Annotated in this window: 52 protein-coding genes and 1 pseudogene (1 of these 53 running past the window's edge); 26 read left to right on the top strand and 27 right to left on the bottom strand. The window is 63.7% G+C overall.

Going from position 1 to position 56120, the window contains the following annotated elements:
• Both ACFSQT_RS10625 and ACFSQT_RS10620 read left to right on the top strand, forming a co-directional pair.
• Positions 1-487, top strand: the end of a protein-coding gene (locus ACFSQT_RS10625) for an FGGY-family carbohydrate kinase (protein ID WP_379018289.1). Its footprint begins 803 nt before the window's first position; only the last 487 of its 1290 coding nucleotides appear in the window; its start codon lies beyond the left edge, outside the window; its stop codon occupies positions 485-487.
• Entirely contained in the window at positions 484-1335 is an 852-nt protein-coding gene (locus ACFSQT_RS10620; protein WP_379018287.1) for a TIGR01459 family HAD-type hydrolase, read from the top strand. Before ACFSQT_RS10625 ends, ACFSQT_RS10620 begins: the two co-directional genes overlap by 4 nt.
• On the opposite strand, the gene ACFSQT_RS10615 is transcribed toward ACFSQT_RS10620, so the two are convergent.
• Positions 1322-2338: a sugar-binding transcriptional regulator gene (locus tag ACFSQT_RS10615; protein WP_379018285.1), complete on the bottom strand. Its 1017-nt coding sequence runs from the start codon at positions 2336-2338 to the stop codon at positions 1322-1324. The genes ACFSQT_RS10620 and ACFSQT_RS10615 overlap by 14 nt on opposite strands.
• A 159-nt stretch (positions 2339-2497) precedes the next feature.
• Between ACFSQT_RS10615 and ACFSQT_RS10610 the strand changes: the two genes are divergently transcribed.
• Entirely contained in the window at positions 2498-3289 is a 792-nt protein-coding gene (locus ACFSQT_RS10610; protein ID WP_379018283.1) for a hypothetical protein, read from the top strand.
• A gap of 15 nt (positions 3290-3304) precedes the next feature.
• Here the strand turns inward: ACFSQT_RS10610 and ptsP are convergent, their stop codons facing one another.
• From ptsP to ACFSQT_RS10585, 5 genes are read right to left on the bottom strand one after another with little or no spacing between them, the layout of a single operon-like run.
• Positions 3305-5284 (bottom strand): phosphoenolpyruvate--protein phosphotransferase, encoded by a 1980-nt coding sequence (ptsP, locus tag ACFSQT_RS10605; RefSeq protein ID WP_379018281.1) that lies wholly within the window; start codon positions 5282-5284, stop codon positions 3305-3307.
• A gap of 56 nt (positions 5285-5340) precedes the next feature.
• Positions 5341-5721, bottom strand: coding sequence for a PTS glucitol/sorbitol transporter subunit IIA (locus ACFSQT_RS10600; RefSeq protein ID WP_379018279.1), 381 nt, complete (start codon positions 5719-5721; stop codon positions 5341-5343).
• A gap of 29 nt (positions 5722-5750) precedes the next feature.
• Positions 5751-6755, bottom strand: a complete 1005-nt coding sequence (gene srlE / locus ACFSQT_RS10595) for a PTS glucitol/sorbitol transporter subunit IIB (RefSeq protein WP_379018277.1) — start codon at positions 6753-6755, stop codon at positions 5751-5753.
• 15 nt (positions 6756-6770) lie between these two features.
• Positions 6771-7532, bottom strand: coding sequence for a PTS glucitol/sorbitol transporter subunit IIC (srlA, locus tag ACFSQT_RS10590; protein ID WP_379018275.1), 762 nt, complete (start codon positions 7530-7532; stop codon positions 6771-6773).
• A 57-nt stretch (positions 7533-7589) separates the two neighbouring features.
• Positions 7590-8027, bottom strand: coding sequence for a transcriptional regulator GutM (locus ACFSQT_RS10585; protein WP_379018273.1), 438 nt, complete (start codon positions 8025-8027; stop codon positions 7590-7592).
• 193 nt (positions 8028-8220) lie between these two features.
• Between ACFSQT_RS10585 and ACFSQT_RS10580 the strand changes: the two genes are divergently transcribed.
• Positions 8221-8862 carry a hypothetical protein gene (locus ACFSQT_RS10580; RefSeq protein ID WP_379018271.1) on the top strand — a complete coding sequence of 214 codons (642 nt, stop codon included), beginning with the start codon at positions 8221-8223 and terminating at the stop codon, positions 8860-8862.
• Between the two features lie 112 nt (positions 8863-8974).
• Entirely contained in the window at positions 8975-9664 is a 690-nt protein-coding gene (locus ACFSQT_RS10575) for an HAD family hydrolase (protein ID WP_379018269.1), read from the top strand.
• Here the strand turns inward: ACFSQT_RS10575 and ACFSQT_RS10570 are convergent.
• From ACFSQT_RS10570 to ACFSQT_RS10540, 7 genes are all read right to left on the bottom strand, one after another.
• Complete coding sequence (locus ACFSQT_RS10570) at positions 9654-10820, bottom strand: DUF930 domain-containing protein (protein ID WP_379018267.1); 1167 nt, start codon at positions 10818-10820, stop codon at positions 9654-9656. The genes ACFSQT_RS10575 and ACFSQT_RS10570 overlap by 11 nt on opposite strands.
• A 331-nt stretch (positions 10821-11151) precedes the next feature.
• Positions 11152-12525, bottom strand: a complete 1374-nt coding sequence (locus ACFSQT_RS10565; RefSeq protein WP_379018265.1) for a pyruvate dehydrogenase complex dihydrolipoamide acetyltransferase — start codon at positions 12523-12525, stop codon at positions 11152-11154.
• 3 nt (positions 12526-12528) lie between these two features.
• Complete coding sequence (locus ACFSQT_RS10560; RefSeq protein ID WP_379018263.1) at positions 12529-13527, bottom strand: alpha-ketoacid dehydrogenase subunit beta; 999 nt, start codon at positions 13525-13527, stop codon at positions 12529-12531.
• Positions 13527-14555, bottom strand: coding sequence for a thiamine pyrophosphate-dependent dehydrogenase E1 component subunit alpha (locus ACFSQT_RS10555; RefSeq protein WP_379018261.1), 1029 nt, complete (start codon positions 14553-14555; stop codon positions 13527-13529). Before ACFSQT_RS10555 ends, ACFSQT_RS10560 begins: the two co-directional genes overlap by 1 nt.
• Before the next feature lie 2 nt (positions 14556-14557).
• The gene (locus tag ACFSQT_RS10550; RefSeq protein ID WP_379018259.1) at positions 14558-15886 is read right to left on the bottom strand and encodes an NAD(P)H-dependent oxidoreductase; all 1329 of its coding nucleotides are present in this window, start codon (positions 15884-15886) and stop codon (positions 14558-14560) included.
• 272 nt (positions 15887-16158) lie between these two features.
• The gene (locus ACFSQT_RS10545) at positions 16159-16977 is read right to left on the bottom strand and encodes a phosphodiesterase (protein ID WP_379018257.1); all 819 of its coding nucleotides are present in this window, start codon (positions 16975-16977) and stop codon (positions 16159-16161) included.
• A 31-nt stretch (positions 16978-17008) separates the two neighbouring features.
• Positions 17009-17797: a 3-hydroxybutyrate dehydrogenase gene (locus ACFSQT_RS10540; RefSeq protein ID WP_379018255.1), complete on the bottom strand. Its 789-nt coding sequence runs from the start codon at positions 17795-17797 to the stop codon at positions 17009-17011.
• A gap of 248 nt (positions 17798-18045) precedes the next feature.
• On the opposite strand from ACFSQT_RS10540, the gene ACFSQT_RS10535 reads away from it, so the two are divergent.
• Both ACFSQT_RS10535 and ACFSQT_RS10530 read left to right on the top strand, forming a co-directional pair.
• Entirely contained in the window at positions 18046-18834 is a 789-nt protein-coding gene (locus ACFSQT_RS10535; protein WP_379018253.1) for an acetoacetate decarboxylase, read from the top strand.
• Positions 18827-19987 carry a patatin-like phospholipase family protein gene (locus tag ACFSQT_RS10530; protein WP_379018251.1) on the top strand — a complete coding sequence of 387 codons (1161 nt, stop codon included), beginning with the start codon at positions 18827-18829 and terminating at the stop codon, positions 19985-19987. The genes ACFSQT_RS10535 and ACFSQT_RS10530 overlap by 8 nt, the downstream gene beginning before the upstream one ends.
• A gap of 121 nt (positions 19988-20108) precedes the next feature.
• Here the strand turns inward: ACFSQT_RS10530 and ACFSQT_RS10525 are convergent, their stop codons facing one another.
• The 3 genes from ACFSQT_RS10525 to ACFSQT_RS10515 form a co-directional block, all read right to left on the bottom strand.
• Complete coding sequence (locus ACFSQT_RS10525; protein ID WP_379018249.1) at positions 20109-20237, bottom strand: hypothetical protein; 129 nt, start codon at positions 20235-20237, stop codon at positions 20109-20111.
• 70 nt (positions 20238-20307) lie between these two features.
• Positions 20308-21909: an inorganic phosphate transporter gene (locus ACFSQT_RS10520; RefSeq protein WP_379018247.1), complete on the bottom strand. Its 1602-nt coding sequence runs from the start codon at positions 21907-21909 to the stop codon at positions 20308-20310.
• Between the two features lie 127 nt (positions 21910-22036).
• The gene (locus tag ACFSQT_RS10515) at positions 22037-23251 is read right to left on the bottom strand and encodes an ROK family transcriptional regulator (protein ID WP_379018245.1); all 1215 of its coding nucleotides are present in this window, start codon (positions 23249-23251) and stop codon (positions 22037-22039) included.
• A gap of 205 nt (positions 23252-23456) precedes the next feature.
• On the opposite strand from ACFSQT_RS10515, the gene ACFSQT_RS10510 reads away from it, so the two are divergent.
• From ACFSQT_RS10510 to ACFSQT_RS10485, 6 genes are all read left to right on the top strand, one after another.
• A complete protein-coding gene (locus tag ACFSQT_RS10510) occupies positions 23457-24695 on the top strand; it encodes an extracellular solute-binding protein (protein ID WP_379018243.1) in 1239 nt (412 codons plus the stop codon).
• A 181-nt stretch (positions 24696-24876) separates the two neighbouring features.
• Positions 24877-25761 (top strand): carbohydrate ABC transporter permease, encoded by an 885-nt coding sequence (locus ACFSQT_RS10505; RefSeq protein ID WP_379018241.1) that lies wholly within the window; start codon positions 24877-24879, stop codon positions 25759-25761.
• A complete protein-coding gene (locus ACFSQT_RS10500) occupies positions 25761-26606 on the top strand; it encodes a carbohydrate ABC transporter permease (protein WP_379018240.1) in 846 nt (281 codons plus the stop codon). The genes ACFSQT_RS10505 and ACFSQT_RS10500 overlap by 1 nt, the downstream gene beginning before the upstream one ends.
• Entirely contained in the window at positions 26603-27625 is a 1023-nt protein-coding gene (locus ACFSQT_RS10495) for an SIS domain-containing protein (protein WP_379018239.1), read from the top strand. Before ACFSQT_RS10500 ends, ACFSQT_RS10495 begins: the two co-directional genes overlap by 4 nt.
• A complete protein-coding gene (locus ACFSQT_RS10490; RefSeq protein WP_379018238.1) occupies positions 27625-28554 on the top strand; it encodes a PfkB family carbohydrate kinase in 930 nt (309 codons plus the stop codon). The genes ACFSQT_RS10495 and ACFSQT_RS10490 overlap by 1 nt, the downstream gene beginning before the upstream one ends.
• Entirely contained in the window at positions 28551-29639 is a 1089-nt protein-coding gene (locus tag ACFSQT_RS10485) for an ABC transporter ATP-binding protein (protein WP_379018237.1), read from the top strand. Before ACFSQT_RS10490 ends, ACFSQT_RS10485 begins: the two co-directional genes overlap by 4 nt.
• On the opposite strand, the gene ACFSQT_RS10480 is transcribed toward ACFSQT_RS10485, so the two are convergent.
• Positions 29630-30196: a TetR/AcrR family transcriptional regulator gene (locus ACFSQT_RS10480; protein ID WP_379018236.1), complete on the bottom strand. Its 567-nt coding sequence runs from the start codon at positions 30194-30196 to the stop codon at positions 29630-29632. The two genes, ACFSQT_RS10485 and ACFSQT_RS10480, sit on opposite strands and share 10 nt — an antisense overlap.
• Before the next feature lie 146 nt (positions 30197-30342).
• Between ACFSQT_RS10480 and ACFSQT_RS10475 the strand changes: the two genes are divergently transcribed.
• Positions 30343-31686 (top strand): efflux RND transporter periplasmic adaptor subunit, encoded by a 1344-nt coding sequence (locus ACFSQT_RS10475; RefSeq protein ID WP_379018235.1) that lies wholly within the window; start codon positions 30343-30345, stop codon positions 31684-31686.
• Positions 31683-34766 (top strand): efflux RND transporter permease subunit, encoded by a 3084-nt coding sequence (locus ACFSQT_RS10470; RefSeq protein ID WP_379018234.1) that lies wholly within the window; start codon positions 31683-31685, stop codon positions 34764-34766. The genes ACFSQT_RS10475 and ACFSQT_RS10470 overlap by 4 nt, the downstream gene beginning before the upstream one ends.
• Positions 34767-34967: 201 nt before the next feature.
• Here the strand turns inward: ACFSQT_RS10470 and ACFSQT_RS10465 are convergent, their stop codons facing one another.
• Entirely contained in the window at positions 34968-35429 is a 462-nt protein-coding gene (locus tag ACFSQT_RS10465) for a L,D-transpeptidase (protein ID WP_379018233.1), read from the bottom strand.
• A gap of 357 nt (positions 35430-35786) precedes the next feature.
• Here ACFSQT_RS10465 and ACFSQT_RS10460 point away from each other — a divergent pair, with 357 nt between their 5' ends.
• The gene (locus ACFSQT_RS10460) at positions 35787-36119 is read left to right on the top strand and encodes a hypothetical protein (RefSeq protein WP_379018232.1); all 333 of its coding nucleotides are present in this window, start codon (positions 35787-35789) and stop codon (positions 36117-36119) included.
• Between the two features lie 35 nt (positions 36120-36154).
• Positions 36155-36322: a hypothetical protein gene (locus ACFSQT_RS10455; protein WP_379018231.1), complete on the top strand. Its 168-nt coding sequence runs from the start codon at positions 36155-36157 to the stop codon at positions 36320-36322.
• Positions 36323-36391: 69 nt separating this feature from the next.
• Here the strand turns inward: ACFSQT_RS10455 and ACFSQT_RS10450 are convergent, their stop codons facing one another.
• On the bottom strand, positions 36392-37078 hold the full coding sequence (locus ACFSQT_RS10450; RefSeq protein ID WP_379018230.1) for a winged helix-turn-helix domain-containing protein: 687 nt from the start codon (positions 37076-37078) through the stop codon (positions 36392-36394).
• A 45-nt stretch (positions 37079-37123) separates the two neighbouring features.
• On the opposite strand from ACFSQT_RS10450, the gene ACFSQT_RS10445 reads away from it, so the two are divergent.
• Together ACFSQT_RS10445 and ACFSQT_RS10440 are read left to right on the top strand one after the other, a co-directional pair.
• The gene (locus ACFSQT_RS10445; RefSeq protein WP_379018229.1) at positions 37124-37897 is read left to right on the top strand and encodes a response regulator; all 774 of its coding nucleotides are present in this window, start codon (positions 37124-37126) and stop codon (positions 37895-37897) included.
• 79 nt (positions 37898-37976) lie between these two features.
• Positions 37977-40064, top strand: a complete 2088-nt coding sequence (locus ACFSQT_RS10440) for a PAS domain S-box protein (protein ID WP_379018228.1) — start codon at positions 37977-37979, stop codon at positions 40062-40064.
• A 124-nt stretch (positions 40065-40188) separates the two neighbouring features.
• On the opposite strand, the gene ACFSQT_RS10435 is transcribed toward ACFSQT_RS10440, so the two are convergent.
• On the bottom strand, positions 40189-40599 hold the full coding sequence (locus tag ACFSQT_RS10435) for a hypothetical protein (protein ID WP_379018227.1): 411 nt from the start codon (positions 40597-40599) through the stop codon (positions 40189-40191).
• Between the two features lie 491 nt (positions 40600-41090).
• On the opposite strand from ACFSQT_RS10435, the gene ACFSQT_RS10430 reads away from it, so the two are divergent.
• Complete coding sequence (locus tag ACFSQT_RS10430) at positions 41091-42293, top strand: aromatic ring-hydroxylating oxygenase subunit alpha (RefSeq protein WP_379018226.1); 1203 nt, start codon at positions 41091-41093, stop codon at positions 42291-42293.
• Positions 42294-42342: 49 nt separating this feature from the next.
• Here ACFSQT_RS10430 and ACFSQT_RS10425 read toward each other — a convergent pair whose 3' ends face one another.
• Both ACFSQT_RS10425 and ACFSQT_RS10420 read right to left on the bottom strand, forming a co-directional pair.
• Positions 42343-43761 carry an aminotransferase gene (locus ACFSQT_RS10425; protein ID WP_379018225.1) on the bottom strand — a complete coding sequence of 473 codons (1419 nt, stop codon included), beginning with the start codon at positions 43759-43761 and terminating at the stop codon, positions 42343-42345.
• A 31-nt stretch (positions 43762-43792) separates the two neighbouring features.
• Complete coding sequence (locus ACFSQT_RS10420) at positions 43793-44035, bottom strand: hypothetical protein (RefSeq protein WP_379018224.1); 243 nt, start codon at positions 44033-44035, stop codon at positions 43793-43795.
• A gap of 48 nt (positions 44036-44083) precedes the next feature.
• Here ACFSQT_RS10420 and ACFSQT_RS10415 point away from each other — a divergent pair, with 48 nt between their 5' ends.
• The 3 genes from ACFSQT_RS10415 (at position 44084) to ACFSQT_RS10405 (ending at position 46963) form a co-directional block, all read left to right on the top strand.
• A complete protein-coding gene (locus ACFSQT_RS10415; RefSeq protein ID WP_379018223.1) occupies positions 44084-45001 on the top strand; it encodes an ABC transporter permease in 918 nt (305 codons plus the stop codon).
• Positions 44998-45822, top strand: a complete 825-nt coding sequence (locus ACFSQT_RS10410) for an ABC transporter permease (protein ID WP_379018222.1) — start codon at positions 44998-45000, stop codon at positions 45820-45822. The genes ACFSQT_RS10415 and ACFSQT_RS10410 overlap by 4 nt, the downstream gene beginning before the upstream one ends.
• Before the next feature lie 67 nt (positions 45823-45889).
• Positions 45890-46963: an ABC transporter ATP-binding protein gene (locus tag ACFSQT_RS10405; protein WP_379018484.1), complete on the top strand. Its 1074-nt coding sequence runs from the start codon at positions 45890-45892 to the stop codon at positions 46961-46963.
• On the opposite strand, the gene ACFSQT_RS10400 is transcribed toward ACFSQT_RS10405, so the two are convergent.
• The 5 genes from ACFSQT_RS10400 to ACFSQT_RS10380 form a co-directional block, all read right to left on the bottom strand.
• Positions 46927-48237, bottom strand: coding sequence for a flavin monoamine oxidase family protein (locus ACFSQT_RS10400; RefSeq protein ID WP_379018221.1), 1311 nt, complete (start codon positions 48235-48237; stop codon positions 46927-46929). The genes ACFSQT_RS10405 and ACFSQT_RS10400 overlap by 37 nt on opposite strands.
• Positions 48234-49310 (bottom strand): extracellular solute-binding protein, encoded by a 1077-nt coding sequence (locus ACFSQT_RS10395; protein WP_379018220.1) that lies wholly within the window; start codon positions 49308-49310, stop codon positions 48234-48236. Before ACFSQT_RS10395 ends, ACFSQT_RS10400 begins: the two co-directional genes overlap by 4 nt.
• Positions 49311-49423: 113 nt before the next feature.
• Positions 49424-50506 carry an ABC transporter substrate-binding protein gene (locus tag ACFSQT_RS10390; protein ID WP_379018219.1) on the bottom strand — a complete coding sequence of 361 codons (1083 nt, stop codon included), beginning with the start codon at positions 50504-50506 and terminating at the stop codon, positions 49424-49426.
• 33 nt (positions 50507-50539) lie between these two features.
• Positions 50540-51253 carry a transcriptional regulator BetI gene (gene betI, locus ACFSQT_RS10385; RefSeq protein ID WP_379018218.1) on the bottom strand — a complete coding sequence of 238 codons (714 nt, stop codon included), beginning with the start codon at positions 51251-51253 and terminating at the stop codon, positions 50540-50542.
• A gap of 6 nt (positions 51254-51259) precedes the next feature.
• The gene (locus ACFSQT_RS10380) at positions 51260-52060 is read right to left on the bottom strand and encodes a class I SAM-dependent methyltransferase (RefSeq protein WP_379018217.1); all 801 of its coding nucleotides are present in this window, start codon (positions 52058-52060) and stop codon (positions 51260-51262) included.
• A 277-nt stretch (positions 52061-52337) separates the two neighbouring features.
• Here ACFSQT_RS10380 and ACFSQT_RS10375 point away from each other — a divergent pair, with 277 nt between their 5' ends.
• The 3 genes and pseudogenes from ACFSQT_RS10375 to ACFSQT_RS10365 form a co-directional block, all read left to right on the top strand.
• Positions 52338-53957 (top strand): phytoene desaturase family protein, encoded by a 1620-nt coding sequence (locus tag ACFSQT_RS10375; RefSeq protein WP_379018216.1) that lies wholly within the window; start codon positions 52338-52340, stop codon positions 53955-53957.
• Positions 53944-55509, top strand: coding sequence for a phytoene desaturase family protein (locus ACFSQT_RS10370; RefSeq protein ID WP_379018215.1), 1566 nt, complete (start codon positions 53944-53946; stop codon positions 55507-55509). Before ACFSQT_RS10375 ends, ACFSQT_RS10370 begins: the two co-directional genes overlap by 14 nt.
• Before the next feature lie 51 nt (positions 55510-55560).
• Positions 55561-56120, top strand: a pseudogene (locus tag ACFSQT_RS10365) (aminomethyl transferase family protein); the annotation flags it as partial.

Below are 56120 nucleotides of genomic sequence, written 5' to 3'. Positions count from 1 at the left end.
CGGCATCTACAGCCATCGGCTCGGCAACGCCTGGCTGGCTGGAGGGGCATCGAATTCCGGCGGCAAGGTGCTGGCCCGGCATTTCCCGCTCGCACGCATCATCGAACTCAGTGCAGCAATCGACCCGACGACGGAAACCGGTCTCGACTACTATCCGCTCAGCACGGCCGGCGAACGTTTCCCAATCGCCGATCCGGCGCTACGGCCTCGGCTTGCACCACGGCCGGCGGATGACGCCGACTATCTGAAAGCGATGTTCGAAGGCATCGCCGCCATCGAAGCGCTCGGCTATCACAGGCTTGCCGAACTTGGCGCGCCGGCGCTGACATCGGTCAGGAGCGTTGGTGGCGGCGCGGCAAACCCGGCCTGGACGGAGATCCGGCAGCGCAGGCTCGGGGTCCGTTTCTTGCCCGCACTGTCCGATGAGGCTGCCGCCGGCACGGCGCGGCTGGCTTTGATGGGCGCAGGCAAAGCGGGGCTGTTATGAGCACGGAAAGGGTCGAACGCCTCGACGGCATCGGGCCGCTGGCGGAGCGCTATGAGATCTTCCTGCTCGACCAGTTCGGCGTACTGCATGACGGCTCGGCCCCCTATCCAGGTGCGGTGGATGCCTTGTCGGCGCTGAAGTGCGCCGGCAAGACCGTGGTGCTGATTTCCAATTCCGGCAAGCGCGCCAGGCCTAACGAGGACCGCCTGCTGAAGCTCGGCTTCGCAGCCGGAAGCTGGGACCACTTCGTCTCCTCCGGCGAGGTGGCGTGGCGATCCTTCCGGGAGATGGCGGCGACCGCGGCCTTGCGGCCCGGCACGAACTGCTTGCTGATCAGCCGCGACAACGACCGCTCGGCGATAGAGGGTCTGCCTTTTGTGCTGACCGGGGCCGGCGACGAGGCCGAACTGGTGCTGATCTCGGCCAGCGAGGGTGACCGCTACGACCTCGACCACTACCGCAGGCTGCTTGCCCCGGCAGCGGCGCGGCAGGTGCCATGCTTCTGCACCAATCCAGACACCATCATGCTGACGGCCATCGGCCCCCGCTTCGGCGCCGGCCGGCTGGCGGACCTTTATGAGAGCCTGGGCGGCAGCGTCACCCGCATCGGCAAGCCCTATCCGGCGATTTTCGACGCAGCCCTCGCACTGGCCGGCAAGCCGGACCGGAGCACCGTGGTCTGCGTCGGCGACAGTGTCGAACACGACATATCAGGCGGCAATAGTGCTGGCGTCGCCACGGCGTTAGTGCTGAGTGGAATACTGGCGGACACACCCGATCTCACCGCTGTTTTTGACGAACACAGAGCCTGGCCGGACTACATCACGAATTCCTTCAGTTTTCGCTGACCGCCTCGAGCATGCGCCGCGCGCTTTCCTCGTCGGTGATCAGGATCGTCGGCGCGATCAGGTTCATGGCGCCGAGCAGCGCCTCGGTCTTCTCCGCACCGCCGGAGGTGAGGATGCGGATCGGTGCCTTGCGCAGACGGTCGACATCCACCGACATCACGTGGCTGTTGACGGGATGGTCGACCAGATCGCCATTACGGTCGAAGAAATGGAACAGAAGGTCGCCAACGGCGCCACGTGCAAGCAGGGCCTCCCGATCCGCTTCCTTGAGAAAGCCGCCGCGAGAGAAGGTGGTGGCCGAGGCGATGCCGCCGACGCTCAGCAGGACGGCATCGAGCACGTTGGCCATTTCAAAAACCTCCTGCAGGCCGCAGCGCTCGACCAGCGCGATCTTGGTCTCGACGCTGTCGACGACGGCCGGCGTCGGGATCAGATAGCCGTCGCCCTGGAAGATTTGGGCGAAGCGCCAGGCGAACTCGGCCGGGTTGTAGCGTCGCACGACGCCGACGCCGCCGAGCAGCGAAATGACCTTGAAGTCGGTGAGCGACTTGGCGCTGATGAAGGGCAGGCTTGAGAACAGCGTCCTGCCCCAGCCGACGCCGACACGCATGCCGGATTTCATCGTATCAGACAGGAAGCTGCCGGTCTTGGCACTGATTGCCGGTATCGGATCTGCGTCGGGCGTGGAAAGCGGCGCCACCAGCGCCTGTTGCAGCCCGAAGGTCTTTTCCAGCGCGCGCTCCAGCCGCACGATTTCCGACAATTCGCTTTCGATGCTGATCTTCACCTCGTTGCGAGAGCGGGCATCGGCCAGCATGCGCACGATGGTGACGCGGCCGACGCCAAGCACGTCGGCGATCTCGTTCTGCGTCATCTGCTCGACGAAATACATCCAGGCGGCGCGAATCCTGAGGCGATCCGTCCGGCTTTCGCCAGCGGCCTGCTCGTGCGTCTCGTTTCCACCTCGACCGTCGTCGGTTGCGCTCTGTCGTCGCCTGCCCAAATCCATTCCTCCCCCGACGGCGATGGACGAGCGCGCCGTCGCCGATTCTGCATGCTGGTCTAGTATCGCCTATTGATCTACCAATCGATAGGAACAATGTAGAGGTGGCGGCTAGGCCCCTGCTGGCGGCCGTCCGCAGCAATTTCGAGGCGATTGGCGATGCTCCGACAAATCTCCGAAGATGTCCGCGTCAACCTGAAGGACCGGTTGCGGGAAGTCCGCGATATCATCCGCCAGAGCCGCCATGACGGCGGCGACACCAGTGTCGTGCGCGAAGCAACCAGCCATCTGCCGCCGTTTCCGGGCAAGGGCATCGAAGACCTGCTCAGCCATGCCGCAAGTGCCGTCGACGAAGCGCTGTCGATCGCCGAATCCTTTATCCCGCACGAGCGCCCGATAAAGGTGGACGGCACGACCGTGAAAGGCCTCGGCACCTATTTCCCGGCCGGAAGCGAGGATCGCCAGCTGAGCGCGGAGCGCCTGTTCCGGCGCGACATGTATTATCTGACCAAGGCGGTGCTTGCCGGGCTGAAGATCGACAATGCCCGCATCCACGAAGCCGATTTTGCCGCCGTCCATGCCACGATGCGCAAGCGGCATGGCGATCTGCTGGCCGCCCTGGTCGCGCCGGGTACCGGACTGCAAGCAATCGCGGCCACCTGCGCGGCGCTGCTGGTCGAGTTGCTCAGCCAGCGTCCGGTGCGCTTTGGCGAAGCCGCGCCGGAAACGGCCGGGGAGCGCGCGCTCGACATAAGCTGCCTGGCGCCGGTGGTTCTGGCCTGCGGCCTGGCGACAACCGGCCGTGACGGCGCGCCGGAGCCCGACATGCTGGAGATCGCGATCCTGGCTGCCGACATCCGCCACGACCGCATCGCGCAGGCCTGCGCCAAGGCAAGCCCGGTCGATGAATTGACACCAGTCTTCGCCACCTTGCTTGCGCATTTGCCGTAACTGTTCGGAATTCGGCTAGGCGGCGCCTTCCCCCGCCATGGACATGATCGTCTTCTTGGCGCGCTGGATCGAGGCCGGGCTCATCGAGAGCTCGGTCAGCCCCATCTCCACGAACGTCGCAATGAGATCGGGCCGGCCGGCCGCTTCGCCGCACATGCCGACCATGATGCCGGCGGCGACGCCAGCTTTGGCCGTCATTTCGATCGCCGACATGACGGCCGGATTGGTGACATCGTTGAGCTTCGCCACCGTCGGGTTGAGCCGGTCGGCGGCCATGATGTACTGGGTCAGGTCGTTGGTGCCGATCGAGAAGAACGCCACCTCCTGGGCCAGCGCCGGTGCGATCAGGACGGCGGCCGGGGTCTCGATCATCACGCCGAGGTCGAACATCGCATGCGGCACGCCTTCGGCTTTCAGCTCGGCCGCGCATTCCTCGACCAGAACCCGCGTCTGCCTGACCTCGCCGATGTCGGAGACCATCGGCAGCATCACCTTGATGTTGCCGTGGACGGCCGCCCGCAGCAGCGCGCGCAGCTGGCGCTTGAAGATGTCGGGCCGGTCGAGACACATGCGGATGCCGCGCCAGCCAAGGAAGGGGTTTTCCTCGTCGGGAAATTCGATGCCGGCGATCGGCTTGTCGCCGCCGATGTCGAGCGTGCGCACGATGACCGGATAGGGCGCGAAGGCCTTGGCCAGTGCGGCGTAGGTTTCGGCCTGCATGTCCTCCGAGGGGAGATGCATATGGCGCATGAACAGGAGCTCGGTGCGGAACAGGCCGACGCCCATCGCACCGGCCTCCTGCGCCGCCTCGATTTCCTCCAGCGAGCCGATATTGGCTGCGACTTCGATAACTTTGCCATTGGCGAGCTTAGGCGTCACCGTCTTGAAGACGGTCAGCCCGGCGCGCTCCTTTGCCGCCGCTTCGACACGGCCGGCGAAGTCGGCGCGGGTCGCCGCATCGGGATCGACGATCACGCGGCCGCTGTTGCCATCGAGCGCCACCTCGCGCGCATTGCGCAAGGCATTGACCTGGTCGCCGAGACCGAGGACCGCCGGAATGCCATGCGAGCGGGCGATGATGGCGATGTGCGAGGTGGCGCCGCCATGGCCGCACACCACACCGCCGATGCGCTTCAGCGGCGCGCGCGCCAGATCCCAGGCGCCGATGTCGTCGGCGATCAGGACGGCGCCCTCGGGGATGGTTTCGAGGCTGACGTCGTCTTGCCCGAGCAGCACCAGACAGATCTGCCGCCCGACCGCATGGACGTCATCCGCCCGCGCATTGAGATAGTGGTCGTCAACCGCGCCGAAATCGGCGGCGATGGTAGAGGCTGCGGTGATGACGGCTGAAATGGCATCGTTGCCGCCCTTGATCAGGCCCTCGGCCTCGCCGGTCAGGCTGTCGTCTGCTGCGATGTCCCTGAGTGCGGCGATGATGCCGCGGTCGCCGGCCGACAGAGCGTCCTGCGCCAATGCCCGGTCCATGCGCGCCTGGACGGCGGCGACGGCCGCGCGGAACCTGTCGACCTCGCCGGCGATCTCCTCGGCCTGCAGCATGCGGCCTTGTCCCGCGATATCAGGCGGGAAATGCGCGAAGGCCGGCCCGATGGCGACACCTTCGCTTGCGGCGACGCCGCGCAAGCCACCTGCCTCACCAGATGCCGTCGGCGCCGAGTCGGACACCGGTGCCATCTCTGGTCCGGTATCGTGTGGCTTGTGATCCTCCTCGTCATCGAGGCCCGCCTTGGGATTTTCGAGATAGCCTATCAGCGCTTCGATGGCCTCGATGGCGTCGGCGCCATTTGCCCGCACGGTGACTTCCTGGTTTTCCTTGACCGCCAGCAGCATCAGCTTGACCGAGCTCTTGGCGCTGACTGCCTTGCCGTCCTTCACCAGCTCGACATCGGATTCGAAGCCCTTGGCGAGCTTGACGAACCGCGTCGCGGGACGGGCGTGCAAACCTTCGTGCACTCTGACGATGGTCGAGCGTTCCATGGCGAATACTCTGGTTCTGGGCGCCACTGCCAACATAGGCCGCGGCACGGATGCTGTCAGGCGGCGATGGTGATGACCGCGCCGGTCTTCAGGGCGGCCACGAGCGCTTCCGCATCGACTTGCGATGCGCAGATCTCGCCCGGCCTCTCGGCCTCGGCGGCACCGTTGAACGAGATGACGACGTGGCCCATTTCCAGCACCTTGCTCCAGGCGCTGGAGCCGACCGCGGTTATGGTCGTTGAAACCGGACCGATGGTGATCGACGCGCCCTTTTGCGGCGCGCCGTCGCTGGGTCCGTGCTCCGTCTTGTGGAGCACGGAAACCTCGGCGAGCTCCGGCGGCGAGCCATCCGCAAACAGGATGACCACGCCCCCTTCGGCAAGGTCCGCCACTTCGGGCCCGATGGCAGTGACCCGTGTTCTCAGAAGAACCGTCATATGGCGAACCTCATTTTCCTGGAATTGCTTCAGAACACGATCAGGCTGACGATCCAGGCGATCAGCACCGACACCGGTCCCATGATCTGGCGGCTGATGAGCACCGCCGGAACACCGATCTCGATCGTCTTCGGCTTGGCCTCACCGAGTGCCAGACCGACGGGGACGAAGTCGCAGCCCACCTGGGTATTGTAGGCAAACAGCGCCGGCAGTGCCATCGCCGGCGAAATCGTGCCGTTGGCGATCTGCGGGCCAATGATGGCGACGCCGATGACCTGCGCGATGACCGCGCCTGGCCCGAGGATGGGCGACAGGAACGGCAGGCCGCAGATCGCAGAGATGATCAGCAGGCCGACGATGTTGTTGGCCAGCGGACCCATCGGCTGCGCCAGCACGTCGCCGATGCCGGTGTACAGGATCAGACCGATGAGCATGGTCACGAAGGCCATGAACGGCAGCACGTTGCGGACAACCTGGTCGATGGTGCGACGGCCGGCATTGAAGAAGATGCCGACGACGCGACCCATGACGCGGCCGATCGAGCTGATCAGGCCGATGACACCGCCTTCGCTTGGCAGCGGTTCCGGCGCCGCGGCCGCATTGTTGTTGTTTGAACTCATCGATGCTGCTCCCCCCGCAGTGGTGACCGCTTCGGACCCGTCCGCCATGGTGACGTTGGCAGGCTTCACGCCCGAAACGTAGATATCCTCGGTGATGAACTGGGCGAGCGGCCCAGCCTGGCCGACCGGCGTCAGATTGACGGTCGGGATGCGCTTGCGCGGATAGACACCGCACCGTGCGGTGCCGCCGCAGTCGACGACGACCACCGCCATCTCGCTTTCGATCGGCGGCGCCTTGAAGCCGTCGACGGCTTCGGCGCCGGTCATATCGGCGATCAGTTTCGCCACCGGGTGAATGCCACCGCCGGTCACTGAAACTACCTTGCTGCGCTGCTCGGTCGGCTCGATGACCAGGGGCCCACCCCAACCGGTGTTGCCCCGGGAAATCTTTACGGCTTTGTATGTCTTGGCCATGATGTCCTCCCGCCCTTACAGATCGACGCCCTGGCGGCGTGCCATGATGGCTGTGATGCGTTCGGTCAGCATGCCCTTGAGCAGGATGACGACGAGGCCGACGATGGCGTACCAGATCGCGACCTTGACGTGGTAGCCGGCGACGACGGCGCCCTTCTTTTCCAGCTCCAGCAGAGCGACGAGAATGCCGCCCCAGACGAAGTATTCGCCGGGATTGATGTGCGGGAACAGGCCGAGCGGCGGGTGAACATAAGAGACGGCCGCGTCATAGAAGGCGGGCTTGTGCTTTTCTTCCAGGAACGATCCGAACGTATAGGCCATCGGATTGGTGAGGAAGAACACCGCCAGCAGCGGCAGCAGCGTATAGCGGGTCAGCGCGATCCTGCCGGCGCCGCGGGCCAGGCCGTGCACGCGCTCTTCGCCGACCAGTTCGGTGACGGCGTAGAAGGCCGTCATCAGCACCACCAGCGTCGGAATGATGCCGGTGACGAAGCCGGCGAAGACCTCGCCGCCCTTCTGGAAGATACCGATGAAGTACTTGCCGATAGCGGTCAGCCAGCCGAGCTGCTCTTCCTGCTGGACTTCTTTCAGCTTCTCCTTGAACTGATCGACGGTGATCGGTCCGCTGTCCGCCTGCGCCAGGACAACGAGATGGTCGGAGGCATGCTCGACAACGAGCTTGCCATGCAATGCAGCATCCGAAACCATGGTACCCGCGACATGCAGATTGTGCACGGCCATGTCGGCATGCTGCGCCAACAACGAAAATACAGACATTTCTCCTCCTTATGCCGCCCGCCCGGTTGATCCCAGTCGGTGCGCGGCGTCCTCTCTCTAAGCCCTTGCTATGTTCAGACCGGACAGACCCGGCTTCTTCCCCGGCTCCGACCGTGTTTTGTCGATCTGTTCGATCGCCCGCTTCACGGCCTCGGCCACACCGGGTTCCCCCTCCCCCATGATTGCAGGGTTGGACCGGACTCGATCGAGGGGAACGCCCTCGAATTCTTCATGTCTTTTGAACTTGGTGAAGACGGAACGGCCGCTCATCACCATCAGGCGGCGCACGACAAGGTCAGGCGTCACCACGACAAGCGCGATGGTGCCCTTGGCCAGTCGACCGCGAAAATTGCCGGCTCCGACGAAGCCATCCTTGTACTGGTCGGTGACGCCCCTGAAGACATCCGAATAGTGCCGCATCTGTAGCCAGACGCCGAGCGACTGCAGCGCCCACACAATAACCAGCAGAAGCAATCCCCACTGCCAAATCGCCATTCGGTTCTCCTCCCGAAGCCTGTGTTGAACCGCACCTTGGACCGGCACGTGGCAACAGCAAAGTGAGAACATTTGTTTCCACGAATGTCAATATGTATGATATTGACCTCGGCCACGGTCATCCACAGGGCGTCAACCGATTTCGGTGGCGGCGCCGTTGTGCTACCCTGACCACGAACAGGATACGAGCAACATGGATCTGCCCTTTAGGGACGAACTGGCCCTAATGCCCGACCTTCGCCACCGGTTGCGGCAGCTGCGCTGGTTCCGCGCCACCTTCCGCGGCAGCGCCAAGGTGGTCTCGGACACATTCGGCGTGCGCTTCGAAATCGATGAGGCGAGGCTGACCCGGGCCTTTCTCGACTGGGTCGAGATCATGGAGGCTCAGAAAGACTTCGCCGCGGTCGACCGCGCCGACTTCATCGTCTTTGCCGCCGGCCTCGTTTTGCGCGAACTGATAAAGCAGGCGCCGGCGAGCGAAATCTCCGGCCTCACCCAGCTCATTGAGACGGAGAAGAATGCCGGCACGCTGGAAATCATCCGCTTCTGGCCTGAAGGGTTCCTCTACACCAACTACTGCGTCTCGGTGATTTCGGCGATCTACGAGCAGGAATTCGGCAGCGCGCCAAGCATCGACAAATGCGCCGACGACCTGCGCACCTGGTGGTCCTATCGCGAGAATGTGACCGAGATGCCGGCCTACGCGGTGGCTTTCCTCGACCGCTTCCTCGGCGCCGAACCGAACTGGATCACGCCGGATCGCGCCCAGTCCCGGCAAGCCATGCAACGGGCGCTCGGATCCTCGCGTGCGACCGACGCCATCCGCCAGCTCTGAGCACCCGGGCCCGCTCGGCGAGCCTTGGCCGGACGCCGGTGTCAATGCGCACTATTGAACATTTGATTTTTTGCCGATAGCGATGTGCGAAATCGACTCGGGGGAGAAGCGCGTGGCGCGATCAAGGCCTATCATTTTCGATTGCGACGGCGTTCTTGTCGACAGCGAGCCCCTGGCTGCCCGGGCCTATGAGCGCGTCTATGACAAGCACGGCATGCCCGGCGTCGACACCGGCATCATCGCCCAGTGCATCGGCATGAAGCAGTCCGACATCATCGCCAAGATCAAGGAATTGACCGGCCACCAGTTTCCGGCGACGGCCGACGGCGACATCTGGGCCGAGACCAAGGCCCTGTTTTCGCAGGAGTTGAAGCCGACACCCGGCATCACCGCGTTTCTGGAGACGCTTGCCGGCGGTCGCTGTGTCGCCTCGTCATCCTCCGTCGAGCGCATAAACCACAGCCTGGCCGTCACTGGACTGGCGCGGTTTTTCAGCGATGCGATCTACAGCTCGTCGATGGTCAAGCGCGGCAAACCGGCACCGGACATCTTCCTGTTCGCCGCGGACAAGATGGGCGCCAATCCGGCGGACTGCATCGTCATCGAGGATTCGCCCTTCGGCATCGAAGGCGCGGTTGCCGCCGGCATGATGGCGATCGGCTACACCGGCGGCGGTCACACCTATGCCGAGCATGGCGCACGGCTGACGGCGGCTGGTGCCGATTTCGTCTGCGCCGACTGGCATGAAATTAGCCGGCAATTGTCCGAGCTCGGTGTGCCGGCCTGGTCTATTAGCGGGTAGGTAGTCCAAGGCGGGCCCATTCGTTGGGCGGGATCGTGGGCCCGACACGGAAGTTGAAGGACAAGACCCTCGTCGCATCGGTGTCGACCTCGCACCGGAAGCTCAGATGGTACCATCCTGTCGTCGCGCGGAAAGCGACATCCGGGGCGTCAAGGACATTGCCCGCCTTTAGCCGAACGCTTGGGATCAGGTCGGGAAAATAGGAGGCGTCCAGCAATTGCTGCTGCAACGCGCTGGCGCAAAGTGTGGCAGCGCGCTGACCGCGAGGCACGTCGGTCATCGAGGTCGTGGCCAGTGCATCGCCGGTGGCGCCCTGCGAGTAGAGCCTGCGAACCCCCGGAAGGCCTGAATAGCTGCGCGATGCGGCAACGGCGGCGTCGGTGGATCCTGGCCTCTCGGTGCCCCCGCTTCGGGACTTCGAGACCTTTGCAGGGCCGGGATTCGGCGCATCTGCGGGTTTGGGCTTCGGTGCTTCGGCGGATGTGGGAAGCTCGATCTCGCCATCGCCGCCGGCGGCGGTCAACGGCGTTTCTGGCGCGGCTGGTTGCTTGTCGGCGTCATGCGCCCCCGCCTCTTGTCTGTCTGCCTGCTGCTTCTCCGCATCCTGTGCGGGCTCGGCGTCCTTCGCTGCGGTTCCCGGCTTCTCGCCGACCTTGGCTGGCCGCTCCACAGCGTCCGCCGGCGCGGCAGGTTGGTTCTCTGGAGGCTTCGGCTCGACGGGCGGCTTAGCATCCTCATCCTTGGCCGGCGACGGCGAGTTGTCTTGAGCGCTGGCCCCATCCAGGGATTTCCTGGGGCCGGTATCCTTGTCGCCGAACTGAAAAACAGGCTTCAGAACCTCGATTGGCGAGGGCTTGCGCGGCTGCTTTTCCGGTGGCGGCGGCTTTTCGACATCCTGCTCTGGCGGTTTTTCAACCTTCGGTTCCGGTGGTTTTTCGGCTTTGGGATTTTTTGGGGGCGGTGCAGGAGCGGGTTTCGGTTTTGGCTGATCGGGCGGAGGCACGAGCGCGACATTTACCGCCTGCTCCTGCTGCGGCTGTTGCGGAGGCTTCGGCAGGCTGTAGACCACGAGCGCTGCGATGAGCGCGTGCAGGATCAGCGATGCGGGCAAGCCCCACAGCAAATTCCGGCGCCGTTCTCGTGTCTCGTCCTTCATCCTGATCGATGTGGAATGAAATGGCGGCGGCTTCAAGCATAGGCACTGGATTGGCGCAATTTAGCCGCTAACAGGTTGGTGATCTGGATGGTCACGCACGGGGCCGCACCACCGAGGCGTTGGTGCGGCGAGACTGGTGCGGCCCTTTTCCCCAAAGCCGCCGAGCATCCATCGCTATGCCGCCCCCCCGTCGACGGGATGAGCAAAATGCCTGCGAAATGACGGGAAGCCGCCATTTCATTTGCCGGCTCATAATAGAATTCGCGCGGGGTCGCCAGCTGCGCCAGGCGCCCAGATCGGCACCCGGCGCCTTCTCCCTTCTTCTCCCTTCCTAGACGAGCATGCCCATCGGGTTCTCGATCAGGCGTTTGAAGGCGACCAGCAGTTCGGCACCCAGCGCCCCGTCGACGGCGCGATGATCGGTCGACAGCGTCACCGACATCACGGTGGCGATTTTGATCTCGCCATTCTTGACCACCGCCAGCTCCTCGCCGGCGCCGACCGCCAGGATCGTCGCATGCGGCGGGTTGATGACGGCGGCAAAGTCCTTGATGCCGAACATGCCGAGGTTCGACACCGCCGTGGTGCCGCCCTGATACTCTTCCGGCTTCAGCTTGCGGCTGCGCGCCCGGCTGGCCAGGTCCTTCATCTCGTTGGAGATTGTGGACAGCGTCTTTTCGTCCGCCTTGCGGATGATCGGCGTGATCAGGCCGCCGGGGATCGACACGGCGACGCCGACATCGGCATGCTTGTGCTTGACCATGGCGCTCTCGGTCCATGAGGCATTGGCATCCGGCACCGCCTTCAGCGCCATGGCCATCGCCTTGATGACCATGTCGTTGACCGACAGCTTGTAGGCAGGCACGTCACCCTTTTCGGTCTTCTTCATCGGCGCCGCCGCATTGATCTGCGCGCGCAAGGCCAGCAGCGCATCGAGCTCGCAATCCAGCGTCAGGTAGAAATGCGGGATGGTGGTCTTGGCCTCGACCAGGCGGCGCGCGATGGTCTTGCGCATGTTGTCATGCGGGACGAGCTCGTAGGAACCCGGTTCGAACAGCTTCAGCACCTGCTCGTCCGACATCGCCTTCACCGGCGCGGCGGCAGCCGCCGGTGCCGCCGGTGCGCCTGCCGGTGCTGCCTTGGCGGCCGGCTTGGCGCCGCCACCGGCAATCGCCGCATCGACGTCGGCCTTCACCACCCGGCCATGCGGACCGGTGCCTGCAATGACTGAAAGGTTGAGGTCCGCTTCCCGAGCCAGACGGCGAGCGAGTGGTGTCGCACGTGCAACCGAAGGCGATTGGCCGATCTCCCCCCTTGTGGGGGAGATGCCCGGCAGGGCAGAGGGGGGCGCGACAGGCTGAGACGGATGCGGGACAGCGCCCCCCTCTGTCGACTTTGTCGACATCTCCCCCACGAGGGGGGAGATTGGTGCCCAGTCCTGCTCCGCGCCAGCCCCATAGGCTTCGCCATCGGCATAGATCCAAGCAACCGGCGCGCCGACCGGGATGTCGATCCCCTCCTTACCGGTGACATCGCGTAAGGTGCCGCTGGCCGGCGCGTCGATCTCCATCGCCGCCTTGTCGGTCTCGATCTCGAACAGCACATCGCCCTTCTTGACCCTGGCGCCTTCCTCGGCGAACCAGCGCGAGATCTGTCCGGTCGCCATGTCCATGTCGACCTTGGGAAGAATGACTTCGGTCGGCATGGGCTAGCGGACCCCTTTCACGAGGTCGCGCGCGGCCGCAATGATGTCGGGCACCTGCGGCACAACAGCCTTTTCCAGCTCCGGATTGTAGGGGATCGGCGTCTCGGCGCCGCCCAGCCGCACGATCGGCGCGTCGAGGTAATCGAACGCCTCGCTTTCGGCGATCATGGCGCTGACCTCGGCGCCGATGCCCAGCGTCTTGACCGCTTCGTAGACGCACATCAGCCGCGATGTCTTCCTGACGCTGTCGATGACGGTCTGCTTGTCCATCGGTCGGATGGTCCTGAGATCGACGACTTCGATGTCGATGCCTTCGGCTTCCAGCGCCGCCGCGGCGTCAAGCGCCTTGTGCACCATGATGGAGGTTGCGACGATGGTCAGGTCGCGGCCCTCGCGGCGGATGTCGGCCTTGCCGATCGGCACCGTGTAGTAGCCTTCGGGCACCGCGCCCTTCATCTTGTAGAGCAGCTTGTGCTCGAAGATCATCACCGGATCGGGATCGGCGACCGCCGCCAGCAGCATGCCCTTGGCATCGTAGGGCGTGGCCGGCTGGATGACCTTGAGACCCGGCACATGACCGAGCCAGGCCTCGAGGCTCTGGCTGTGCTGTGCCGCAGCCCCCGTGCCGGAGCCGGCCGGAAAGCGCATCACCATCGGAACCGAAACCTCGCCGCCCAGCATGAAGCGCATCTTGGCCGCCTGGTTGACGATCTGCTCCATGGCCAGCGTGGCGAAATCCGAAAACTGGAACTCGAAGATCGGCCTCATGCCGGTGAGGGCGGCACCGACCGCCACGCCAGCGCCACCCAGTTCCGAAATCGGCGTGTCGATCACCCGCTCGGTGCCGAAACGATCGACCAGATCGCCGGTGACCTGGAAGGCGCCGCCATAGACGCCGATATCCTCGCCCATGAGAAAGACGCGTTCGTCCATGTCCATTGCGATCGCCATGGCCTCCTGGATCGCCTGGGCGTAGCTCAGTTCACGCACCATCGCGTCCATCAAGCCTGCTCCGTATAGACATAATTCCCGCTGTCGCGGACATCCGGCGACGGGCTCGCCTTGGCGAACTCGATGCCATCGGCGATCTCTTGCGCCACCGCGCCGCGAATGGCCTCGATGCCCTTGTCGTCGATGAAGCCGAATTCGCGCAGCTCGCTTTCGAACAGGGTGATCGGATCGCGGTTCGACATCCAGTCCTCGATCTCCTCCTTGGTGCGATAGCGGTTGCGGTCGCTCTTGGAATGGCCGCGATGGCGATAGGTCTTGGATTCGATCAGCGTCGGCCCCTCGCCCGCGCGGGCTCGCTCGACAGCCTTGTAGGATGCCTCGGCGACTTCCGAGAAGATGTTGCCGTTGACGATGACGCCCGGCATCGAATAGCCGGCGGCGCGCTCGGCAATGTTCTTGACGGCGGTCGAGCGCGCCGTCGATGTCGACATGCCGTAGCCGTTGTTCTCGCAGACGAAGATCACCGGCAGCTTCCAGATTGCCGCCATGTTCAGCGCCTCGTGGAAGGCACCTTCATTGTTGGCGCCGTCGCCGAAGAAGGACACCACGACCTTGCCAGTCTTCATCATCTTCGAAGACAGCGCCGCCCCAACGGCGATCGGGATGCCGCCGCCGACGATGCCATTGGCACCGAGATTGCCCTTGCCGACATCGGCGATGTGCATCGAACCGCCACGGCCCTTGCAGTAGCCTGACGTCTTGCCGAAGAACTCGGCGAACATGCGCTTGACCTCGGCGCCCTTGGCGATGCAGTGGCCATGGCCGCGATGTGTCGAGGTGATCTGGTCATCCTCAGCAAGCGGCATGCAGATGCCCATGGCGCTGGCTTCCTGGCCGATCGACAAATGCATGGTGCCGTGGATGAGGCCGCGCGTGTAGCACTCCTCCGCGCCCTCCTCGAAGCGGCGGATGAGATACATCTTGTAGAGCACCTCTCTGAGTTGCTCGGGGCTGTACTGGCGATAGACGAAAGGCAGGTTGGCACGACTGTCGGCGACGGCTTTGCTGGCTCCGGCCATGATCAGGCTCCCACGGACCCGTAGACGAGCTTGTCCTGGCGGGCGCGCAGTTCAGCGATCTTGGAGCCCGGCGCGGGCGCGGCATTCGCATAGGTGATGAGCTCGCCTTTCTTGATCGGCTGGGTCACCGAACCGCCTTGCAGCAGGCCGCAGGGAATGGCCTTGGCGGCGCGCGCCTCGGGCGCCGTCATGATCCAGGCGCGGTAGCAATATTCGCCGATCGCATCGAGCTTCTCGCCCGGCTTCATGTCCTTCTTGGCCACGGCGCAGACTTCAGCCGTCGGCTTGGCCAAAGGCACCATGTCCGCCTTGCCGTAGAGCACGACGCGGGCGCAGGTCAGCGGCACCTCGAGCGAGGTCAGGTGATAGGGACGGTGGAAGGTGAAATACGGACCCTTGCCCATCTTCAGATCTTCCATGCGCTCCGAAATGCGCGGATGCGACATGTCGGCGACGACGAAGACGCCGGGCGCGACACCCTTGCCGATCGAGTAGTCGACGACACCGACCTTCGACAGCACGCCGCCATCCTTCTGCGGCACCAGGACCTTGGACAGTTCGCCGAGCGTCGCCGCCGGGCCGTGCATGCCGGGCTTGTCGGGAACCAGCCCGGTGGCATTGGCGATCGCCGCCATCTCGACCATGGTCTTGGATCCGTCGACGAATTCGACCAGCATGCGCACATTCATATGCCGGCGCTTGGCCTCCTCCTCATAGTCGGGGGGCGTGGCATCGATGTTGAGCGGATTGTTCTTGCCCTTGCCGGCGGCGACGATCGGATGACCCATCGCCGAAACGAATTCGATCAGCTCCATGCAGGAGGACGGCTCGTCGCCCGCGCCCAGCGAATAGGTGACGCCGAGCCGGTCGGCCTCGCTTTTCAGATAGGCGCCGATGGTGACGTCGGCCTCGACATTCATCATCACCAGATGCTTGCCGTGTTCCATGGCGCGCAGGCCGATCTCGGCGCCGACGGCGGGAACGCCGGTGGCGTCGATGACGACGTCGATGAGATCATTGTCGATGACCAGGCTGGCATCGCCGGTCACCGCGATCTTGCCGGCCTCCATCGCAGCCGTCATCGCCGACGCATTCGACACTTCGCGCGCGTGGCCGGGTTCCTGGAAGGCGATATCCACCGCCCTGCTGGCGGCGGGCAGGTTGAGTTCGGAAATGGCGCCGATCTCGATGCCGGACATATGGGCGACACGGGTGACGATGTCGGTGCCCATCTCGCCGGAGCCGATCAGGCCGACGCGGATAGGCTTGCCCGACCTGGCGCGCTCCTCAAGATCGCGGGCAAGGCCCGTCAACGAAACATTGGAAGCCATACCGCTTGTTCCTCCCATAGTGCAGGCTGTTCAATCGCTTGACGGGTATTGAACATCTGTATTTCTGTCAAGACTAATGTCCACACCAGTCGCTTTTTGACGCCCCATTGCGAAGGCTCTGCGTGACCAAAACAGCCCACCAAAGCGGAGGCCGCGCAGCAGGTTGCGCAGGAAACAGACTGGCACAGCTGCGTGCCGCCCGACACACGGAATCTGGGTAGCTTATCCACCGGGCGTGACGATCGCTTCGCCACGCCCCTCAACGGTTAAGGCTATGGAGCCGCCTGCACCGGAAAATCGTGAAAATGCACGATCACCCCATCCGCATCGATCAGGATCACGGCATAGGCCGGCGGCTCGTACCCCAAGCTCCAGCTCTGCGAGAAATCGAGCGCGCTCTGATGATTGGTGCTGCGCAGCGTGCTGACGGGAATGCCGCGCCAGTTGCCTGCGATCAGCCGGTGGACGTGTCCGGCGAAGATGTGGCGGACATTGCCGTGGCGCAGCAGAACCTCATACAAGGCATCGGCGTCGGCGAGCCGGACACGGTCGAGCTCGGGGATGTGGATCCGGAACGGCGGGTGATGCATGAAGAGGAAGACCGGCCGATCGCGGGCTTCTTGCAACCGCTCATCGAGCCAGCCGAGGCGCGCCTCGCACAGCCTGCCCTCGACATGGCCGCTGTCCAGCGTGTCGAGCAGGATCACGCGGCCTTCAGAGCCATCGAAGACGCTTTGGACGAAGCCGCGCTCAGCGGCTGCCTCCGAAAACATTTCGAGAAACAGCGCCCGATCATCATGGTTGCCGAGCATCAACCGGCAAGGCGGACCGAACTTTGCCAGGCTCCCCTTGAGTGCGGCATAGGCGGCCCGTTCGCCGTCATTGGTCAGGTCGCCGGAAATCACCACCAGTTCGGCATCGGCATGGTTTTTGCCGATATCGGCAAGCAGGCTTGCAATCTGGAGAGCGGATTGGAGCCGTACAGGAGACCGCCCGGCGTCATCAGATGCGGATCGGATATCTGGATGACTTTCATGGACCTGACCGCAGTGCTTTCTCGCTGGCGGCTTCCTGTTGAAGCCTGACCGCATCAGCCGGCAAACGAAACGCCTTGACCATCTCCTACTGGGCGGTCCAGCCGCCGTCCATCGGCAAGGTCGTGCCGGTGATCTGCCTGGCTGAGTCCGAGCACAGGAACAGCGTCAGCGCGGCAAGCTCGTCGACGGTGACGAACTCCTTGGTCGGCTGGGCCGCCAGCAGCACATCGTGCTTGACCTGTTCCTCGGTCATGCCGCGCGCCTTCATCGTGTCGGGGATCTGCTTTTCGACCAGTGGCGTCCAGACATAGCCCGGCGCGATCGCGTTGACGGTAATGCCGTCAATGGCGGCTTCCAGCGCCACCGTCTTGGTCAGGCCGGCAATGCCGTGCTTGGCCGACACATAGGCTGACTTGAACGGCGAAGCGACCAGCGCATGCGCGGACGCCGTGTTGATGATGCGGCCCCATTTGCGCGCCTTCATGCCGGGCAGCGCCGCCTTGATCGCGTAGAAGGCGGCGAGCAGATTGATGCGGATGATGGCTTCCCATTTGTCGTCCGGGAATTCCTCGATCGGCGCGACATGCTGGATGCCGGCATTGTTGACCAGGATATCGAGACTACCGAACGTGGCCTCGGCCTCATGCACCATGGCGCTCACCGCCGCGCCGTCCATCATATTGGCATCGGAATAGCGGCACTTGACGCCGAAATCCCTCTCGATGCCGGCCCGCTCCTGCTCGATGGCCCCAGCATCGCCCAGGCCGTTGATGGTGACGTTGGCGCCTTCGGCGGCAAAGGCGCGGGCGATTGCCAGGCCGATACCGCTGGTCGAGCCGGTGACGAGGGCATTCTTCGAAGACAGGGAACCCATGGTGATCTCGCGCGAGGTGGGAGGGAACATGACATATAATTGTGCGTCGCAGCATGACAATGACAGAGCCATGTGTCGATGCGATTACAGCCTGACGACCGCGCTGGAGCATGGCTCCCATCCGGTTCGAAACCGTTGTCGCCGGGCTGACACGGCACTGTCATGGTGCCGTGCAACATAATCGGTAGCGCATTCGCGTGGTCATTCCAGACTAAATTCTGCCTGCAAAAGAACCTTGGGGGTGCAGCTTGGAAATCGCCGATGTCTTGAAGCGCGCCTATGCGATGCCGCTGACCAATCCGTCCTTCCCGCCGGGGCCGTATCGTTTCTTCGACCGCGAATACGTCATCATCACGTATCGCACGACGCGCGAGGCGCTCGAGGCCGTCGTGCCGGCGCCGCTGGAAATCGACGAGCCGCTGGTCAAGTACGAATTCATCCGCATGCCTGATTCAACCGGCTTCGGCGACTATACCGAGACCGGCCAGGTCATCCCCGTGCGCTACAAGGGCCAGCACGGCGGCTATGTTCATTCGATGTATCTCGACGACGACGCGCCGATCGCCGGCGGGCGTGAACTGTGGGGGTTTCCCAAGAAGCTGGCCAGCCCGAAGATCGTGCACGAGGGCGAAGTGGTGGTCGGCACCCTGCACTATGGCAGCGTTCTGTGCGCCACCGGCACCATGGGCTACAAGCACCGGGAGGCCGACCACGATTCCGTGCTTGCTTCGCTGGCTGCTCCCAACTTCCTGGTCAAGATCATCCCGCATGTCGACGGCACGCCGCGCATCTGCGAGCTGGTTCGCTACTACCTTACCGATATCACGCTGAAGGAGGCATGGACGGCGCCCGCGGCTCTCGATCTGCGGCCCCATGTCATGGCCGACGTGGCGAAGTTGCCGGTGCTCGACATCGTATCCGCTGTTCATTTCACCGCCGACCTGACGCTCGGGCTGGGCAAGGTGGTTCACGACTACCTCGCCGATCGCAGCCTGTCCGAAATCGGCGCAACCCAGCCGGAGAAAATTCGTGCTTGAACGCAATCGCAAGAAAGAGGCCACCGCCACCATCGAGGAAATCTCGGCGCAGTATGACCGCATCGCGCTGGTGTTTCAGGGTGGCGGCGCGCTCGGCGCCTATCAGGCAGGGGTCTATCAGGCGCTGGCCGACGCCGGCTGCGAGCCGAGCTGGCTTTCCGGCGTTTCGATCGGCGCCATCAACGCGGCGATCATCGCCGGCAATGAGCCAAGCCGCCGGCTGCAGCGTCTCGAGCAATTCTGGCAGACGATCTCGGGCCGCAAGATCTGGGCCTATACGCCGGAAGGCGACATCTACCGCGACATCCGCAACCGCACCAGTTCGTGGATGACGATGACCATGGGCCAGCCCGGCTTCTTCAAGCCACGCAATCCCAATCCCTGGTTCGAGCAGCCGGGCGCCGAAGGCGCCACCAGCTTCTATGACACGGCCGAGTTGAAGGAGACGCTGGAGAGCCTGATCGACTTCGATGTCCTCAACGACGGCAAGAAGCGGCTGAGCGTCGGCGCGGTCAATGTCAGGACCGGCAACTTCGTCTATTTCGACACCGAGAAGGTGCGCATCGAGCCGGAGCACATCATGGCCAGCGGCGCGCTGCCGCCCGCCTTCCCGTCGATCCGCATCGCAGGCGAATACTACTGGGACGGCGGCATCGTCTCCAACACGCCGCTGCAATACCTGCTCGACCAGGAAGAGGACCGCTCCTCGCTGGTGTTCCAGGTCGACTTGTTCAGCGCGCGCGGCACCTTGCCGCGCGGCATGGCCGATGTGCTGTCGCGGCACAAGGACATCATGTATTCCAGCCGCACGCGGCAGAACACAGACAATTTCCAGCGCATCCATGCGCTCAAGATGAAATTGCTCGACGCGCTGAAGCGCGTCCCTGCCGAATTGCTGAAGGAAGGCGAAAGAGAGCTGATCGCCGACTATTCCAATGCCGGCGTGGTCAACATCGTCCACCTCATCTACCAGCACAAAGGCTATGAGGGTCACGCCAAGGACTACGAATTCTCCGGCACCTCGATGCGCGACCACTGGGAGATGGGGCTGGAAGACACGCAGCGCACGCTGCGCCATCGCCAGTGGCTGACCTTGCCGACCAATGTCGAGGGCGTCGCCATCCACGACCTGCACCGCGAGGATCCGACCTGACAGCGGCTCAGAGCATGATCCCGAAAAGTGGATACCGGTTCTCGGGAAAGATCATGGTCAAATACTGAGACAGAACCCATCCCGGTTCCATCGGGATGGGTTCTGGGCTGGGATCGCGGTTTCAGAACCGCAAATTGGCGCCGGCGCGCAACAGCAGCCAGTAGAACAGGCCGGTCGCGACGCCCGCGAGCAGCAGCGCCAAAAGAAAGCCGCCGGGTGTCTCGGTAAGCGGCAGGCCGGCGGTGTTCATGCCAATTCAGGACAGGCTTGCCGAAGGAAAGGCGGCGCCGGAACCGGCGCCGCCTTTTGTTTGTCGAGCTCTAAAACACCTGGCGGAAGATGATGAACAGCACGAAGGCGAGCGTGATCGAGCAAGGCAGCGTCAGCACCCAGGCAAGCAGCAGATTGCGCACCGTCGACCATTGCAGGCCCGAACCGTTAGCGGCCATCGTTCCGGCGACGCCCGACGACAGCACATGGGTCGTCGACACCGGCAGCCCGAGCCGGTCGGCCATGCCGATGGTCACCATCGCGACAAGCTCCGCGGCGGCACCCTGTCCATAGGTCAGATGGCTCTTGCCGATCTTCTCGCCGACCGTGACGACGATGCGCTTCCAGCCGACCATGGTGCCGAGGCCGAGCGCCAGGGCAACGGCGACCTTCACCCAGATCGGGATGAACTTCGTCGCGTTGTCGACGGCCTTGTGATAGTCGGTGACCGCCTTGAGATCGGCAGCCTCCATCGGCAGCAACTTCTTCTTGTCGATCAGCTTGAGCGCCTCACCAATCAGGTAGATGTCGTTGCGGGCGTTGCTGACCAGGTCGGTCGGCACATTGTCGACAGTGGCATAGGGCCGCAGGCCCGCTGTCGTGTTGTGGATGTAGGTCTGCAGCGCGACCGTCGTCTGGTCGTTCCAGGTCCGGGTGCGCACGGCATCCTGGACGGCTGCCTTGGCGTCGGCGACGGTGACGCCCGGCTTGACATATTTGCCCAGCGCCTGTTCGACGCTGACGGAAGCCGCCTTGTAGGCCTCGAGGTAGTTGATGTCGGGCGTCCGGTTCAGCGCAAAGGCCGTCGGCACGACACCGATCAGGATCAGCATGATGAGGCCCATGCCTTTCTGTCCATCGTTGGAGCCGTGCGCGAAGCTGACGCCGGTGCAGGTGAAGATCAGCAGCCCGCGGATCCACCATGGCGGCGGCGTGTTGCCTTTCGGTGCTTCGTAGAGGGCCGGATTGCGGACGAGCAGCTTCATCGCATAGAGCAGGATCGCCGCGGCAAAGAAGCCGATGATCGGCGACACCAGCAAGGTGATGCCGACATTGGTCGCCTGCGACCAGTCGACACCGCTAGTGGCACTGCCGGCAGGCGCCATGAACTGGTTGGCGAGGCCGACGCCGATGATCGAGCCGACCATCGTGTGCGAGCTCGACGCCGGCAGGCCGAGGAACCAGGTGCCGAGGTTCCACAGGATGGCGGCGACGAGCAGTGCGAACACCATGGCAAAGCCGGAGGACGAGCCGACCTGCAGGATCAGCTCGACCGGCAACAGCGACAGGATGCCGAAGGCCACGGCGCCACTGGAGGTGAGAACCCCGAGGAAATTGAAGGCGCCCGACCACATGACGGCGAATTCGGCCGGCATTGAGCGCGTGTAGATGACGGTCGCCACCGCATTGGCCGTATCATGGAAGCCGTTGACGAATTCGAAGCCGAGCGCGATGAGCAAGGCGATACCGAGCAGGATCCACGGCACGGTCTTGGCCTCGGCCAGATCCTGGCTGAGCGCGTAGCCGACATAGACGACGCCGACGAGCACCAGCACGCCGAAGGCGGGCAGGAACCACTTCGCGCTACCCGAACTGTCCAGCGGATGATCCGGTCTCGGAATGCCCGCTTCACTAGAAACTATGTCCACCATGTCCCACTCCTATTGCATTGCAGCAAAGAACCGGGACGAACGCTATGTCCGCACAATGAACCCTGTATGACGATATCGAACACGACCTCTGAGCATATCTCAGGCGAAAAGCCGGGCGGTCGACGCTTCAGGCGCCGCTGAATCGCGTCTTCAGGATCGCAGAGAACAGCGGATCGAAGGCACGACTGATCGGCGCCGCGGCAGCTCCCAGCGCGATCGACCAGGGATCGGTGGTGCCAAGCTGCAGGCGTGGCAAATTCCGCCCGGGCCGGTCGGCGATCGACGGCAGCAGCGGATGCATTGCCTCGACCAGCCGGCGGGCCAGCGCTTCCGGCGCTCCGCTGGTCAGGATGACGGTCTGCGGATCGAAGATCGTTTCGATGAGATGCACGCCCCAGCGCAGATCATGCGCCGCACCATCGATCCAGGCCATCATCTTTGGATCCCTGGCGATGACCAGGGCGTTCATCTGCTGGTAGATATCGTTGTCTGCCGGGTTGAGGTCGAGATGCTGGTAAAGCGAAGCCAGCGACGCGCGATGTTCGAGCGGCGTCGAGCCGGGGCCGGCCGGCGACAGCAGCGCCATGCCGATCTCGCCGGCATTGCCATGGCCGCCGCTGTAGAGCTCACCGTTGAGGATCAATCCGGCGCCGATGCCGTAACCGACATAGAGGCAGACCGCGTGATCGACGCCGTGCGCCGCGCCGACGATGCGCTCCGCCGTCGCGCAGGCGGCGGCGTCGTTCTGCAGGCTGACATTCAGGCCCGTGCCTTCAGCCAGCTTGTCGAGCAGCGGAAATTTCTGCCAGGCCGGCATCATCCATTTATCGTCCAAATTCTTCAGCCCGAAAGGACCTGGCATGGCAACGCCAAGGCCGACCAGCCTGTCTTCGGACTGAGCGGAAATCTCGGCAAGTTTCCGCCGGACGCCGCTGATCAGGCCAAGGATGACCTCGACGCCCTTCGATGGCTCATCGAACGGCAGGTTGGCCTCGGCGCGAGCCAGCACGCTGCCTATCAGGTCGACGGCGACCGCCCGCGTCAGGTGACGGTCGATCTGCAGACCGATGGCGAAGGCGCCTTCGGGAACCAGCCTGTAGGGGGTCGAGGGTTGGCCCCTGCCCTTGCGCACCGCATCGAGGGCAACGACCAGGCCATCACTTTCGAGATCCTCGATGATGTTGGAGACCGCCTGTTTGGTGAGCTGCGTCGCCCGTGCCAGATCGGCCCGCGACAGGGCGCCATTGAGACGCAGCGCCTCGATCATGACACGACGGTTGTGGGCGCTCGTGCCTTCCTGATTGGTGCCGCTTTTGGCGCGGATCGGGCTGATATCGTCCACCGGCGTTTCCCTCTTGACTCCAATAGGATATTGATCGACTAATTAAGTCAAGCGAATTGACTTAATAGCGGAACGACTGCAGAAAAAGATGGCCAGGGCTTTGTGCCTGTCGCCGCCCCACCGGTCGGGAACATTGGGTCACGTGACATCAACCCGGGAAGGCAACGCAATCGCCTGACCGTCACATCGGAAATGGGAGAAGAAGATGCTGAAATCGATCGGTAAGACACTCTTGGGCGCAGTCTTTTTTGGAGGATTGCTGGTTCCCCATGCCTTCGCCGAAACGTCGCTCAATGCGCTTTTCATGGCGCAGGCCGCCTATAGCGAGGCCGACGTGCGCGCCATGACGGATGCCTTCACCAAGGCCAATCCCGACATCAAGGTCAATCTCGAATTCGTCCCCTACGAAGGCCTGCACGACAAGACCGTGCTCGCGCAGGGCTCGGGCGGTGGCTACGACGTCGTGTTGTTCGACGTCATCTGGCCGGCCGAATACGCCACCAACAAGGTGCTGGTCGACGAAACGTCGAAGATCACCGACGACATGAAGAAGGGCGTGCTGCCCGGCGCCTGGACCACGGTCCAGTATGACGGCAAGTACTATGGCATGCCGTGGATCCTCGACACCAAATACCTGTTCTACAACAAGGAGATCCTGGAAAAGGCCGGCATCAAGACGCCGCCGAAGACCTGGGAGGAACTCGGCGAACAGGCCAAGATCATCAAGGACAAGGGCCTGCTGAAGACTCCGATCGCCTGGAGCTGGTCGCAGGCCGAGGCCGCTATCTGCGACTACGCCACGCTGGTCAGCGCCTATGGCGGCGACTTCCTCAAGGACGGCAAGCCGGACTTCCAGAATGGCGGCGGCGTCGCGGCGCTGAAATACATGGTCGACAGCTACAAGTCGGGCCTCACCAATCCCAATTCCAAGGAATTCCTGGAAGAGGACGTGCGCAAGGTGTTCGAAAACGGCGACGCCGCCTTCGCGCTGAACTGGACCTATATGTACAACATGGCCAACGATCCGAAGGACAGCAAGGTGGCGGGCAAGGTCGGCGTTGTGCCGGCGCCAGGCGTCACCGGCACCAGCGAGGTGTCGGCCGTCAACGGCTCGATGGGCCTTGGCATCACGGCGGTCTCAAAGCATCCGGACGAAGCCTGGAAATACATTGAATTCATGACCTCGCAGGCGACGCAAAACCAGTATGCCAAGCTCTCGCTGCCGATCTGGGCTTCGTCCTATGACGATCCGGCCGTCACCAAGGGCCAGGAAGAACTGATCGCCGCCGCCAAGCTCGGTCTGGCAGCCATGTATCCGCGTCCGACCACGCCGAAGTATCAGGAGCTGTCGACTGCGTTGCAGCAGGCGATCCAGGAAGCGCTTCTCGGCCAGTCTTCGCCGGAAGACGCCCTGAACACCGCTGCCAAAAATAGCGGCCTCTGAGCACTGTTCTCCAGTCACGGGCGGCACTACAGCGCCGCCCGTCCCCTCGGACGGGCAAGGACGCTGTAGCGCTTTCTGATCTTGCGCATGACTCCGGAAATCGGTTCCGATTTCCGGAGTCATGCGCGAGTGCCGCCCGTGCTATGTCTGAAATCACGATGAAAGAAGAGGGGTTGCTCCGATGTCGGGCACCTGGATGACAACCCGTGCATGGCTGCTGATGCTGCCGCTGCTCGTGGTCATGGTCGCCGTCATCGGCTGGCCGCTGGTCGATACCGTCGGGCTTTCCTTCACCGATGCCAAGCTTGTCGGCACCGGCGGCAATTTCGTCGGCTTCGACAATTATGCGAACATGCTGTCCAGCTCGAACTTCTCGCGCACGCTTGTCACCACGACACTCTTCGCGGTGATTTCGGTCGCCGCCGAAATGGTGATCGGCGTTCTCGCCGCGCTGCTGCTCAATCAGCCGTTTCATGGCCGCACCGTCCTGCGCGCCTTGATGATCCTGCCCTGGGCGCTGCCGACCGTGGTCAACGCCACGCTGTGGCGGCTGATCTACAATCCTGAGTATGGCGCGCTGAACGCGGCACTCACGCAACTGCATCTTCTCGACGCCTATCGCTCCTGGCTCGGCGAGCCGGGAACGGCGCTGACGGCGCTCATCGTCGCCGACTGCTGGAAGAACTTTCCGCTGGTGGCGCTGATCGCATTGGCCGCGCTGCAGGCGGTGCCGCGCGACATCACCGCTGCCTCGCTCGTCGATGGCGCCGGGCCTTTCAACCGCTTCCGCTTCGTCATCCTGCCCTACCTCGCCGGGCCGCTGATGGTGGCGCTGGTGCTGCGCACCATCGAGGCCTTCAAGGTCTTCGACATCATCTGGGTGATGACCCGCGGCGGCCCGGCCAACAGCACGCGCACGCTGTCGATCCTCGTCTACCAGGAGGCCTTTTCCTTCCAGCGCGCCGGCTCCGGCGCGTCGCTGGCGCTGATTGTCACCTTGCTCGTCACCGTGCTCGCTGTCGCCTATGCGGCGCTGGTGCGGAAGACCGCGGGGAGTGCCGCCTGATGGAGCGCCAGAGCCCTGCCTTCACCGTCTTCATCCACGCCTGTGCGCTTCTTCTCGCCGCCGTCATCCTGGCGCCCATCGCCTGGCTGTTCATCATGAGCATATCGCCGGCCGCCGATCTTGCCGCCAAGCCGCTGCGCTGGTGGCCGCAAAGTGCCGACTTTTCCCGTTACCGGCAATTGCTGTCGACAGCCGAAAACAGCGCCGGTGCTGCCTTCACCTCATCGCTGCGCAACAGCCTGGAGATCGCCGGCATGGCGACCATCGCCGCCCTGGCGCTGGCGATCCCCGCCGGCTGGGCCGTCTCGCGCACGCCGTCGATCGGCTGGTCGCTGTCGATGGTCATCGCCACCTACATGCTGCCGCCGGTGGCGCTGGCCGTACCGCTCTATATGGGCCTGTCGTATCTCGGCCTGCTCAACAATGTCTTCGGCCTGGCGCTTGTCTACCTGACCATTCTGGCTCCGTTCACCACCTGGCTGATGAAGTCGGGTTTTGACTCGATCCCGCGCGAGATCGAGGCGGCGGCAATGATCGACGGCGCCGGCCTGTTCCAGACGCTGCGCATCATCACGCTGCCGCTGGCCGCACCCGTGATGGCGACGTCGGCGCTGTTTGCCGTGCTGCTCGCCTGGGACGAATTCTTCTATGCGCTGCTGTTCACCTCGGACCAGCGCGCCAAGACCTTGACCGTCGCCATCGCCGATTTGGCCGGCGGCCGTGTTTCCGACTACGGATTGATCGCCACGGCCGGCGTGCTGGCCGCCTTGCCGCCGGTGCTGATCGGCCTGGTCATGCAGCGCGCGCTGATTTCGGGCCTGACCAGCGGCGGTGTGAAAGGATGATGATGACTGCAGCAAAACCCCGGCCGGCCGGGTTGGTCGCCATCGACCGCGAAATGGCGCGCCAGCATGCCGATGCGATCGCGTCGTTCGAGCACAATGCAGCCATGGCGGCAAAGGTCGCCGCCTCGATCCGGCAGACCGGGCGCCTGCTGCTGCTCGGCATGGGCGGCTCGCATGCGGTCGGTCGCGGCGTCGAGCCGCTCTACCGCGCGCTTGGCATCGATGCCCTGGCGCTGCCACTTTCCGAACAGCTCGGCCAGCCGCTGCCGCTGGCCGGCAGGACGGTGCTCGTCACCTCGCAGTCGGGCGAGAGCGCCGAGGTCGTCAGATGGTTCTCGGAGGCTGGCAGCCCTGCCGATGTTTTCGGCCTGACACTCGAAGGCGCCTCGTTCCTGGCTCGCACCGTGCCTTGCCTGGTCGGCGCCGGCGGCACCGAACTGGCCTTCGCCGCCACCCGCAGCCTGACCGTGACCTTCGCCCTGCATCTGGCCATCCTGGCCGCACTCGGCGAGGACCCAGGTGCCGCGCTTGGCGCCCTGGATCAGCCACGAGACAACGACATCACGCAGGCACTCGCAACACTGCAGAAGGCGACAACCATCGTTACATCAGGCCGGAGGCTGCAAGGTCTCGCCGAAGCGCTGGCGCTTGGTCTTACCGAACTGTCGCGCCTGCCGTGCTTTTCACTCGAGGGTGGCCAGCTGCGTCACGGGCCGATGGAGATGCTCGGCCCGCACATCGGCGTCATCCTGTTTCGCGGCAACGACCCGACGTCGGATCTGGTGACCGCGATGGCCATATCCGTGGTCGAGGCCGGCGCGCCGCTGGTCGTCTTCGATTCGTCCGGGCAGTCGCCTATCGCGGGCGCCGTCACGCTTTCATTCAAGCCAGCCTCCAGCATGGCCGCGATCTTCGCCATGCTGCCGGTCGCGCAGCGCCTGATGATCGCTTTCGCCGATGCCCGTATCGACAATGCCGGCACGCCTGTCCGCTCCACCAAGATCACCAGGAGCGAGTGATGCGTCCGCTTGCAGTGATCGGCAACGTCAATGTCGACCTGATTGTCGGCCCGGTCGCGCCATGGCCAAAGGCGGGAACGGAGACCGTCGTCGACCACGACGAATTGCGCGTCGGCGGCCAGGCCGGCAACAGCGCGCTGGCCTGGCAGGCTCTGGGCGTCGATTTCGCCGTTGCCGCCAATGTCGGCGACGACCAGTTCGGCCGCTGGCTTCGCGAAGCCTTCGGCCGCCGTGCCGAGAAATGGCCGGTCCGTCCTGAAGGCACGACGCTGTCCGTCGGCATGACCCACCCCGACGGCGAACGGACCTTCTTCACCACACGCGGACACCTGCCGCGCTTCAGTCTTGCCGATGTGTTTTCCGTCCTCGACGGCGGGGCGCTCTCCGGGGGATACGCGCTGTTGTGCGGCTCCTTCCTGACCGACGATCTGACGCGCGACTACGACGCGTTTTTCGATTGGGCCGACAGCCACGACATCGCCGTCGCGCTCGACACCGGCTGGCCGATCGATGGTTGGACCGAAGCCAACTGCGCAGCGACGCGCGCGTGGCTTTCGCGCTGCGGGCTGGCGCTGTTCAACGAGGTCGAGACCGTGACCCTGGCCGGAACGCGGAACCCCGTGGAGGCCGCGCGCGAAATCCGCTCGAGCATGAGAAAAGGCGCGACCTTCGTCGTCAAGCGCGGGCCGCTGGGCGCCATCGGCATCGGCCCGGATGGAGCGCTTGTCGAGGCCGTCGCGCCCGATGTCCGGGTTGTCGACACCATCGGCGCCGGCGATGTCTTCAACGCCGCCTTCCTCGCCGCCCTGGCCCAGGAGCAGCCGCTATCGGCCTGTCTCTCCGCCGCGACGCATGTGGCCTCGCGCGCAATTTCCACCTTGCCCCGCAACTATGGCGGACCGATGAATCTCGAGGGAATCCATGCATGAGCGCGCTTGAAATCCGCGACATCCGCAAGAGCTACGGCAGTGTCGAGACGCTGAAAGGCATCGACATCGCGCTGCAGAGCGGCGAATTCCTGGTGCTGCTCGGTTCGTCGGGCTGCGGAAAATCGACACTGCTCAACATCATCGCAGGGCTGGCCGAAGCGACAAGCGGCGATGTGCTGATCGGCGGCCGCTCGATCCTTGGCGTTCATCCCAAGAACCGCGACATCGCCATGGTCTTCCAGTCCTATGCGCTCTATCCAAACCTGACCGTACAGCGCAACATCGGCTTCGGGCTGGAGATGCGCGGGGTTGCCGCCGACGAGCGCGACAAGGCGGTGCGCGAAGCGGCGAAACTGCTGCAGATCGAGACCTTGCTCGACCGCAAGCCGAGCCAGCTTTCCGGCGGCCAGCGCCAGCGCGTCGCCATCGGCCGGGCGCTGGTGCGCAAACCGCAGGTGTTCCTGTTCGACGAGCCGCTGTCCAATCTCGACGCCAAGCTGCGCCTGGAAATGCGCACCGAGCTGAAGCGCCTCCATCAGATGCTGCAGACCACCATCGTTTACGTCACCCACGACCAGATCGAGGCGATGACGCTGGCGACCCGCATCGCGGTGATGCGCGACGGCCGGATCGAGCAGCTCGGCACGCCCGAAGAGATCTACAACCAGCCGGCAACGCTCTATGTCGCGGGTTTTGTCGGCGCGCCATCGATGAACATGCTGCAAGTGGTCATTGCAGACACAAAGCTGGCCATTGCCGGTACCAACGTGCGGATACCCTTGCCCGCACGCTATCGAAACGCGGTCCGTGACGGCGCACAGGTCGTCGTCGGCATCAGGCCCGAAGCGCTTCGCGTGGCGACCGGCGCCGCAACGGATTTGTCGTTGCCCGTGGAGATAGAGGTCGTCGAACTGACCGGGCCCGAACTGGTCACCACGGCTAGCATCGGTCCGCAGCGACTGACGGCTTGCCTGCCGCCACGGACCCGGGTCGGCAAGGGCGAAACATGCGGCTTCACGTTCGACGAAGCCGCGCTTCGCTTGTTTGACCCGGAGACCGGCAAGGCTTTCCAGGATCAGCCCTGAGGGATGTCCTCGCGGATCTTCGGCGATCCCGCAATCTCGAGCAGGGACGATACGAGCAGCTGGCGCTCATCTCTCGACAGGACATCCGCATCGAAGAGGTTCATGCTGCGCAGCCCCTCGATGGCGAGGTAGCAGACCAGCAGCGACTTCAGATCCTGCGTCTCGCCCTTCAGCCGCTCGAAAAGCTGCCGCTTGAATGTCTTTATCGGCGTCATGAAATCGGGATCCTCGGCGATCGCCGAAAAGATCCAGGATGCCGATGGCTGCTTTTCCTCGCAATCACTTGCCGACAGCCTGATATAGACAGCGAGCGGGTTTTCGCCTTTGTCGTTGCTGTTGGCGGATTCGAGCGCTTGCCCGAATTCACGCAAATAACCCTCGACCAATCCCTGCATCAACTTGGCCTTGGTCGGGAAATTGTAGAGCAACCCGCCCTTCGACACGCCGGCACGGCTGGCGACCGCTTCCAGCGACAGGCTGCCAGGCCCGGATTCTCGTGCGACATCAGCCGCCGCGGCAAGAATTTTCTCGCGCGAGTTCGATCTTGGAGCTTTCATGGCCCCTCCCATCGCAAGCTTAGGCCCAATTGACAAGACCGTCCAGACGGTACAGTAAGATCGCCATTGTTTTGAAATCGGGACCTGCAGTCGACATGTGTCCCGAAGTCCGAGCTTCGCGCCGGATTTCGACTGAGGGGACTTCCTTGTTCAAGCGCATACTCCGCATCGTCATCATCGCCCTGGTTCTGCTCGTCCTCTTCGTCGTGGTCGGCGGTATCGTCGGCTTCAACTTCCTGCGCGACAACGGCATCAAGCAGTACTTCGCCACCATGAAGCCGCCGGCGGCAACCGTATCGACGACCATCGCCAAGCCGTCGACCTGGACGCCGGGCGTCGAGGCGATCGGTACGGTCAGCGCGGTGCGTGGCGTCGACCTGACCGTCGAAGTCACCGGCATCGTCAAGGACATCCTTTTCCACGCCAATCAGAAGGTGGCCGCGGACGCCGTGCTTCTCCAGCTCGACGACGCCGTCGAACGTGCCGATCTTGCCGCGACCAAGGCCCAGGCCGTATCCGACCAGACGGCGCTGGAGCGCGCGGTCGAGTTGCAGCGGCGCGGCGTCGGATCGGATGCCACGCTCGATACGGCTCGAGCCGCCGCATCGAGTTCCGCTTCGCAAGTGTTGAAGTTGCAGGCGGTGCTCGACCAGAAGCAGTTGAAGGCGCCGTTCGCCGGCACGGTCGGCATCCCGAAAATCGACCTCGGCCAGTACCTGGCGCCCGGCACCGCCGTGGTGACGTTGCAGGATCTCGACACGATGCGGGTCGATTTCACGGTGCCGGAACAACAGCTGCCTTCGCTGAAGATCGGCCAGACGGTGCGGCTTGGCATCGGCGGCCGCGAGATGCCCTATGCCGGCACCATTCGCGGCATCGACCCGAAAATCGACCCTTCGAGCCGGCTGGTAAACGTGCGCGCCGAGGTCGCCAACACCGAAGGCAAATTGACCCCTGGCCAGTTCGTGCAGGTACGTGTCGAATTACCCGAAGAGCAGAACGTGCTGACGCTGCCGCAGACGGCGCTGACGACGAGCCTCTATGGCGACTACATCTTCGTGGTGCAGCAGGCGAAGCCCGCCGGGGCGCCGCCGGCCAAGCCGGAAGAGAAGCCCGCCGCGTCGACAACCGACAAATCGGCGGACGCCCAGCCCACAGACACGAAGCCCGCGGACGCCAAGCCGGCTGACGCAATGAAGCCGGCGGCTGATGCAACCAAGCCTGCCGCCGCTGCGGCAAAGCCAGCCGACGAGCCTGCCGATCCGGCCAAGCCGGCGGCGGAAGGCGACAAGGCTGCGCTGGTGCTGTCGCAGGTCTTCGTCAAGCCCGGCCGCCGCAACGCCGGCATGGTCGAGATCGTCGAGGGGCTGAAGGCCGGTGATGAGGTCGTCACCGCCGGTCAGAACCGGCTCTTCAATGGCATGTCCGTCAACGTCGACAACACCATCGACCCGACCAAATCGGCGAACAAGCAGGCCGACCAGCAATGAGCTTTTCCGATATCTTCATTCGCCGGCCCGTCCTTTCGACGGTCCTTGCCTGCATGATCCTGCTCCTGGGTTTCCAGGGCATCTTCAACCTGTCGATCCGGCAGTATCCGAAGGTTGACGAAACGGCCATCACCATCACGACAGCCTATCCGGGTGCCAGCGCCGACCTGATCCAGGGCTTCATTTCCGCCCCGATCGCCCGCGCCGTCGCCTCGACGGAGAACATCGACTACGTCACCTCGTCGAGCCGCCCGTCCTCCAGCACCGTGACGGTGCAGATGAAGCTCGGCTCCAATCCCGACGTCGCGCTGACCGAAGTGCTGTCCAAGGTCCAGGGCGTGCGCGGCACCTTGCCGGACGCCTCCAAGGACCCGGTCATCGTCAAGGGCACCGGCCAGCAGTTCGCGATGATGTACATCTCGATGCAGAATCCGAACATGACGAAGGAGCAGCTGACCGAGTATATCGAGCGCGTCATCCGCCCGCGCATGTCGACGGTCGAAGGCGTCGCCGACGTGCAGATCTTCGGCGCCCAGGAATACTCGATGCGCGTCTGGATCGACCCGGTCAAGCTTGCCGCGCGCGGCGTGACGGCATCCGAAGTGCTGACGGCGATCAACAATTCCAACTTCCTGTCGGCGCCCGGCAACACGCAGAACGAGTATGTCGTCTCGTCGATCAGCGTGCGCTCGACGCTGCAGACGCCGGAAGCGTTCGCCGCGCTGCCGCTGCGCTCGACCGACAGCAATGTGGTGCGGCTGCGCGATGTCGCTCGCGTCGAACTCGGCGCCGAGAATACCGACACCAGGGTTAGCTTCAATGGCAAGCCCGGCACCTTCCTCGCCATCTTCCCGACACCGGCCGCCAACCCGCTGACCACGGCGGCGGCACTCACAAAGCTCGTGCCGCAGATTCAGGAGACGCTGCCCAAAGGCATGACGATCGAGGTCGTCTACGATGCGACCGAGCAGATCAGCGCCTCGATCGAGGAGGTGTTCAAGACCATCGCCGAGGCGGTTGCCATCGTCATCGTCGTCATCCTTTTGTTCCTTGGCTCTTTCCGTTCGGTGATGATGCCGATCGTCACCATCCCGCTGTCGCTCATTGGCGTCTGCTTCCTTTTGTTTGCCGTGGGCTATTCGATCAACCTTCTCTCCCTGCTGGCCATGGTGCTGGCGATCGGCCTTGTCGTCGACGACGCCATCGTGGTGGTGGAGAACATCCATCGCCATATGGAGGAAGATCACATGTCGCCGATGCAGGCGGCCTTCAACGGCATGCGCGAGATCGCTTCCGCCATCGTCGCCATGACCATGACGCTGGCCGCCGTGTTCGCGCCACTGGCCTTCACCGGCGGCCTGACCGGCGCGCTGTTTCGCGAATTCGCCGTCACGCTTGCCGGCTCGGTGGTGCTGTCAGGTGTCATCGCCGTCACCATCACCCCGATGATGTCGGCGCGCCTCCTGAAGTCCGGCACGCCGGGCCGTTTCCAGCGCATTGTCGACGGCGCCTTCGCGCGGGTCGAGCATGTCTATGAACGAGCCGTCACCGGGTCACTGAATTATCGCCCTTTGACGCTGATCATCGTGCTTGCGCTTGTCGGCGTCACCGGCTTCATGTTCACCAAGACCTCGACCGAACTGGCGCCGGAAGAGGACCAGGGCTTTCTGCTCTCGATTGTGACAGGGCCACGCTATGCGACGTCCGACTACACGGAGACATACGTCAACCAAATGCTCGGCCTGGTGAAGGATATTCCAGAGACGCGGGCGCAGTTCTCCGCCGTCGCCTTCAGTGGCGAGACAAACAGCGCCTTCGTCGGCTTTGCCTTCAAGGATTGGGCGGATCGCAAGCGCAATTCCAAGGAATTGCAAGCCGACATTACGGCCCGTCTCGCCAAGGTGGCGGGCGTCCAGGCCTTCGTCTTTGCGCCGCCGACGCTGCCGGGCTCCGGCGGCGGCCTACCCATCGCCATGGTGGTGCGATCGACCGGCGATGCCTCGGAAGTGTACGACGTGGCCGAGCAGATCAAGAACAAGGCGCAGGCCTCCGGCCGCTTCATCGTCGTGCAGAATTCGATGGCCTATGACGCACCCCAGGTGACCGTGACCATCGACCGTGACCGCGCCGCGGCACTGAACCTGCCGATCGCCGATATCGGCCGCACGCTGACGCTGCTGGTCGGCGGCGCCGAAGTGGCGCAGTTCGATCGCGACTCCAACAGCTACGACATCATCCCGCAGGTGCCGCAGGAATTCCGCGACAACCCCGAAAGGCTCGGCGAGTACTTCGTGCGCAGCGTGACGGGCGAGATGGTGCCGCTGTCGGCCGTTGTAAAGATTTCGAACAATGCGGCGCCGGCCGCCATCGAGCAGTTCAACCAGCTGAATTCAGCGACGATTTCCGCGCTTCCGCTGCCCGGCGTCACCACCGGCGACGGGCTGAAGGCGCTGGAGGAGATCGCCAGGGAGAGCCTGCCCGACAGCTTCTTCATCGACTACTCCGGCCAGTCCAGGCAGGAGAAGGAACAGGGCAACACCATCCTGATCGCGTTCGCGGCGGCCGTCATAGTCATCTATCTGGTGCTGGCAGCGCAGTTCGAAAGCTTCCGCGACCCGCTGATCATCATGATGGCGGTGCCGCTGTCGATCTTCGGCGCCATCGTGCCGCTCAATCTGGGCCTCGGCACGCTCAACATCTACACGCAGGTCGGCCTGATCACGCTGATCGGCCTGATCACCAAGCACGGCATCCTGCTGGTCGAGTTCGCCAACCAGCAGCGTGAAATCCATGGCATGCGACGGCGTGACGCCATCATAGCCTCGGCCAAGGTACGCCTGCGGCCGATCCTGATGACGACGGCGGCCATGGCGCTTGGCGTCGTGCCGTTGATCACGTCCAGCGGCGCCGGCGCCGCGGCACGCTATTCGATGGGCCTGGTGATCTTCACCGGCATCCTGGTCGGCACCATGTTCACGCTCTTCGTCGTGCCCATGTTCTACACCTTCATCGCCAGCAAGGACCTGCCACACCATGCCGAGAAGCCGGATCCCAAGCTGATGCCGGCACTGCAGGACTGAAGCAATTCCAGGAAAAGCGCGTAGCGGTTTCCGACCGGAATCGCGTGAAAGCAGATGACAAAAAAGAGGCCGGAAAATTCCGGCCTCTTTTTTTGGCTGGGCTCAATACCGCCGGTTTGAGCTGTACTCAATACCGCGAAAAACTCTCCGACGGGAGCCTGAACAAGGACGCGGCAGTTGGCCTGCCAGTTCCACAGCCTGCTACTTGACGATGACGATGCTGGTGTTGGTCGGCCCGAACATTTCGACAAGCTGATAGAAATCGGCGGCATTGTCGGGATGCAGCCGCACGCAGCCGTGCGAAGCCGGCTGGCCGAGGCGCTTGATCGCATTGGTGGCATGCACCGCGTAGCCGCCACTGAAGAAGACCGAGTGCGGCATCGGCGCGTTGTCGTACTTCTTCGAATACCACATCTCATGCATGCGCGTCGGCTTGAACGAGCCGGTCGGCGTCACATGGGCTCCGTCGCCGGTGGAAACCTTCCAGGCGAAGGCCGGCCGGCCGTCGACCGAGACCTCCATGATCTGCTGTGAAAGCGAAACGCGCGCCACGATCTTGTTGGCGGCGTGCGCTGCGCCAGAGCCGGCGCCGAGCAGCAGTGCGGCACCCGTCAGGGCGGCGGCGGCAACGTTGATGAACTTGGCGGAAATGGCAGTGTGCATGATGGGATCCCCTCTTTTTTGCCGGGCTTGGCCGGCTCCAATTCGATGGCTGCTTATCCCAACGTCATGTTTCGGGGAGATTTCGTGGAATGCTCGTTTGTGTTTCGAATGTGTTTCCTCTGGTTAACAAGCACTGCCATCCGCTGAGCGGCAATGGGGACCAGACGCAGCCTGCCCGAGCGTCACCGAGATCAGGAACATGGGTATTTATCCTTAACCGAAAGTGCGAATTCCCAGTATATGAAAGAAGTGGCATTGATCTCGAAACCAACCTGCAACAAAGCGCGGCTTGGAGCGGCATGATCCGGATACGGACCGCAAGCAAAGTTGACGCAACGAAAACAGCCGGTAGCGAAAATGGAAACGAAATCGAACGCACTCTCCTGGCTTCTCAGGATCAGCATCGCGGCAGCGGTCATCGGCGGCGTCGGCACGGTTGCCGGCACCCCGCTGACAAGGCTCGGTGCGATGACTTCAGGCGAGATTTCGACGCTGCATGCCGCACTGTTTTTCGCCACGGTCTGGATTGTTTCCAGCCTGCGCATCGCTCGGCTCAAGGCCCTCTGGCGGGTCGGCCTCAAGCTGACGGGAATGCGCGGCCCCTCCGGCAACTTGCTGCCGAGAGGACCGAAGGCCCGCGCCGCTGCGGGGGGCTCCGTGGGCGGCGCGGGTGCTTCGGGAGTATCCTGAAGCGACCTGCAACACACATTTGGGGAATTGGTAAGATGAAAACGAAATTTGCCGCTTCGGTGCTTTCCGCACTGCTTTACGCGCAGGGCCTGCTCGGCTTTGCCGGCGTTGCCACGGTGCTGCTCAGGGACCGCGCCCATGCGGGCGAGTTCACCATGGGCAATGACATGCCATCCGGCCCGTCGCTGCTGGTGGTGCGCTGAGCGTCAGGAGCATCGGACCTCGAGGTGGAGAATCCGATGTTCAACCGAGATGGCGCGAAACCCCAGCCGTCAGTCGGCGAATTGCTGCGGCGGATCGAACCGATAGCCGGCGCCGCGTATGGTGGTGATGGTTTCGGTGTCGAGCTTGCGGCGCAGCCGCACGATGCGCGAATCGATCGAGCGATCGAAGGCGTCGACGTTTTCGGCCGGCGCCGCGGCAATGATATCGTCACGCGTCAGCACCTTGCGCGGACTGGCCAGGAACAGCCTGAGCAGCGCCACCTGGCCGGGCGAAAGCTGCTCTTCCGTTCCGGACCGGTGCATGACCATGGCCGATCTCAGATCGACGGTCGCGTTCTCCAGCACGATCAGTTCCTGGGTGCCCCTGCCGCGCCGCGAAAGCAGGCCGCCGACACGGGCGGCGAGTTCCCTGACGTTGAGCGGGCTCTCGACGACGTCGGCCGCACCAAGCTCGAGCGCCAGCACCTTGTCGACGAGATCGGCCGGCCGGCAGATCAGAATGAAATCCGGCCCGCCCTCGCCACCATGGCGCCTGAGCAGATCCCGCCCCTCCGCCTGGCTGAGACTGTCGCCGACGACGACGACGTCGATGCCCTTTCCCGACAGCAGCGATTCGGCCTCCCATGGCTGCCGCGCCCGATGCACATCGTGGCCGCGCCGTTCGAGATGATCGGCGAGTTCGGTCGCGACCACTTCGGCGACGGAAACGAGCGCAATGACGGATCGTGCGGCCATATTTTCCAACCGTTCCCTGGCAACCGGATATGAGTACTGGACATCATGTTTATACCCAATCTACTTTCCACTGAAAGTGGGAGCGAACGCATCGTGCGGGCAAGAATTGTCATCGTCGAGGATGAGCCCGACCTGAGGGACGCGGTCGCCGAATATCTTGGCGCAGCCGGCTATGACGTGGTCACCGCCGAAAGTGCCGCCGCCGCCCGCAGCCTCGTTGAAACGCAGTCGTTCCATCTCGCCATCCTCGACATCGCCATGCCGGGCGAGGACGGCCTCTCGCTCGGCCGCTGGCTGCGTTCGCGGCTGCCGATCGGCATCATCTATGCGACCGCCGCCGGCACCGCGCTCGACCGCATCGTCGGGCTGGAGCTCGGCGCCGACGACTACATCGTCAAGCCCTACGAATTGCGCGAGGTGCTGGCGAGGGTCCGCAGTGTGCTGCGCCGCGTCCCGCAACCGACGGAACCGCAGGACAAGAAGGCCTCGACGGATCGCCGCTCCGTTGCCTTCGGCCCTTTCCAGGCCGATCTCGACGGCAGGCTGGTCACCGGCGTCAATGGCGCGGTGATCGACATGGCCAAGAGCGAATTCGACGTGCTGGAAGTTTTCCTGACCCGCGCCAACCGGCTGCTGACCCGCGCCGCGATCTCCGAGGCGATCGGCTTCACCGAAGACCCGGAATCGTCGCGCGCGGTCGACATTCGCATCATGCGGCTGCGCAAGAAGATCGAGACGGACCCTGCCAATCCGAAATTCCTGCGCACGGTGCGCGGCGAAGGCTATATCTTCTCGCTGCCGACCGGCGACGGCAACTGAGCACCGAGGCTAGAGGGGTTCGGATTCGCAGCCGTCGCTCGCCGATCGAATTGGCACGACTCTGGAATGACGGCAGAAGATGACCGCTGAAGCAGCAAACACGGATATGCAAGGGCTCAGGCAGGGCGCGGCGATGGCGGCCGTGCGTGTCGTTCGCCGGCTGCGTGAGGCCGGCGACTGGCAGCGCGAGATGGTAAGCATACTGGAAACGCTGTGCCGGGCCATGGAATGCCAGCGTGGCATCCTGTTTCGCTTGCGCGAATTGCCCGGCCAGGGCTTCGCCCAGTCGGTCGCCGCCTACTGGATTGATCCCGACTTCGGCGGCGAACTGGCATCCCCAACCGTCATCATGCAATCGATCGTCAATTCGGACCCCCTGCTAGAGCGGCTGGCCGAGGATGAGCGGCAGGGCAAGGTCTTCGCCGGGCATACGCGCGATCTCGAAGGCTTCCTGAGAACCGACTTCGAAAAGCAGAACATCAAGTCGTTCCTGTCAGTGTCCGTCTTCGCGCACGGCCATCTGTGGGGCACGCTGGCGGTCAATGACTGCGTCGACGAGCGCGAGTGGACCGACGAGGAAGAAGCGACGCTGCACATCATCGCGCTCGCCATCGGCGACGCCATCGAACGATCGCCCTCCGACGCCCATGCCAGCGAGGTCATCCGCCGCACCATGCTGCAGGCCTCGCTCGACGCCATCATCGTCATCGACGAGACCGGCTCGATCATCGAGTTCAACCCGGCCGCCGAAAAGATGTTCGGCTTCCTGCGCAGCGATATCCTCGGCAAGGACCTGCTCGACACCGTCGTGCCGGAATACTACCGCAAGGGCTATTCGTCGGGGGCCGAATACATGTCCGGCCGCGGCGCGCCGATGGTCGGCCAGCGGCTCGAGACGGTGACCCAGAACGCCGCCGGCGAGGTGTTCCCGATCGAGCTGACGGCAACCGAGATGCGGGTCGCCGATCGCCGCCTCATCTTTGGCTCGATCCGCGACCTGCGCGACAAATTGCGCGCCGAGGAGGAGATCGGTCGCCAGCGCGAGAAGCTGCACCAGAACGAGAAGATGGCGGCGATGGGTTCGTTGCTGGCCGGCGTCTCGCACGAGCTCAACAACCCGCTGGCCGTGGTGGTGGCGCAATCGACGCTGCTGCACGAATTCGCCTCCGATCCGCAGACCAAGGTGCGTGCCGAGAAAGTGCGCGCCGCGGCAGAGCGCTGCGGCCGCATCGTCAAGAGCTTCCTGTCGATGGTCCGCCTCCATCCCGCGGCACAAGCCGAGACCGATCTCAACCAGGTGATCCGCGCGGCCCTCGAGGTGACCGCCTATGGTGCGCGGTCAAGCGGCATCATCATCGACACCGATTTCGCCGCCGGCCCGCTGCTGGCCATGGCCGACGCCGACCATGTGACGCAGGTGGCTGCCAACTTCCTCATCAACAGCCAGCATGCCTTGGCCAGCGTCGCCGGCGACCGGCTGATCAAGGTGCGGACGTTCCGCAGCGATCGGGGCCACCCCTGCTTTTCGGTCGAGGACAATGGCCCCGGCGTGCCGGAAGCGATCCGCGGCCGCATCTTCGAATCCTATTTCACCACCAAGCCGGTCGGCGTCGGCACCGGCATCGGCCTGTCGATCTCGAAATCGATCATCGAGCGGCACAATGGCAATGTCTGGTTCGAGGAAGTGCTGCCGAGAGGGGCGCGTTTCGTCGTCCAGATGCCGGCCATTGCGGCCGGCGCCGCCAGCGCCGGCGAGAACCAGCCGCGCTCGAGCGGTTTGCGCCATGCCCTGATCATCGATGACGAGCCCGATGTCGCCGGCTCGCTCTCCGACATTCTCGAATTGATGGGCATCAAGTCGCGGATTGCACCTGTCTGGGAATCGGGCGCCGCCACCTTGAGCGGCCACATGCCGCCCGACATCGTCTTTTCGGACCTGCGCATGCCTGGCATCAGCGGCATATCGATCTATCGCGAGCTGCTTGCCGAAAAGCCCGACCTGGCGCGGCGTTTCGTGCTGGTCACCGGCGACCTGATCGGCGCGAAAGCCGAAATCGAGGCCTTGCCGGCGCAGCAGCGGCCGCAGATCCTGGAAAAGCCGTTCAGCACGCTGGACGTGCGCAGCGTGCTGTCCGTCATTGCCGAACAGGCGACATCGAAGGGATAAAAAAAGGCCCCCGGCCGACATCGAGGCGGGGGGCCGAAGAAGAGCGCGCTGGAGGCAGCGCTCGGGGAGGTCGGAGCACGATCCCAAGGTGGGAACCGGTTTCGGGATCAGGCTTCGACAAAAGTCAGAAAATGTTCGGCGTGCCGGTCAACGGCGCGGCATTGGCGATCATGCGGATCGCGCGGGCCTTATGCGCTCCGGACTGCTCGGCGATGGCGCGCAGGCAATCAATGCTCTCGGCACCCCAGGCCTGACCCTTGCAGGCGAAGTCGGTCGCAGGCATCGGCAGACGCGCGGTCTTGATCGTTGTCTGCGCGCCGTCGACGACGTTGGCTGGTGGATTCAACGAAGCGAAGGCCGGCCCGATTGTCGGCGTGAACGCCATGCCGATGAAGGCACAAGCAGCCATCGCCATGAACATCGCCATGGGGTGGTCACTGGCGCGCTGGCGCAGCGCCAGTTTCGGGCGACGGTCATTGCGCTCTGGAGCCTGGAAGCGGTGCTCGCCGGAGGTCGTCTGGATTTTCGAATACATCGTCGTTCCCTTCACTGATTTTCTTTTTGTGATGAAACGAACTTAGGCGCGTCTTGTAACAGCGCAACGGTGGCGCAAGACTGACAATGTAACCGACTTGAAACAGCGTTTCGGGCAAAATCGGGCAAAATCGGTCACAGCCGTTCAAACGTCCTCCGAAGGATGAGTCTTCGCCCGGTCTCCCCGATTGCACTGGCCAAAAGCGCGGCCGGAGCGCAGCCCAAAGCCGACCAGCGGCAGGGCCGCTCTACCCCCGCAAGGTGCCCTGTCCTCCGCTCCATTCGCTTCGCAATCGTGCCGGGACAGCACTCCTGAAACCGTGACTAACACCAGGATTCTCCGAGATTTTCCGGGCCGACGGCCGCGCGGATTTTGGCTCCGGACGACATGCGGATTCCATCCGGAATGCCGTTGGATTTTCACAAGCCATTGCATTTCAAAGAGAAATATGCTTATATTGAATGAGTATTCAACAAAATGAAGAGACGTTTATGAACCCGCACCTCCGTGACGTGGCGATCCCCAACGATTGGGACCGGCGGGGACTGCCGGGCTGGAGTTACCACTCCGATGCCCTTCTCGAGCTCGAGAAGGAGCACGTCTTTCGCAACCACTGGCAGATTGTCGGACATGTCTCAGACACGCCGAATGCCGGCGATTACCTGACCATGGACGTCGTCGGCGAGCGCGCTTTGATCGTGCGCGGCAAGGATGGCGTGGTGCGCGGTTTCAACAACATGTGCCGTCACCGCGGCAGCCGCGTCGTCGCCGACAGCCAGGGCAATTGCAAGAACGCGCTGGTGTGCCCATTCCATGGCTGGGTCTACAACCTCGACGGCACGTTGCGCGGTGCCGCACGCCCGCGCTCTTTCCCCGATCTCGACAAGACCGAATTCGGCCTGATGCCGCTCGATCTGGAAGTCTGGATGGGCTTCATCTTCATCCGCTTCCGCAATGGCGGGCCGCAGCCCTCGGTCGCCGAGCTGATGAAGCCGATCGAGCCCGAATTCGCGCATTACAACGCCGCCGACATGGTGCCGTCCTGGGGCATCTGGACCCAGAAGACGCCGGTCAACTGGAAGTCGGTGCGCGATGTCGACAATGAGGGCTATCACGTCGCCATGGCACATCCCGCCTTGCAGGACCTCTATGGCGCCACCTATTTCGACGAGCCCTTCATCAATGGCGTGTCACGCTCCTTTGCCACCTACAATCCGCATGCCGGCCGCCGCTGGAGCGTCAAGAACTATGTCAAGATCGCGCCCGAGCCGGCGCACCTGCCCGACTACCTGAAGAAGGCCTGGGTCTATTACGGCATCTTCCCCAATGCGGTCATTTCGGTGATGCCGGAATCGGTGCAGTTCTATCAGGAGTTTCCGCTGTCGACCGGGCAGACCCTGCTGCGCGGCGCCATCTACCGCTACCGCGACGAAGGCCGCGAGCAGGCCGCCGCCCGCTACCTCTCCTTCCGCATCGATCGCGATACGATGTCGGAGGACGTCCAGCTTTCCGTGTGGTCGAACGAATCCATGCTGTCCGAGGCCTTCGAGGGCTTCTATCTCTCAGACCTCGAATATGGCGTGCGCACCCATCACGACCATCTGCGCAAGATGCTGCCGGTGCTGGGGTTGGAGACAGCGCCCGAGGAGAAGGACATGTGGAATTTGAACGACGCGCTCAGGTCGCGGTCTTAAGGGCAGACAGCAGAGCTGCCGATCTCCCCCACGTGGGGGAGATTGGCCGTCACCCCCGCCACACACCCTCTTTCCTCAAATCATCCATCGTCCGCGAAATGCCCTCGCGCAAGATGCCGACCATGTCGTCGATCTGTTCGCGCGTGATGACCAGCGGCGGCGACATCACGCACATGTTGATCAGCGGCCGGACCAGCAGGCCGAGCTCGTGGCAATGCGCGTCGATGCGCTTGCCGACATCCTTGTCGAGCTGCAGCGGATCCTTGCTTTCGCGGTCAGCCACGCATTCGACGCAGCCCATCAGCCCCAGGCCACGCACCTCGCCGACCAGCGGCAGCTCTTCCAGCGTCTTCAGCTGCGCCTGGAAATAGGGCGCGACCTCCCGCGTGTGGGCAAGCACGCCCTCTTCCAGCAGATCGAGATTTTTCAGCGCCACGGCGCAGCCGACGGGATGGCTGGTGTAGGTCAGGCCGTGACCGAACATCGCGTCGGGATGGTTCGACCGCCGCAACTCTTCCAGCAGCCGTTCCGAGATGATGACGCCGCCGAGCGGGAAATACCCCGAGGTGACGCCCTTGGCGAAGGTGATCATGTCCGGATCGATGCCGAACACGTCGCCCGAGGCAAAGACATGGCCGAGCCGGCCAAAGGCCGTCACCACCTCGTCGGAAACATAAAGGATGTCGTTGTCGCGGCAGGTCTCGCGGATACGCTTGAGATAGCCGTCGGGCGGCACGACGACGCCGCCGGATGCCTGCACCGGTTCGCCGACAAAAGCGCCGATCTTTTCGGCGCCGACGCGGGCGACCGTGTCGCGGAACTGATCGACCAGGAAATCGGTGAAGGCGGCAAGGCTCATGCCGCGCGGGCGGCGGAACGGATCGGGCGAAGACAGCTTGATCACCAGCTCGTCGGCGCCGTCCATCCAGTCACGGTCGCGCGGACGGCCGTTGAGCGAGGCCGACAGATAGGTCGAACCATGATAGGCGCCGCCCCGGCTCAGGATCAGCTTCTTTTCCGGCCGGCCGCGCACATTGTTGTAGAACTGCATGAAGCGCAGCGCCGTCTCGACGGCCGAAGAGCCGCCGGTGGTGGTGAAGACGTGGCTGAGATCGCCTGGCGCATGGCCGGCGATGCGCATGGCAAGTTCCGCCGACGGGGCGTTCATCGTGTACCACGGCGTGTTGTAGGACAGCGCCATCGCCTGGTCGTACATCACCTTGGCGAGTTCCTCGTGGCGGTGGCCGACATTGACGCACCACATGCCGGCAGGTCCATCGATCAGCCGCTTGCCGGTACCGTCGGTGATGTAGATGCCGTCGCCTTCGCCGATCAACGCGCGCGCCTCTGCACCGACAGAGCCGGCGAAAGGCCAGGGCTGGATGAGATGCCGCTTGGCCAGCTCGACGGCATCGGCACCGCCGACTTCGGCCGTTTCGGTCGCTCTCAGATCTCTCGCAGCAGCCACAATCGCCTCCACATCATCCAATCGAATTTTCTCAGGCATGAAACTCAGCTTCAAACGCCGGAAATGTCGGCTTTCTTCGCTTTATTTTGAATATCCGTTCAATCAATATTGCAGAAATAGCGCTTGATTTCAATCTGCGGATGCGCGCATGATGAAAGAAAGCCGGCAAGCTCGGAGCGCGATCAGCAAAAGTGGTCACCGGTTTTGCGTTCGATCGCGCTCCAAAACAAAATTGGGAACAAAGAGCCGGCGCCAGCACAATGGGATGCCGCATGGCGGGACAGTCCAGGCCAGCAACCGAGATCACACCCGGAGCCCTGCAATGACGGTGGCCGCGGAAGGGTCGCCCCCGTTGCGCATGACGCGGGCCAGACGAAATGCCCTTCTGCAATCCGAACCCGTACAGGGTTTAGCCCTGATCAGCCCGACCTTCATCTACGCGCTTATCCTTCTCGTCCTGCCGATCCTGGTGGTCATCGCCCACTCCTTCTGGACGCAGCATTACCTGACCATCGACCGTACCTTCACGCTGGAAAACTACCGCATCGCGCTGACCGAGCCGATCTACCGTGATCTGTTGTGGCGCTCGCTCTACATCTCGCTGACCGTCAGTCTGCTCACTGTCCTTTTGGCCTATCCGATCGCCTACTTCATCTCGTTCCATGGCGGCCGCCACAAGAGCCTGTGGCTGTTCCTCATCACCATCCCGTTCTGGACCAGCTATCTCTTGCGCGTGATGTCGTGGAAGGTCATCCTCGGCTACAACGGCGTCCTGAATTCAGGCCTGATGGGTCTCGGCATCATCGACGAGCCGTCGACCGCGCTGCTCTACAATTCGAGCGCCGTTATCATCACGCTGACCCATGCCTGGGCGGCCTTCGCCATCCTGCCGATCTTCGTCTCGCTGGAAAAGGTCGACCGCACGCTGGTCGAGGCGGCCACCGATCTCGGCGACGGCCCGCTGCGGTCCTTCCTGCGCGTGACACTGCCGCTGTCGGCGCCCGGCGTCATCTCGGCGGCGCTGATCGTCATGATCCCGACCGTCGGCGACTACGTCACGCCGAAGCTCGTCGGCGGCAAGGACGGCGTCATGATCGCCAATGCCATCCAGGCGCAGTTCGGCAAGGCCTCCAACTGGCCGTTGGGCGCGGCCCTGTCCGTCACCACCATGCTGATCGTGACGCTCATGGCGGGCGCCACGGTGCTCATCATCCGCGCTCTGCGGAGGCTGGCGCGATGACGGCGGTGCGGCGCTTCCTGTCCAGAGGCTGGCTGTCGGCCTACGCTTTCCTCTACGTCACGTTTCTCTACCTGCCGGTGATCTTCCTGCCGATCTTCTCGATCAACACGGCAGCGACGCCGAAGTTTCCGCTCTCCGGCTTCACCTTGCATTGGTACGAGGACCTGCCCCGCACTCCGGCTTTGCTCGACGCGGCCTGGAACAGCCTTGTTGTCGGCGTCTCGGCCGCGGTCCTCTCCACGGTTCTCGGCATCCTCGCCGCCCGTTCGATCACCCGCTACCGCTATCCCGGCCGCCGCACCATAAACGGCCTGATCATGGCGCCGCTGGTGCTGCCCGAGGTGATCGTCGCCATCTCGATGCTGCTGGTGATGCTGCAGCTCGGCTTGAGCCTGTCGCTGTTCACCGTCGTGCTCGGCCATGTCCTGGTCTGCATCCCCTATTCGATGACGGTGCTGACCTCCGGCTTCGAAGGCTTCGACCGCAGTCTCGAGGAAGCCTCCGCCGATCTCGGCGAGAGCGCCTTCGGCACCTTCCGGCGGGTGACGCTGCCGATGGTTGCGCCGGCGATCATCTCCAGCCTGCTGGTCTGCTTCACCATTTCGCTGGACGAGTTCATCATCGCCTTCTTCCTCACCGGGACGGAGGCGACGCTGCCGATCTACATCTGGGGGCAGCTGCGCTTCGCGGCGAAATTGCCCGGCGTGCTGGCGCTGGGCACGCTGTTGCTGGTTGCCTCCTTCCTGCTGATGACTGTCGCCGAACTCCTGCGTCGCCGCGCCGCTAGACGCACCCAGAACGAAGGAGGCCTCTATGCCTGAGCAGCCGCGGATCGACCTGCCCAAAGTCGAGCGCCTTCCGGAAGACCGCTCCAAGCCTGAACGAACAATGATCGATATCCGCAACGTCACCCGCAGCTATGGCGCGTTCAAGGCGCTGGACGACGCTTCGCTGACCATCAGGGAGGGCGAGTTCTTTTCCCTGCTCGGCCCGTCCGGCTGCGGCAAGACCACGCTGTTGCGCATGATCGCCGGCTTCGACAATCCGACCAGCGGTTCGATCTCGGTCGGCGGCCAGTCGATGGAAGGCATCCCGGCCAATCGCCGGCCGACCAACATGGTCTTCCAGAGCTATGCGATCTTCCCGCATCTCAATGTCGAGCAGAACGTCGCCTATGGATTGAACCGGCTGAAGCTGCAGGGCGGCGAGGAGAAACGCCGTGTCGAGGAAGCGCTGGCGCAGGTGTCGCTGACCGGCCTCGGCAAGCGCCTGGCGACAGAACTTTCCGGCGGCCAGCGGCAGCGTGTCGCGCTTGCCCGGGCGCTGGTGATGCGGCCCAAGGTGCTGCTGCTCGACGAACCGCTATCGGCGCTCGACAAGAAACTGCGCGAGCAGATGCAGGTCGAACTGCGCCGCCTGCAACAAGCGGTCGGCATCACCTTCGTTCTGGTCACCCACGACCAGTACGAGGCGCTCGCCATGTCCGACCGCATCGCCGTGATGTTCGGCGGCAAGATCGCGCAGGTCGCCTCGCCCAAGGAAATCTACCAGCGGCCGGTCAACCGCCAGGTCGCCGACTTTCTCGGCGGCATGAACTTCGTCAAGGCTGAGATCGTCGAGGAGAGTAGTGCCTCATTGGTTGTCGACACGCTGGGCTTCGGCCGCGTCAAGACCGACAAGCCCAAGGCCTTCGTGCGCAACGGTGGCGCAGCCACGCTCGGCATCCGGCCGGAGCGCCTGCGCGTGTTGTGGGACAATGCGACGGCCAAGTTCGAGGTCGCCGGCAAGGTGGTCGAACGCCACTATTTCGGCGAGATCACCCATCTGATCGTCGAGATACCGGGCCTGGAAAAGCCGCTATCGGTGACCGAGACCAACGATTTCGGCGCCGACGACATCCCGGTCGGCACCTCGATCCGCCTCGCCTACGATCCCGAGGCGCTGGTGGCGATGGCCGACTGAAGATCGGCCAGGATCTTGCGCGCCGCGATGCGCCCGGCAACGATGGCGCCCTCGACATAGCCCGGAAATGACGGCGACAGTTCTGAACTGGCGAAATGCACCGGAGGCGCGCCGCTGAGAAGCGTGCGCTCGGCATCGGTTGCCGTCGCATCGATGATGAGATCGCTGTAGGCGCCGCCGCTCCAGCGGTCATCCGTCCAGTCGCGATAGCTGAGATCGATGATACCGGCCGCTTGCGGGCCAAGTCCTTCCACCAGCCTTGCCGTCACCTCGGCGCGCAGTGCCGTATCGCCGAGCTCGCGCCAGCGCAAGGCCAGCGCCCCGCCGATGAAGACGACCAGCGCCGCATGATCGTCGTCCTTGCTGACATCGCAGGCAAAAAGCCCCGGCAGGTCGCGCCACATCACCATGCCGCTCAGGCCGCGGTCGCGCCAGAAGGCCTTGGGATAGCGCACCAGCACCTTGATCACCGCGCCGCTTTGCCAGACGCTCAGCGCTCCTGCCAAGGCCGCCGGCAGCGGTGGCGCAAAATCCAGTCTCGAGGCCATCATCGGCGGCACGGCGATCAACACCGTCCGTGCCTCGATGGTGCCCGCCGCCGATGCCAGACGAACTCTTCCCGGCCCGTGCTCGATCGCCGTCACCGCTGCGCTCAACCGCAGCCGGTCGCCGAGACCGCGGGCCAGATCATCGGCCAGCGAATGCATGGTTTCGCGCACGAAATACTGCAGCTCCGACACCTCGTTGGTGATGCGCCTGTCATTGTCGATCAGGTGCCACAACGGCAGCTTTTCCAGTGCCTGGCACCACAGGCCCTCGATCATCGAGCGGAACACCGCCTTGGCGTCGTCAGGATCATTCTGGTTGTCGAGCCAGGCTGCGACAGTCAGGCCGGCAATCGCCGGATCATCAGGTTCGATCGCATTCATACGGTCGCGGATCAGCATCGAGGCGAGATAGTTTCGTTCAGCCGCCCGGGCAGACATTGCTGGCTGTGCCACGAAGTCGCCGTCGACATAGGCTGCGACCAGCGTCTTGCCGCGCGCCTCGACCAGAGCCATCAGCTCCGGCATATCTTGGCACAGGAACTGGCCGCCGCTGTCGATGCGCTCGCCAAGCCCGTTCTGTCTGGACTCGACGCGCCCGCCGACGCGGTCGCGCGCCTCGAGCAGCAGGAAGTCGATGCCGGCTGCCTCCAGCTCAAGCGCTGCCGACAGGCCGGTGAAGCCGGCGCCGACGATGACGACATCGGTTCTTTCCGGTCCGGTCTTCAATAGCCGGCCTTGATCTTCTCGAACTCGGCCACCATGCGCTGCTTGAGCTCCGGTGCCACCGGCTGCTGGAACAGCGTCTTGTCGAGGAACGTGTCGAGATTGTCGAAGCCGCGGTCGGCCAGCACCTTGTGGTCGATATCAGCCATGCCGGCACCGTTGCCATGGCCATAGCCAAAGGTCTTGACGATGTAGTCCGAAACGCCAGGCGTATTGACGGCGCTGAGGAAATCATAGGCTTCATCGAGCTTGCCCGGTGCATCCTTCATCAGCACATAGCCGCACACCCAGGTCGAAATGCCTTCCTTGGTGTCACGGTTCATGGCGATCGGCATGCCTTGCCCCTTCAGCGTCACGAAGGTCTCGTTCCAGCCCCAGACCAGATCGACCTCATTGCCGATAAAGGCCTGGTTGAGGTCGGTGTCATCGGTCCAGTAGAAGCGGATGTTCTTGTGCACGTCGCGCAGGAAGGCGGACGCCTCCTGGAACTGCGCGTCGGTCATCCTGGTCCAGTCCTTCAGGCCGATGACCAGGCTTGCCAGCGCATAGGCGTCGTCGACATTGTCACCGATGGTGACGCGGCCCTTGTATTTCGGATCGGCGAAGATCCTGAGCGATTGCGCCTGGTCGGCCGTCACCTTGTCGGCGCGGTAGAGCAGCGAGGTGTTGCCCCAGTCGAACGGCATGAACCAGGCCTTGCCGTCGGCGGTGGTGGCGAGATCCTTCATCGCCATGATGCCGGGATTGAGGTCCTTCCAGCCGGCGATGCGGCTGGTGTCGAGCGGTTGCAGCATGCCGGCCTCGCGCCACTTAACCACGCTTTGCGAACAGGGGTGGGCGATATCGGCCTTGAAGCCCGCACGCATCTTCTCGAAGGCTTCGTCCTCGTCGCCGAAGAAAGCGAAGGTCGGCTCGGCGCCATATTTGGCGGTGTAGGCGGGGTGCAGCAGCGGATCCTCATAACCCGACCAGTCGAACACCACGAGGTCGCCACCACCTTCGGCCAAGGCATAGACCGCGCCGGCACCGATCAGACACGCGGCGGCAAGGGCAAGGCGGCGTAGCACTGACTTCATGGCGCGAAACTCCCCCCTCGCGAAAAAGGTTGCCGCGACGTTAGGAGAATTCGGCCACTTTGGCGAGCCCGTCCGCCGTCATGTCGACGGGCGGACGGACAGTCAAGACAGGGTCAATAGCCGGCTTTGATCTTCTCGAACTCAGCGATCATCTTGAGCTTGAGCTCTGACGGCACCGGCGACTGGAACAGCGTCTTGTCTACGAATTTCTGCACGTCGTCATAGCCCTTTTCCTTCAGCACCGCCTGATCGACGCCGGCCATGCCCTTGGCATTGGCCTGGCCATAACCCCAGTCCTTGACCAGCACCTTGGCGGTCTCGGGATCGTTGACCGCGTTCAGATAGTCATAGGCCTTGTCGACATTATCGGGCGCGTCCTTGAACAGCACGTAGCCGCAGACCCAGGTCGAGATGCCTTCGTCGGTATCTTTCTTGGCTTGGATCGGCACGCCGGCGGCGACCGATTGCACCGTCGCGTCGTTCCATGCCCAGGCGAGGTCGACCTCGCCGCCACTGAGCAGCTGGACGACGTCGGTGGTATCGGTCCAGTAGGAGCGCACGTTCTTGTGCACTTGGCGCAGGAAATCCGACGCCTGCTTGAACTGGTCGTCGGTCATCTTGGTCCAGTCCTTGAGGCCGATGGCCAGACTGGCAAGCGCATAGGCGTCGTCGACATTGTCGCCGATCGACACCCGGCCCTTGAACTTGGGATCGGCGAAGGCCTTCAGCGACTGCACATCCTTGGCGTCGATCTTGGAGGAGTTGTAGGTGAGCTGGGTGTTGCCCCAGTCCCAGGGCATGAACCAGGCCTTGCCGTCCGATGTCGTGGCAAGATCCTTCATCGCCATGATGCCGGGATTGAGGTCTTTCCAGCCTGATATCTTCGAGGTGTCGAGCGGCTGCAGCAGGCCCGCCTCGCGCCATTTCACCACGCTCTGCGAGCAGGGATGGCCAAGATCGGCCTTGAAGCCGGAGCGGACCTTCTCGAACGCCTCGTCCTCGTCGCCGAAGAAGGCGAAGGTCGGCGAGTCGCCGTTCTTTTCGACATATTTCGGATGGAAGCTCGGGTCCTCGTAGCCGGACCAGTCGAACACGATCAGGTCCTTGTCGGCGGCGATCGCCAGTGCCGCCGCCGAAGCCGCCAATGTTCCAGCCAGTGCCAGGGTCAATGTCAGGCGTCGAGTGAATCTCTTCATCGTTGTTCCATCCTCTGTGGTGTTCTGGTTTTCTTATGGTTTCGTCACGCCGGCCGCCTTCCACGGATAGTGTTTGGGGAATGCCGCCGACAGGAATTCATTGGCCGCCTGCAACGCGGTCTCGCGGGTGGTGTCCTCGGTCCCCATCATCAGCCGCAGCCACAACCCCTCCAGCATGGCGCTAAGCGCCAGCGCCATGACTTGCGGCTCATAGGCATAGCCGGCACTTGCCTTCAGCGTCGCGCACAGCTCGATGAAGATGGTCTGGTAGACGGCGTCGCGGGCGCTGCTCAGCGCCTGATAGGTCGGCCGCGACTTGGCCTCGCCCCAGAAGGCGCACCAGGCGGCCAGCTTGCGCTTGTTGCAGATCGAGCGGTCGAAATCGGCGGAGACCAGCGCGTGGAGCTGGCGGGCGGGATCATCGCCTGCCTTGTGCAGCGCATTGCGCCAATGCGCCGAGTACTCGTCATACATGTGCTGCAAGGTGGCGATGAGCAGCTTTTCCTTGCTCTCGAAATGGAAATTGACGATGCCGCGCGACAGGCCGGCGCCGTCGGCGACATCGGCCATCGTCGTCTCCGAATAGCCGCGCTTGGCCAGTGAATCGATCGTCGCCTCGATGAGCTGAAGTTGCCTGACCTCCTTCGAGGCCTTGCGGCCGCGCTTGTCGGATTCACTCTTCCGCGCCGATTCAAGGAGGGCTTGCCTGGCGTCTGCTGTCTTCATGCGCGTGATGGTCTCCAGCATCGCCGGCTATCCCTTTGCATCCGGCTTCCACCCGCGAAGATGAGTGGGACGGTGTTCGCCACTGTCAAGCACCTTCTGCATGGCCTCCCAGGTTCGGATGTTCTTGTCGACATAGGCGGCGCCGACGACGGCGGCGACCGTCGGATAGAGCGGTCCTTTCAGCCTCTCCAGTTCGCCGCGCGCGACGTCGCGGTACCAGGGGTTGCGGTCCCTGACGGTGACATCGGCAAAGCCGGCTTGGCGCATCGCCTGCGCATAGCGCGACGGTGACGCCATGGCGAAGGACAGGCCTTCGGCGGCGACATAGGCCTTCATCTCGGGCGACGGGTCACCATCATGCGAGATCATCCAGTTGGAGGCGGCGAAGACGCCGCCCGGCTTCAGCACCCGGAAGATCTCGGCGAACAGCGCGTCCTTGTCAGGCACGTGCAGCAGCGCATCCTTGGAGAAGACGACGTCGAAGCAGCGATCGGCGAAAGGCAGCGGCCCGGGCGGCGCCTGAATGAAGCTGGCACGCTCGGTGAGCCCACGCGCGGCGGCGCGCTTCCTCGCCGCCTCGATTACCGGCTGTTCGACATCGAAGCCGGTGGCGTGGGCGGCGCCATGGCGCTCGACAAGATCCAGCGTGATGCCGCCCGAGCCGCAGCCGATGTCGAGGATCCTCTTGCCCCTCAGCGAAAGCCCTTCAACCACCCGGTCGACCTCGTCCGGTCCGCCCGGCGACAGGTAGCCATCGCCCCACAGCGCCTCGAGGAAGCGGATGGCGGTGTCGTCATACTCTGGCCCGGCAGCTGCCGTTTCGATCATCAGCCCTCGGTCCCCAATCGACGAATGCTCATTTCGAACGCCGGCAAAGCGTAGCGCATACAAGGCAAAACGCAACACCGTTTGTTGAGCATTCATTCAGTATGGCTGGACAGTGTGGCGGCTGCCGTGCCAAATTCCTCGCATTCGGGAACAGATCACGCAAAAATGAAGAGCGGGTCGCACAGAGCAATTCCAGGAAAAGTGTGAGCGGTTTTCCCGGGAAAAGCGCGTAGCGCTTTCCCTTAGGAATTGCGTAGAAACAAGAGACTGGGCCAAAATGAAAGCTTGGGATGCGATCATCATCGGCGGCGGACACAACGGCCTGGTCAACGCCTGCTATCTGCAGCGCGCCGGCCTCGACGTGCTGGTCGTCGAGAAGAACGACTGGGTCGGCGGTGCCGCCACCAGCCGGGAATTGACGCCGGGCTTCCTCTATTCCAACTGCTCCTATGTCTGCTCGCTGTTTCGCCCGGAGATCATGCGCGACCTCGAACTGCCGCGCTTCGGCCTGCAGGTCATCTCCTACGAGGGCGGCGCGGTGTTCACGCGCGACGGCGACTATCTCGCCAACTACCGCGATCACGATGCCCACCGCCGCGAATTCGCCCGCTTCTCGAAGCGTGATGCCGAAGCCTATGACCGTTACGCCCGTGATGTGACGCGGCAGTGCCGCTTCATCCAGCCTCTGCTGATGCGCACCGCACCCGATCCGACCGGTTTGCGGCCGCGCGACCTCGGCGAACTTCTCTATCTCGGCAAGAAATTCGCCAGCCTGTCGGCGCAGGAAATGGCGCTGACGCTGCGCTTCTGGACGATGTCGATCGCGGAGTTCCTCGACGAGTATTTCGAGACCGACGTGATCAAGGCAAACTTCGCGCTGTCCGGCATCATCGGCACCGCGCTCGGGCCGATGTCGCCCGGCACGGCATACGTGCTGCTGCACCACTATATGGGCGAGGTCGACGGCTCGGTCGGCGCCTGGGGTTACGCGCGCGGCGGCATGGGCGCCGTCACCAAAGCGCTGGCCGCGTCGTTCAAGGCGTCGGGCGGCACAATCCGCACCGGCGCCGAGGTCGACCATGTGCTGATCGGTAAGGGCAAGGCCAAGGGCGTGGTGCTGGCCGGCGGCGAGGAGATCCACGGCAAGCTCGTCGTCTCCAATGCCGACGTCAAGCGCACCTTCCTGAAGCTGGTCGAGGAAAAGGAACTGCCGGACATCTTCCTTCGCCGGGTCAGGAACTTCAAGATGCGCGGCTCGTCCGGCAAGGTCAACATCGCGCTCGATTCGCTGCCGGAATTCCCGGCGCTGCCGAAGGATTCGCCGGTCTATCGCGGCGACATGCATTTCACCGATTCGATCGAGCGCATGGAGCGCGCCTATGACGACTGGAAGGCCGGACGCTGGTCGGCCGACCCGTTCCTCGACATGGTCATTCCCACGACGCTCGACCCGACGATGGCGCCGCCCGGCAAGCACTTCATGAGCTGCTTCGTGCAGTATGCACCGCCCAAGATTGGCGGTCGCGAATGGACCGATGCCGACCGCGACGGCTTCGCCGAAAGCGTGATTTCGCAGATCGCCGAATACTCGCCGGGCTTCCGCGATCGTATCGTTCACATGGAGGTTCGCACGCCGCGCGAGATCGAGGCCGAGGTCGGCCTCACCGAGGGCAACATCTTCCAGGGCGAACTGACCTTCGACCAGCTTTTGTTCAACCGGCCGGTGCCGGGTTACGCGCAGTACCGCTCGCCAGTTGGCGGCCTCTATATGTGCGGCTCCTCGACCCATCCCGGCGGCGGCGTCATGGGTGCGCCCGGCCGCAATGCCGCGGCGGAAATCCTGCGCGACCTCGCCAAATCGTGTCAGCATATGAGCCCTGCCCATGACGTCATCTGATGCAATCGTCATCGGCGGCGGCCACAACGGCCTTGTCGCCGCGGCCACGCTGGCGAAGGCCGGCCGCCAGGTGCTGGTGCTGGAAGCCGGAAGTGAAGTCGGCGGCGCCGCGCGCACCGAGGAATTCGCGCCGGGCTTTCGTGTCTCCTCCGTCGCCCATCTGCTGAACCGGCTGCATCCCGATGTGGTGAAGACGCTGGAGTTGGGAAAGCACGGGCTAAAGGTCACGCGTGCCGACTTCATGCCGTCGGTTGCGCTGTCGAGGGATGGTCCCGCGCTTGTCCTGCATGGCGCCTATGGCGAGGTGCTGACCGGCGCCAGTTCCTCCGAGCAGTCGGCCTGGAACGCGTTGCGTGCGCAGCTGCTGCGCTATGCCGGCATATTGAAGCCGTTCCTCTCCCGCCGCCCGCCCGATCTCGCCGGCATGTCGCTGCTCGAGACCGCCTCCCTCGGCCAGACCGCCCTGGCGCTGAAGAAGCTCGGCAAGGAAGACATGCGCGACTTCCTGCGCGTGCTCCTGATGAACGTCGCCGACCTGCTCGACGAACAGCTTGCCGATATCAGGCTGAAAGGCCTGCTCGCCTTCGACGCGACGCTTGGCAGCCATCTCGGCCCACGCTCGCCGACCTCATTGCTCGGTCTCTACTACCGATTGGCCGGCGAGACCGGCAGTGCGCCCGGCGCGCAGATACTGCCGCAAGGCGGCATGGGTGCGATTGTCGCTGCCATCCGCGCCGCGGCGGAAAAAGCCGGCGTCATCATCCGCACCTCGACGCCAGTGGCCAGGATCATCGTCGAGAACGGCCGCGCCGTCGGTGTCACGCTCGACAATGGCGAGGTGCTGCGCGCCGGGACGATCGTCTCGGCGATCAATCCGGCGACCACCTTCCTCGGCCTTGTCGGACCGCGCGAGATCGACACCGGCTTCGTGCGCAGGGTGAAAAACATCCGCATGAAGGGCGATGTGGCCAAGCTCAATCTGGCGCTCGACCGGCTGCCGCAGTTCACCAGCGTCGATGCCGCCGCTCACAAGGGCCGGCTGGTCATCGCACCCTCGCCCGATCATGTCGAGCGCGCTTTCAACCCATCCAAATATGGCGAGTTCTCGCCCGAGCCGGTGATGGAGATCACGCTGCCCAGCCTTGCCGACCCGTCGCTCGCGCCCAGCAGCGCCTGCGTGCTGTCGGCGGTCGTGCAATACGCACCCTACGCGTTGAAGGACGGTTGGGCTGCCGGCAAGCCGAAATTCCTCAAGGCGATCATGGCGCAGCTCGAAGCCCATGCGCCTGGCATCGGCAAGAGCGTGGTCCACGCCGAGCTTCTGACGCCTGCCGACATCGAGACGCGCTATCGCATGCCGGGCGGCCATTGGCATCATGGCGAATTGCAGGCCGACCAGATGCTGATCTCGCGGCCGGTGTCCGGCTGGTCGGGCTACGACACGCCGCTCGAAGGTCTGTTCCTGGCCGGCGCCGGCTCGCATCCTGGCGGCGGCGTCTCCGGCGCTCCCGGCCTCAACGCCGCGCGGCGCATCATCGCGATGAAGGGGTGACATGATGTCTCAACTCGCCAACGTTGCGTTCTACGGCGCAGGAACGCCGTCATGACCAGCCAGATCAAAAACCCTGCCCGCATTGCCGCCCAAAACCATTTCCGCACGCTGCGTCTCGGCACGCCGTTCCAGCCGCGCATCGATGCGCTGGCCAAGACCCAGGACTGGTACAATTGGGCCGGCTACCGCGCACCGCATTCGCTGTGGGACGAGGAGCTCGAATATTTCGCCATCCGCAGCCAGGCGGCGCTGTTCGACATTTCGCCGATGACCAAATACCGGATCGAGGGGCCGGACGCCGAAGCCTTCCTCAACCGCGTCACCTTGCGCGATGTCACCAAGCTCAGGCCGGGCCGCGTCCACTATACGGCGTGGTGCGACGACGAGGGTTTCGTTCTCGACGACGGCACGCTGTTCCGGCTGTCGCCGACGCGCTTCCGGCTGTGTTCGCAGGAGCGGCATCTGCCATGGCTTCTTGACAGCGCGATCGGTTTCGATGTGACGATCGAAGAAGAGACAGAGGCGGTCGCTGGCCTCGCCTTGCAGGGGCCGACATCCTTCGCCGTGCTGCGCGATGCCGGCTTCGCCGGCGTCGACAGGCTGAAGATATT

This window comes from Mesorhizobium calcicola, from assembly GCF_042682105.1.
GTDB lineage: Bacteria > Pseudomonadota > Alphaproteobacteria > Rhizobiales > Rhizobiaceae > Mesorhizobium > Mesorhizobium calcicola.
The sequence above is the reverse complement of the archived record's forward strand: the minus strand, read 5'-3'. Positions and strand labels throughout refer to the sequence as shown.

Excerpts from the sequence above, each read along its gene's own strand:
- ACFSQT_RS10620 (WP_379018287.1), top strand. The coding sequence starts at position 484 with ATGAGCACGGAAAGGGTCGAACGCCTCGACGGCATCGGGCCGCTGGCG.
- ACFSQT_RS10610 (WP_379018283.1), top strand. The coding sequence starts at position 2,498 with ATGCTCCGACAAATCTCCGAAGATGTCCGCGTCAACCTGAAGGACCGG.
- ptsP (WP_379018281.1), bottom strand. The coding sequence starts at position 5,284 with ATGGAACGCTCGACCATCGTCAGAGTGCACGAAGGTTTGCACGCCCGT.
- ACFSQT_RS10600 (WP_379018279.1), bottom strand. The coding sequence starts at position 5,721 with ATGACGGTTCTTCTGAGAACACGGGTCACTGCCATCGGGCCCGAAGTG.
- srlE (WP_379018277.1), bottom strand. The coding sequence starts at position 6,755 with ATGGCCAAGACATACAAAGCCGTAAAGATTTCCCGGGGCAACACCGGT.
- srlA (WP_379018275.1), bottom strand. The coding sequence starts at position 7,532 with ATGTCTGTATTTTCGTTGTTGGCGCAGCATGCCGACATGGCCGTGCAC.
- ACFSQT_RS10585 (WP_379018273.1), bottom strand. The coding sequence starts at position 8,027 with ATGGCGATTTGGCAGTGGGGATTGCTTCTGCTGGTTATTGTGTGGGCG.
- ACFSQT_RS10580 (WP_379018271.1), top strand. The coding sequence starts at position 8,221 with ATGGATCTGCCCTTTAGGGACGAACTGGCCCTAATGCCCGACCTTCGC.
- ACFSQT_RS10570 (WP_379018267.1), bottom strand. The coding sequence starts at position 10,820 with ATGAAGGACGAGACACGAGAACGGCGCCGGAATTTGCTGTGGGGCTTG.
- ACFSQT_RS10565 (WP_379018265.1), bottom strand. The coding sequence starts at position 12,525 with ATGCCGACCGAAGTCATTCTTCCCAAGGTCGACATGGACATGGCGACC.
- ACFSQT_RS10560 (WP_379018263.1), bottom strand. The coding sequence starts at position 13,527 with ATGGACGCGATGGTGCGTGAACTGAGCTACGCCCAGGCGATCCAGGAG.
- ACFSQT_RS10555 (WP_379018261.1), bottom strand. The coding sequence starts at position 14,555 with ATGGCCGGAGCCAGCAAAGCCGTCGCCGACAGTCGTGCCAACCTGCCT.
- ACFSQT_RS10550 (WP_379018259.1), bottom strand. The coding sequence starts at position 15,886 with ATGGCTTCCAATGTTTCGTTGACGGGCCTTGCCCGCGATCTTGAGGAG.
- ACFSQT_RS10545 (WP_379018257.1), bottom strand. The coding sequence starts at position 16,977 with ATGCGGTCAGGCTTCAACAGGAAGCCGCCAGCGAGAAAGCACTGCGGT.
- ACFSQT_RS10540 (WP_379018255.1), bottom strand. The coding sequence starts at position 17,797 with ATGGGTTCCCTGTCTTCGAAGAATGCCCTCGTCACCGGCTCGACCAGC.
- ACFSQT_RS10525 (WP_379018249.1), bottom strand. The coding sequence starts at position 20,237 with ATGAACACCGCCGGCCTGCCGCTTACCGAGACACCCGGCGGCTTTCTT.
- ACFSQT_RS10520 (WP_379018247.1), bottom strand. The coding sequence starts at position 21,909 with ATGGTGGACATAGTTTCTAGTGAAGCGGGCATTCCGAGACCGGATCAT.
- ACFSQT_RS10510 (WP_379018243.1), top strand. The coding sequence starts at position 23,457 with ATGCTGAAATCGATCGGTAAGACACTCTTGGGCGCAGTCTTTTTTGGA.
- ACFSQT_RS10505 (WP_379018241.1), top strand. The coding sequence starts at position 24,877 with ATGTCGGGCACCTGGATGACAACCCGTGCATGGCTGCTGATGCTGCCG.
- ACFSQT_RS10500 (WP_379018240.1), top strand. The coding sequence starts at position 25,761 with ATGGAGCGCCAGAGCCCTGCCTTCACCGTCTTCATCCACGCCTGTGCG.
- ACFSQT_RS10495 (WP_379018239.1), top strand. The coding sequence starts at position 26,603 with ATGATGATGACTGCAGCAAAACCCCGGCCGGCCGGGTTGGTCGCCATC.
- ACFSQT_RS10490 (WP_379018238.1), top strand. The coding sequence starts at position 27,625 with ATGCGTCCGCTTGCAGTGATCGGCAACGTCAATGTCGACCTGATTGTC.
- ACFSQT_RS10485 (WP_379018237.1), top strand. The coding sequence starts at position 28,551 with ATGAGCGCGCTTGAAATCCGCGACATCCGCAAGAGCTACGGCAGTGTC.
- ACFSQT_RS10480 (WP_379018236.1), bottom strand. The coding sequence starts at position 30,196 with ATGAAAGCTCCAAGATCGAACTCGCGCGAGAAAATTCTTGCCGCGGCG.
- ACFSQT_RS10470 (WP_379018234.1), top strand. The coding sequence starts at position 31,683 with ATGAGCTTTTCCGATATCTTCATTCGCCGGCCCGTCCTTTCGACGGTC.
- ACFSQT_RS10465 (WP_379018233.1), bottom strand. The coding sequence starts at position 35,429 with ATGCACACTGCCATTTCCGCCAAGTTCATCAACGTTGCCGCCGCCGCC.
- ACFSQT_RS10460 (WP_379018232.1), top strand. The coding sequence starts at position 35,787 with ATGGAAACGAAATCGAACGCACTCTCCTGGCTTCTCAGGATCAGCATC.
- ACFSQT_RS10455 (WP_379018231.1), top strand. The coding sequence starts at position 36,155 with ATGAAAACGAAATTTGCCGCTTCGGTGCTTTCCGCACTGCTTTACGCG.
- ACFSQT_RS10450 (WP_379018230.1), bottom strand. The coding sequence starts at position 37,078 with ATGGCCGCACGATCCGTCATTGCGCTCGTTTCCGTCGCCGAAGTGGTC.
- ACFSQT_RS10445 (WP_379018229.1), top strand. The coding sequence starts at position 37,124 with ATGTTTATACCCAATCTACTTTCCACTGAAAGTGGGAGCGAACGCATC.
- ACFSQT_RS10440 (WP_379018228.1), top strand. The coding sequence starts at position 37,977 with ATGACCGCTGAAGCAGCAAACACGGATATGCAAGGGCTCAGGCAGGGC.
- ACFSQT_RS10435 (WP_379018227.1), bottom strand. The coding sequence starts at position 40,599 with ATGTATTCGAAAATCCAGACGACCTCCGGCGAGCACCGCTTCCAGGCT.
- ACFSQT_RS10430 (WP_379018226.1), top strand. The coding sequence starts at position 41,091 with ATGAACCCGCACCTCCGTGACGTGGCGATCCCCAACGATTGGGACCGG.
- ACFSQT_RS10420 (WP_379018224.1), bottom strand. The coding sequence starts at position 44,035 with ATGCGGCATCCCATTGTGCTGGCGCCGGCTCTTTGTTCCCAATTTTGT.
- ACFSQT_RS10415 (WP_379018223.1), top strand. The coding sequence starts at position 44,084 with ATGACGGTGGCCGCGGAAGGGTCGCCCCCGTTGCGCATGACGCGGGCC.
- ACFSQT_RS10410 (WP_379018222.1), top strand. The coding sequence starts at position 44,998 with ATGACGGCGGTGCGGCGCTTCCTGTCCAGAGGCTGGCTGTCGGCCTAC.
- ACFSQT_RS10405 (WP_379018484.1), top strand. The coding sequence starts at position 45,890 with ATGATCGATATCCGCAACGTCACCCGCAGCTATGGCGCGTTCAAGGCG.
- ACFSQT_RS10395 (WP_379018220.1), bottom strand. The coding sequence starts at position 49,310 with ATGAAGTCAGTGCTACGCCGCCTTGCCCTTGCCGCCGCGTGTCTGATC.
- ACFSQT_RS10390 (WP_379018219.1), bottom strand. The coding sequence starts at position 50,506 with ATGAAGAGATTCACTCGACGCCTGACATTGACCCTGGCACTGGCTGGA.
- betI (WP_379018218.1), bottom strand. The coding sequence starts at position 51,253 with ATGCTGGAGACCATCACGCGCATGAAGACAGCAGACGCCAGGCAAGCC.
- ACFSQT_RS10380 (WP_379018217.1), bottom strand. The coding sequence starts at position 52,060 with ATGATCGAAACGGCAGCTGCCGGGCCAGAGTATGACGACACCGCCATC.
- ACFSQT_RS10375 (WP_379018216.1), top strand. The coding sequence starts at position 52,338 with ATGAAAGCTTGGGATGCGATCATCATCGGCGGCGGACACAACGGCCTG.
- ACFSQT_RS10370 (WP_379018215.1), top strand. The coding sequence starts at position 53,944 with ATGACGTCATCTGATGCAATCGTCATCGGCGGCGGCCACAACGGCCTT.